Genomic DNA, 57,671 nt, shown 5'->3' on the forward strand with positions numbered 1-57,671 from the left:
CTTCGAGGCCGGCGTGCCGGTCTTCGGTATGTGCTACGGCTTCCAGCTCATGGCCACCACCCTCGGCGGCACCGTCGACAACACCGGCGCCCGTGAGTACGGCCGTACCCCGCTGACCGTCTCGCGCACCGGCTCCACCCTCTTCGAGGGCACCCCCGCCGAGCAGTCGGTGTGGATGTCGCACGGCGATGCCTGCTCCGCCGCGCCCGAGGGCTTCACGGTCACCGCGTCCACGGACGTGGTGCCGGTCGCCGCCTTCGAGAACGACGAGAAGCGGCTCTACGGCGTCCAGTACCACCCCGAGGTCATGCACTCCACGCACGGCCAGCAGGTCCTGGAGCACTTCCTCTACCGCGGCGCGGGCATCGAGCCGAACTGGACCACCCACAGCGTGGTCGAGGAGCAGGTCGCCGCGATCCGCGCACAGGTCGGCACCAAGCGCGCGATCTGCGGGCTGTCCGGCGGCGTGGACTCCGCGGTCGCCGCCGCCCTCGTCCAGAAGGCCATCGGCGACCAGCTGACCTGCGTCTACGTCGACCACGGCCTGATGCGCAAGGGCGAGTCCGAGCAGGTCGAGAAGGACTTCGTGGCCGCCACCGGCGTCCAGCTGAAGGTCGTCGAGGCCGAGGAGCGCTTCTTGAACGCGCTGGCCGGGGTCAGCGACCCCGAGCAGAAGCGGAAGATCATCGGCCGGGAGTTCATCCGGGTCTTCGAGCAGGCCCAGGCCGAGCTGGTCGCCGAGGCCGGTGCCGAGGGCGAGGAAGTCGCCTTCCTGGTCCAGGGCACGCTCTACCCGGACATCGTCGAGTCCGGCGGCGGCACGGGCACCGCCAACATCAAGTCGCACCACAACGTCGGCGGGCTCCCCGACGACATCGAGTTCGAGCTCGTCGAGCCGCTGCGCAAGCTGTTCAAGGACGAGGTCCGGATGGTCGGCACCGAGCTCGGCCTGCCCGAGGAGATCGTCCACCGCCAGCCGTTCCCCGGCCCCGGCCTGGGCATCCGCATCGTCGGCGAGGTCACCAGGGACCGCCTGGACCTGCTGCGCGAGGCCGACGCCATCGCCCGCGAGGAGCTGACCGCGGCCGGCCTGGACCGCGAGATCTGGCAGTGCCCGGTGGTCCTGCTCGCCGACGTCCGCTCCGTCGGCGTCCAGGGCGACGGTCGCACGTACGGCCACCCGATCGTGCTGCGCCCGGTCTCCTCCGAGGACGCCATGACCGCGGACTGGACGCGGATGCCCTACGAGGTCCTGGCCCGCATCTCCACCCGCATCACCAACGAGGTCGCGGACGTCAACCGCGTGGTGCTGGACGTGACCAGCAAGCCGCCGGGCACCATCGAGTGGGAGTGACCTCCCCGCCGACCTCGCGGTGATCCACCGCTGATCTCCCGCCGAGGCCGCTGACCACGCCGTCGCTCGTTCGTCGAGCGGCGGCGTCGTCGTTTCCGGGGGGCCGTCGGCTCAGTCCCGTACGGCCGCCGCCAGCCGCTCCAGTGTCCTGGCCATCGCCGGGCCCATCCGCCGGGGGTAGCCGGGCAGCTCGATGACGAGGCGGGGCAGACGGGCGCGGGACCAGTCGTAGGTGTGGGTGACCCGGGTGGCGGCCCCGGACGCGGTGTCCTCCGGCGGCGTCAGCTCGTAGCGCCAGCGCTGCCCGCCGACCAGCCGGCGGCCGCGGAACTCGCCCCAGGTCTCCCAGGCGATCAGCCGGTCCTGGTCGTACTCCACCACCGCGTTCACCGACCGGTACGCGATCCGCCCCTGCGCCATCCCCATGCTGAACCGGTCGCCGGGACCCAGCGGCGAGGGGCCCTGGGGCCGGCCGCGCAGCATGCCCGAGCCGTCCAGCTCGGCATGGCGTGCCGGGTCCCTGAGGACGGCGAAGATCTGCTGCGGTGTGGCGTGGATGTCCTGGCTGACCGATATCGCCCTCATGGCGCGCCTCTCTGGTGCCGTTCCCGGTGCTCGATGCTGCGGTACGTGCTGCCCTCATGATGCCGCCGGCCGCCAACCGGGCCTGCCGCGGCCCTGGTTACCTGCGGTACCGGAGGGTAGCTTCCGCATCGCGCACCAAGAGCCGTACGTGCCAGGAGGAGAACCGCGATGCCCGAGCCCACCCCCATACCCACCGACCAGCTGCACTTCGCCATGCCGCCGACGCACGGGACCGTCGAGGCCGAACGGCGCCACCGCAAGGAGCGCCTCGTGGCGGCGCTGCGGCTCTTCGGGCGCTTCGGATTCGAAGAGGGCGTCGCGGGCCACATCACCGCGCGCGACCCGGAGTTCACCGACTGCTTCTGGGTCAACCCGTTCGGGATGTCGTTCAAGCTCATCACGGTCGGCGACCTGATCCTGGTGAACGCGGAGGGCAAGGTCGTCGAGGGCCGCCACCACGTCAACCAGGCCGCGTTCGCGATCCATTCACAGGTCCATCAGGCCCGTCCCGACGTCGTCGCCGCGGCCCACAGCCACTCCACGTACGGCAGGGCGCTGTCCGCGCTCGGCGAGCTGCTGGAGCCGATCACCCAGGACGTCTGCGCCTTCTACGAGGACCATGCGCTCTTCGACGACTACACCGGCGTGGTGGTCGACGAGGAGGAGGGCCGTCGGATCGCGGCCGCCCTCGGGCCGCACAAGGCCGTGATCCTGCGCAACCACGGGCTGCTGACGGTCGGCGACTCGGTGGACGCGGCGGCGTGGTGGTTCATCACGATGGAGCGCTCGTGCCAGGTCCAGCTGACCGCGAAGGCCGCCGGCAAGCCGGTCCCGATCGAGCACCACAACGCCGTCCACACCCGCGAGCAGCTGGGCAACGACCTGGTGGCCTGGATCAACTACCAGCCGCTCTACCAGCAGATCGTGCGCAGCGAACCGGATCTGTTCGACTGAACGGGGTCTCCGGGGGCCCGGCCTGTTCCGCGGGGCGCGGGTCGGTGCCCCGCGGAACGGCTGGGAGAGGGGGAGCGGTCACAGACGGGGGAAGAGGTCCAGGAACGGGTCGGCGCTCGCGGAGATGCCCCGGCTGAACGGCGCGTCGAAGTCCCAGACGAGGAACAGCAGGAAGGCGATCAGCGCGCTGAAGAGCGCCGCCATCAGCAACTCCCGTCCCGAGCGCCGGATCTGCAGGGTGAACATCACCCCGATGGAGATGGCGCCGCCGATCACCAGGCCGAACCACACCACCCCCGGCAGCGTGGAGTCGGCCGCGTCCGCGCGGGCGGAGCGCGCCCCGTCGGCCACCGCGACCTGGTCGACGAGCGGCTGGTAGGACTGCCCTTCGAAGTCGTTGGCCGGGTGGTAGTCGGAGACATCGGCCCGCACCTTCGTCAGCAGCTCGGTGCCGCGCCTGGTCAGCTGCCCCTGGTCGGACATCACCGGCCACTCCTTGTGCACGACATGGGAGACATAGGCGTCGACGTCCGAGCGGATCCGGTCCCGCACCGGCGCGGGGTAGGCCCGGGCCCGCGCGCTGACCTCGTGCAGGGCCTGCGCCTCGGCCCGTACGGTGTCCTCGGCCGCGCTCCTGGCCTCCCAGACGCCGGCGATGGCCAGGCCCAGCACGATCGCGTACACCACCCCCACCATCATCGTCAGGTACTCGATCACATCGGGTGTCTCGGTCGGATCGTCGTCCTCGGCGATCCGGCGCTGCTTGAGGACGGTGATGATCAGTACGACACCGCAGACCGCGGCCATGGCGATGCCCAGCACCAGCCATTGGGACATGGGGACCTCCTACGAGGAACGGCGTCCGGCGGAACCGGACGAGGAGCTCGAACGGGGACGGAGGGCAGCGCCGGCCAGTACGGCCGGGGCGGTGACCAGCAGGGTCGTGGTCACGATGGAGCGCCCCTCGCGGGGTGGGCGGGACGCTCGCGCATAGCTGCGGGGCAGCGCGGGCGCGGACGGCACCGGACCGCGCAGGAGCTTGGGCGCGGGCGGCGGTGGAGCGGGGCGGGCGCGGGGCGGGGGCGGTGGTGGTGGCGGCGACGGTGTCGGTGTCGGCCGCGGTGGTGGCGCGGGCGGCGGTGGCGCCGGTCTGGGGGAGCGCTGACGGGGTGGGGGCGTGCGTGGGGGCGTGGGTGTGGGCGTGGGTTTCGGTGGGTGGGTCGCCTTGGTGCACGGGAAGTGCCAGCCGTGCGGCATGGGAAAACCGGTCGGTACGTCCACGGGTGGCGCGGTCCCGGCGAAGGCGCAGTTGTCGCCGGTGGGCCGCCGGGGCTGCCGGTCATGGGCGGTCGCCGGTGGTGCGGCCGCGAAGAGCGCGGTGAGCCCGGTCAGGAGGAGGAACGAGAGGACGGCGAGGAAGGCGGAGCACACGACGAGGGGAGAGGCGGCCGAAAGGCCGGGCCTGCGGCGGGCGGTGCCGCCGAGTCGGCCTCGTCCGCGGCGCCGTCCGGCGCGGCGGTGCTGTCCCTGGTGCGGTCCCTGAGATCCGTGTATTTGGCACACGGCGAGAGCTTGCGCAGGGCGCGGGCGGCTCAGCCGTCGCCGTGCCCCGGTTCGCCCGAACGGGGGAAGCACCGGGTTTGTGCGGTCGGCAGGCGGTCAGGTGTACGGATGCGCCGCCGCGCGTCAACGCGCCGATGCGCCCCGACCCCCGCCGCCAGCTGGACGTTTGGTGTCCACCCCGGTCGTATGAGGCACAATTCCCCTTCACATGCGGCAAGTTGATGGCGAGCGGTGGCGGGGCGGTAGCGGACGTGTCGGTTGAGACGGCGGGCAGGACGGCCGGAGCGGGCGGGCCGGAGGGTGGCGCGGAGCGCGCCGACGGTGGTGAGTGCCGCTGCGGGCGGTGCCCGCACGGCGCCCGTGCGGGGCACCAGCGGGCGGTCGCCGCGTTCGTCGCGCTGCGCGAGGACTTCGCCGCCGGGCGCGGCGTGCCGTCGGGGCTCGCCCGCTCGGCCGGTGCGGCCCGGCAGTGGGTGTCCGACGAACTGACCCTCTCCGCACGGGAGTTGGCCAGGCGCGGCGCTGCCGAGGGGGTCAGCTGGCTGGCCGCCGTACGGTGGCGGACCCTGCTGGCGGTCTGGAGCGCGGTGGTGGCCCTGCTGCTCGGGCAGGCGCTGACCGCGATCGGCGGCAGCTGGACGGCGGGCCGTACGGCGGGGCTGGTCGCGGCGGTCGTCCTGGCGCTGGGGCTGACGCTGGCGGCTCTGCGGCACGGTGCGCACGGCGGGGCGCTGGCACCGCTGATCGGCGAGGACGGCCGGCTGTCGACCTCGCGGACGGTGGCCGCGGGCTGGGCGGGCGTGGTGCTGTACGCCGTGCTGATGGCGGCCGTACGCCTGGCCGCCGCGGCCCCGGACGAGCGGCGCCGCCTGCTCCAGGGCCTGGCGCTGGACCGCTGCGGCGCGCTGCTGGCGGCGCTCGCCCTCGGGTGCGGGGTGGCCGTGCTGGCCTACGGGGTGGTCGCCGCGCGGGTGCGGTCGGGGCGGCTGCAGAAGGTCCCCGCGGAGCGACCGCGCGCCGGTGATCTGCTGACCGACGACGCGGGGCGGGGCAGCTTCCTGGACGTGCAGTACGTGCTGGTCAACGCGGTGGTGGCGGTGCTGGCCCTGGTGCGGCTGGCCGACCGGCCCGGGCAACTGCCGCGGCTGCCCTGGGCCCTTGTGCTCCTGGTGGCCCTCTCCGGGGTGACGTATCTCATGGGGAAGCTGGTGGCGGGCGGCCGTCCGGTGATCCTCTCCGTCGTCCGCTCCCGTGAGCTCGGCGACCTCGCGGCGCCCGTCCGTACCGGCGACGACATCGAGATCCGCGGCGCCGGCTTCGTCCCTCCGGGCGCCACGACGCCCGACCGGCTCGCCCGCACCGTCGTGCGGATCGGCGGGGTCCATGTGCCGGTCCCGCTGGTGCCGGTGCCGGGCGGTTTCGCCAACCCGACGGACGGGGTGCTGACGGTTCCGGTACCGGTCGACGTGGAACCGGGCCGGGTGCAGGTCCGGGTGATCACGGCGGCGGGAGTGGAGTCGAACGGCTTTCCGCTCGAGGTCCTGGACTGAGGGGCGGGATGGGCGGGGCGGGATCGGCTGTGGGCTGTGGGCTGTGGGCTGTGGGCTGTGAGTCGTCGGTGGTTCGGCGGTTAGCTGTTGGTCGTTGGTCATCCGTCATCGTTGGTCGTCGTGCGGATGCCATGTGGGGCCGTGTGGGGGCCGTGCGTGGCGATTCTGTGTGCTTCCGTCGCCCGAAGTGCATCGGTTGGTTGAACCTCTTGCGCTCATCCGTACGTATCTCCCCGTGAGGCGCGGGCGCGGGCACAATCGTCTGCTCCCGGTGGCAACGGAGAGGCGGACGTCATGGTGCATGCACATCGCACGGTCGGTGCCGACTTGGCAGGAGCGGGTGTCGAAGGGGTCGGCGCCGGGCTGCGCGCGCGGCTGGCGCGTCATGCGCTGCTGCCGCTGCGCGTCTTCCTGGGCGCCACCTTCCTCTACGCGGGGTTGGACAAGCTCATGGACCCGGCGTTCCTGGCGGCCGGGGGCGAGGGGTCGCTCGGCGCGCTGCTGGACCAGGTCCACGACGCGGCGGCGCTGCCGCAGCTGGTCGAGCTCGCGCAGAAGAGCCCCGTGGGCTTCGGCTACGCCATCGCGGCCGGTGAACTGGCGGTGGGCCTGGGCACGCTCGCGGGACTGCTGGGGCGGCTGGCGGCGTTCGGCGGCGCGCTGATCTCCTTGACCCTCTGGCTCACCGTGAGCTGGTCGACCACGCCGTACTACTACGGCAGCGACCTCGCCTATCTGATGGCCTGGCTCCCCCTCCTGCTGTCCGGCACCCCGAGGTTCTCCCTGGACGCGGCGTGGGAGAACCGCCGCAAGCGGCACGGGGCGCAGTTGTTCGGCTAGGCGTGCCCGATGGTTCGGGGGCGGACACCCCCTAGGGCACCTCCGCTCCGTCGGCGGGGCCGGTGCGGCGGCGGGCCGTCGCCCAGAGGGCGGCGGTGATGCCGGCGAGGAGCAGGCCCGCGGGGAGGGCGAGGAAGAGCCAGGGACCGGGGGCGTGCCATATGCCGAGGGCGTCGAGGCCGTAGGCGGTGCCGAGGGTGAGGGCCGTGAGGCCGGAGATCAAGCGGCCCGGTTCGAAGGGGTGGCGCATCATCAGGGGGCTCCCTGGCGGGTGGGTGCGGTCGGCTCGTCGGGGGCGGTCGGTGCGGTCGGTGCGGTCGGTGCGGTCGGCCGGGTGGGGGCCGGGGCGGGGCGTTCGACGGCGACCTGGCCGGCCCCGAGGTCGAGATCGAGGTCGAGGGTGCCGCGCGGCTTCTCGCCCTTCTTGAGGCCCTCGGCGGGCAGGGTGATGGTCCGCTCCTCGCCGCCCGCGGAGAGGTCCACGTCATGGGGCGATTCGCCGGGCAGCTGGATGTCGCCGAGGCCGAGCGAGAGGTGCAGACGGGTCGTGACGCCCTGCGGCAGCGTCACCTGGAGCCGGCCGGCGCCCACTTCCGCGCTGGTGTGGACCGTACGGCCGTCCTTGAGGGGCAGCTCCGACAGGTCCAGCCGGCCCTCACCGGAGCCGACTTCGTAATGCGGGCGGACGGAGGCGAGGGTGGTAGGGGTCCAGGTGCGGCGCTGCCAGTCGGCGGTGATGTTGTCGGGCAGCGCCCTCGCGCCCGCCAGCAGCACAGCCGTCACGACCACCAGGAACACCGTGCCGCCGCCCGTGCGGCCGAGCCAGGCGCTGAGGGCGAGCCCCAGGCCGAAGACGACCAGTGCGGCGGCCAGTCCCGCCTGGAGGGACGGTGCGAGGGTCTCGTGCCGGGAGACCGAGAGGGCGGTGACGGCCCCTGCGCCCAGTGCGAGAAGGAACGTCCAGCCGCCGATCGGGCGGCCGTTGCGGCGCGCCCCGCGCGGGGAGCCGACGGGGTGGGCGCCGTGCGGCGGCACGGCCGGGACGCGCGGGCGGCCCGCATCCGACCAGGCGCCCTGCCGGTGCGGCGCGGTGGGCGCGGCGGCGCCGTGCTCACTTCGGTAGCTGATGTCGACGGGGAGGGGGGTGTGCTCGGGGCCCCACAGATAGCCCTGGCCGGCCGTGTCCTTGGCGTGCGGGGCGCGCCACCACGAGGGGCTGGTCGGCGCGGGGGGCGCGGTGGTCTCCGGCGGGGCGTCGGCGACCGCTTGGGCCGTGGCGGCGTCCATCGACTCCGGGCCCTGGGCCTGCGCCTGGCGGCGCCGTTGGGACCAGTAGGCGGAACCGGCCACCGCCAGCGTCAGCATGATGGCGAAGGACATCATGCTGCCCTTGGCGAGGGTCGTCAGAAACAGCCCGCAGCCGACCAGCGCGAAGAGCAGGGCCGTCAGCGCCGAGCCCTCGACACGGCCGGAGAGCAGTCGGCGGCCCTCGTTCTCCTCCTCGCCGTCGAGGGGGATGAGCAGCCAGGCGAAGCCGTACGCGATCAGCCCGAGGCCGCCGACGGCGAGCACGGCGAGCACGATCCGGAAGATCACCGGGTCGAGGTCCCACTGCCGCCCCAGCCCGCCGCACACGCCGCCGACGACCTTGTGCCGCCGGCTGCGGCGCAGCGGGGCGGCCGGCGGGGTGGGGTCGGCGGGGCCGGAGGGCGCCGGCTCCGCGGCGGGGGCTGCTTCGTTCATGGAGCCATGGTGACAAGATCGCCGCGGCTCCGACATCCGTGGGAACCCTGGCGGATCCCTGAGATCCGCCGCCGGCACCCCCGACATGCCCCAGGGGGGTCCCGAAACCCCTCGCGCGTTCGCATATGCCACGGGCGCCCGGTCCCGGACGGAAGACAGCCGCGGACGCGCGGTGGCCGGAGGGCTGTTCGCCGACGTCGGAGACTATCGTTGCGCCCTGGATACGTACGGGTTTCCGGAGGGGCGTGCGGTGGCGGAGGCGGCGTCGGTGGACGAGGGGCGACTGGTCGCCGGGCGATATCGCCTGGTTGAACGGATAGGCCAAGGCGGTATGGGCACCGTCTGGCGGGCCCGGGACGAAGTCCTCGGGCGCCAGGTCGCGGTCAAGCGTCTGCACGTCTCGCCGCAGTTGGAGCCCGACGAACTGGCGACCCGCCATGAACGCACCACCCGGGAGGCGCAGGCCGCGGCCCGCATCAACCACCCCAACGTGGTGGGGGTGCACGACGTCGTGGACGACGCCGGCTCGCCCTGCATCGTCATGGAGTACGTCCCCTCCACCACGCTGGGCGACGCCATCAAGGAGGCCGCCCGGGACGGGGGTTCGGTCACCCCGCGCGAGGCCGCGCGGATCGGCCGCGGCATGATCGCGGCGCTGCGTGCCGCACACTCCGCCGGTGTGCTGCACCGTGACGTCAAGCCGGGCAACGTGCTGCTCGGTCAGGACGGCCGGGTCGTGCTCACCGACTTCGGCATCGCGGTCGCCACCGGTACCTCGACGCTCACCAAGACCGGCGAGCTGGTCGGCTCCATCGACTACTTGGCGCCCGAGCGGGTCAAGGGCGGCACACCGGGTCCCGCCTCGGACCTGTGGGCGCTGGGGGCGACGCTCTATCAGGCGGTCGAGGGACGGCCCCCGTTCCGGAAGAACACCGCGGTCGAGACGGCGTACGCGATCGCCATGGACCCGTTCGAACCGCCGCGCAACGGCGGCCCGCTGACCCCGCTGATAGAGGCGCTGCTCGCCAAGGAGCCGACGGACCGGCCGACGGCCGAGGTCGTCGAACAGGCGCTGCGGGCGGCCGAGGGCGACGCGGAGACGGCCCTGATGGGCTGGCCGACGCTCGCCCTGGGGACGGTCGGCCGCGACGACGCGGGGCGGGCCGCGACGGACCCGCGGACCGAGGCACCGACACGTCCGGTGCGGCCCACCGGCGGTGCGGCCCCTTCGGACGGCCGAGCCGGGGCCCGTACGGCCGAGGGGCAGGGCGCGGGTGCCGGCGGCGCCGTGACCGGGCCGGTGGCCGTCCCGGACGGCGGCATCGTCGGGCGGTCCGACGACGGCCGTACGGAGTCGCTGTCCGGCGGCGTGAGACCCCGAAAGCGGCGTGGCGCCCGCGTCGTGGCCTGGAGCATCGTGGGCGTACTCGCGGTCGGCGGTGGCGCGAGCACGGCCTGGTACGTGCTGCACCGCGACGACGCCGGCCCGTCCAAGGCGGCGGGCGACAAGGGCGCGCCGGTGCAGCCGAGCGTCCCGGACAACAGCATCGGACCGCCGCCGCCCCTGCCCGACGGCTACCGCAAGGTCACCGAGTCCGCGCTCGGCGTCAGCTTCCCGGTGCCCAGCGACTGGAAGCGGGAGGTCAAGGACGGCGGCCGGCAGATCGTCTACGCCTCCGCGGTCGAGCGCGCCCAGCTCACCCTCAGCGTCCTGGACTTCTCCTCCGCGGATCAGGTGCAGCACTTCAAGGACGTCGAGGTCGCCTTCAAGCAGCAGTACCCCGTGTACTCCCGGCTGCGGATGCAGGACACCGTCTTCCAGGGCGATCCCGCCGCGATCTGGGAGTTCACCTTCGGGGGCCGGGCCCGCACCTTCCGCGGCATCGACCTCGGCTTCGGCCGCGAGGGCGGCAAGGAGTACGCGATCTACGTGTCCGCTCCGGATGCCGACTGGGCGAAGTACGAGAGGGTCTTCTCGGCCGTGAAGGACGGTTTCCGCAGGAGCGACCCGCAGAGCTGACCCGCTGCGGGCCCGCCCCGAGCCGCTCCGATCCGCCCCGACCCGCTCCGTGAAACGTCAGGGACGGGTTCAGGGTCGCCCCTGATGTCGCGGGTCGCCGCGGCGTGTGACGATCGAGCACATGACCACCGCCCCACCCCGCGCCGAGACGGCCTACGCCCCGGCGCCGGACCCCGACGACCCACCCGTGCGCAAGCTCTACCGCAGCGCCGACGGGCGGCTGCTCGGCGGTGTCGCGCGCGGTCTGGCAGGGCATCTCGGGCTGCCGGTCTCCTGGGTGCGGGTCGTGTTCGTGGCCCTGTTCATGGCCGAAGGCATGGGCGCCCTGCTCTACGCCGCGTTCTGGTTCTTCGTCCCGCTGGGCGTCGGCGGTGTGGAGCACCGCACCCACGCCCCGGGCGACGACAGGCGGCGGCTGCTGCGGCACAAGCCCGACAAGGGCCAGGTGTTCGCGCTGATCGCGCTGCTGATCGGCGCCGCCGTCATCGCTTCCAGGTTCCAGCTCGGCCAGGCCAACGGCTATCTGTGGCCGGTGCTGCTGATCGGCGCCGGTGTCGCCCTGGTGTGGCGTCAGGCGGACAACGCCCGCCGCGCCCAGTGGCTGGAGCTCGGCCGCCGCAAGGCCCTGCTGCCGGTGCTGCGCGGCGCGGCCGGGGTGCTGCTGGTCTGCGTCGGGGTGACGGGCATCGTCGTGCTGCAGGGCTCGGTGCGGCATCTGGGCTCGGTGCTGCAGGCGGCGCTCGCCGTCGTCGTCGGCATCGCGCTGCTGGCGGGCCCCTATCTCGTACGGATGATGCAGGAGCTCTCCGAAGAGCGGCTGATGCGTATCCGCGCCCAGGAGCGCGCCGAGGTGGCCGCCCACGTCCATGACTCCGTCCTGCACACCCTCACCCTGATCCAGCGCAACGCCGACGACCCCAGGGAGGTGGCGCGCCTGGCCCGCGCCCAGGAGCGCGAACTGCGCGCCTGGCTCTACAAACCCGAGGGCCGCGGCAAGGAGGAGGACGAGGAGCCGGCCACCCTGGCGGAGGCGGTCCGCAAGGCCGCCGCCGAGGTGGAGGACGACCACGGCGTCCCCATCGAGGTCGTGGTCGTCGGCGACTGCCCGCTGGACGACCAGCTGGGCGCCCAGATGCAGGCCGCACGCGAGGCGATGGTCAATGCCGCCAAGTACGGCGGCGAGGGCGGTGCGGTGCAGGTGTTCGCCGAGGTCGAGGGCCGTACGGTCTTCGTCTCGGTGCGCGACCGCGGCCCCGGCTTCGATCTGGACGCGGTCCCCGCCGACCGCATGGGCGTGCGGGAGTCCATCATCGGCCGGATGGAGCGCAACGGCGGCACGGCCCGGCTGCGCTCCGCCCCCGAGGGCGGCACGGTCGTCGAGCTGGAGATGGAGCGCGCCGCCGCGGAGCGTGAGGGATGACGGGGCCGGGCGAGCCGCGGCCGGTTGCGGCGGCGCCGGCCGGGGCGCGGGATGATGACGGGGCAGACACCAACGGACGGGCGGAAGACATGACCAGCGAGGGCGCACAGCAGGGCGGGACCGGCGGCGAGGCGGCCGAGGGCCGGACCGTACGGGTCGTACTCGTCGACGACCACCGGATGTTCCGTACGGGCGTCCAGGCCGAGATCGGCGAGACCGAGCGCACCGGCGTCGAGGTGGTCGGCGAGGCCGCCGACGTCGACCAGGCGATCACGGTCATCACCGCCACCCGCCCCGAGGTCGTCCTCCTGGACGTCCACCTCCCCGGTGGCGGCGGCGTCGAGGTGCTGCGCCGCTGCGCGGCGATGTCGGCCGACGCCGAGCGCCCGGTCCGCTTCCTCGCGCTCTCCGTCTCCGACGCGGCCGAGGACGTCATCGGCGTCATCCGCGGCGGTGCCCGCGGCTATGTCACCAAGACGATCACGGGCACGGACCTGGTCAACGCGATCTTCCGGGTGGCCGACGGCGACGCGGTCTTCTCCCCGCGGCTGGCCGGCTTCGTGCTGGACGCCTTCGCCTCGACCGACGCCCCGCCCATCGACGAGGACCTGGACCGCCTCACCCAGCGCGAGCGCGAGGTCCTGCGGCTGATCGCCCGCGGCTATGCGTACAAGGAGGTCGGCAAGCAGCTGTTCATCTCGGTGAAGACCGTCGAGTCGCATGTCTCGGCGGTCCTGCGCAAGCTGCAGCTGTCCAACCGCCATGAGCTGACCCGCTGGGCGGCGGCCCGGCGCCTGGTCTGACGCCCTGACCTGCGGCTCGGCCGGTGGCGGGCGTCCGGCCGCCGGCGGCCGCACGGCGCGGGCCCAGGGCGTGCGGGGCGGGGACGGAGGTGTGCGGGAAGCGGTAAAGAAGGACCTAAGCCGGGCAACCAGGACCACACGGATCGCCATCTAAGGGCGCGGAGAGGCTCACTGCCGAAGGCGGGGCCCGAACCACCCCCACGTCCTTCGCATAGTCGTCCTGGAAGCGAGATCCCGATGAGCCTGACGGGCACGCCCTTCTTCCTCACCTCGGTCGCGCTGCTGATCGTCGCCGTCGTGCTGCCGCTCGCCCTGTGGGGCCGAATAGCCGGGCCGGCCCTGGTGCGCGGCGTCGCCCGGCTGCTGATGCTGCTGTTCGCCCAGGTCACGGCCATCACCCTGGTCTTCGTCCTGGTCAACAACGCCAACAACCTCTACGACACCTGGGGCGATCTGCTCGGCACCGACAGTCATGTCGCGGTCGCCAAGGACCTCGGCCCCGACGGCATGGGCGGCAAGCAGATCAAGAACGAGCCCAAGCAGCTCCAGCGCTTCCGCCCGGGCGACGACCCTCGGATGGGGGCGGGCGTGCAGATGACCGACCTCGAGGGCCGCATCTCGGGCGTGCGGGGCGAGGTGTACGTATGGCTGCCGCCGCAGTACCACGACCCCGCCTACAAGAACACCAGGTTCCCGGTGGTCGAGCTGCTGCCCGGCTACCCCGGCTCGTCGAAGGCCTGGTTCGGGTCCCTGCACGTGGCCGAGCAGCTCAGGCCGCTGATGCAGCGCGGCGAGGTCAAGCCGTTCATCCTGGTCGCGCCGCGCACCAACCTCCTCACCGGCGCCGACACCGGCTGCGTCAACGTCCCCGGCAAGGTCAACGCCGACAGCTGGCTGACCGTCGACGTCCGCAAGATGGTCGTCGACAACTTCCGGGTGGGCGACAAGCCGGACTCCTGGGCCCTGGCCGGCTACTCGGCGGGCGCCCACTGCGCCACCAAGCTCGCCCTGGCCCACCCGGACCGCTACCGCGCCGCGATCGCCATGTCCGGCTACAACGACCCGGCCCTCGAACCCGACTCCCTCGCCGGCAAGGACCCCCAGCTGCGGATCGCGTCGAATCCGATCCAGATCCTGAAGTCCGCCAACGCCGCCGGCCGCCCGCCCCGTACGGCGCTGTACGTCTCGGGCGCGGCGGGCGACGGCTACCAGGCGGGCATCGGCCTGCGCCAGCTGGCGAAGCTGCCGACCACGGTGACCGTGCGGCAGATCGCGGCGAATGCGGGCGGCCACACCACGGCGGTCTGGCGCCAGCAGGTGCCGGAGATCTTCCGGTGGCTGGGCACACAGCTGAAGCCCTGACCCCTCCACCGGAGTCCCCGGGCCGGCCCGGCTCCCGCGCGCCGGCCCGGCGGCCCTACGCCGGCCGGGTGGCCCCCGCGAACGGCATCTGGTCGATCGGCGCGATGCGTACCGGCGCCCCCGGATGGGGCGCGTGGATCATCTTGCCGTCGCCGATGTACAGGCCCACATGGCTGATGCCGGTGTAGAAGAACACCAGGTCGCCGGGGGCGAGTTCGGAGCGGTCGATGCGGGGGCCGGAGTTGATCTGGGTGTAGGTGGTGCGCGGGAGCGAGACGCCGCCGGACTCCCAGGCGGCCTGGGTCAGGCCCGAGCAGTCGTAGGCGGAGGGGCCCGTGGCGCCCCAGACGTACGGTTTGCCGAGGGCGGAGTAGGCGAAGGAGACGGCGCGGGCGGCCCGGGAGTTGGGGGCCAGCGCGGCCGCCGAGGCCGCGGCGGCCGCCGAGCCGGCGGGGATCCCGCCGAGCAGGCCGTCGCCACGGCCCGTTCCCCGGTCCGCGCGGGCACCGCCCCGGGAGCCGTCCGCGCCCGCCATCCGGCGCCGCTGCTCCGCGGTCAGCCGGTCCAGCAGCTGCTCGGCGGCGTCCAGCTTGCGGACGATGGTGACCCGGTGCTTCTTCAGCCTGGCCTCGGTGGACACCATCCGCTGCGCGGTGTCCTCGGCCCGCTGCCGGACCTGCCGCACACTGCCGAGCCGGCGCGCGTAACCGGCCACCGCGGCCGCCTGGTGACTGCCCGCGCGCTCCAGCACCGCGGCGCCGTCCAGATAGCGCTGCGGGTCCTCGGAGAGCAGCAGTGAAACGGTCGGGTCCATACCGCCGGCGCGGTACTGGGACGCGGCCACGGCGCCCAGTTCCGCGCGGGCGGTGTTCAGCTTCCCAGTCCGGCGGGCGGCCTCGTCCTGCAGTCTGCTCAGCTCCTCGCGTGCGGTGTCGGCGGCTTCCTTGGCGCCGTTGTAGCTCTGTGTGGCCACCTCTGCCTCCTGGTACAGCGCGTCGACCCGGTCCTTGACCTGGTCGGGGGTGGGGGAGGGGGCCGCCTGGCCGGTGCCGTCGAAGGCGGTGGCGGTGGCGGCACCCGCGAGGGCGAGGGTGGCGGCCGTACGGACGGTGCGCGCACTGCGCGAACCGCCCGTGAGCGCGGCGAGCGGATGCTGCCTGGGCTTGCGGTGCGAGGCCACGGTGGCCGTCACTTCCTTCCCTTCGGGCCGGGGGCCCGGCGGCGGTCGGCAACGGGGGAGCCGACCGCCGCCGCACCTCTCGGCGGGGCGGCCGACGGAACACCGGCGCTCGGTCCGGCGATGGCGGGGTGTCGGCCGCCTGGAGGAGGACGCTAAGCCTGGGCGTCACGGGGGTGAGTCCGGTTGGCTGGCATTGTTCGCTTTCGACCGCGGCCGGTGCGCGGGTGACCGCACCGCCGCCGCCTGCACACCGGGACCGGTCTGCCGTGACCGAAGCGGCGATTGCGGACGCCCTGCCTGAAGGGCCGTGCTATACGACGGCTACGATCCAGCACTATGGACGTAGTAATCAATGTCTTCGTCGGCCTGCACATCATCGGCATCGCCTCCCTGCTGGGCGGTTTCCTGACCCAGATGAAGGCGATGGGCGCGGGCACCGCCCGCTTCGTGCCGGCCATGCTGCACGGCGCGCTGACGATGCTGGTCACCGGCATCGTGCTGGTCGGCCTCAACCAGGCCCAGGACCACTCCGTCAACAACATCAAGATCGGCGTCAAGATGGCCGTACTGGTGGTGATCCTGGCGCTGGTCTACGTCAAGCGGGACGAGGAGAAGGTCTCCGCGCCGCTGTTCGGCGCGGTGGGCGCGCTCACGATCGCCAACATCTTCATCGCGGTGCTCTGGACCTGACGGCGACGCCCCCACTACGGCACACCGCGCGGTCACCGTGCTCCGGAACCGGAGCCGATGGCCGCGCGGTGGCGTGTGGGGGGTGACCGTGGGGGGTGGTCTTGCCGGGCGCCCGGACGGGGCGCCTCGGGGGAGGAGGGGGCCGCGGGGAGGCGGGGCCTGTCTCAGGCCGGGCGGACGCTCCCGTAGATCGGCATGTAGTAGATCGACTCCTCGCGGACGTAGGCGCCCGGCTTGGGAGCGTGGATCATCTTGCCGCCGCCTATGTACATGCCGACGTGGCTGATGTCGTCGTAGAAGAACACCAGGTCACCGGGCTGCAGATCCTTGGTCGCCACCCGCTGGCCGACCTTGACCTGGTCCCAGGTCGTCCGCGGCAGATCGACCCCGGCCGCCTTCCACGCCGCCTGCGTCAGCCCCGAGCAGTCATAGGAGCTGGGCCCGGTGGCGCCCCAGACGTACGGCTTGCCTATCTGGGCGCGGGCGAACGCCAGGGCCTTCTCGGCCTTGGTGGCGTACGAGTCCCCGGTGGAGCCGCCGTCGCTGGTGCCACCGCCGGTCTGCCCGCCGGTGTCGCCGCCGGTCTGTCCGCCCGTCGAGCCGCCGTCCTCCTGCTGCTGCCGCTCGCGCTCCTGCTGCCGGCGCGCCTCCTCCTCGGCCTTGCGCCGGGCCGCCTCTTCCCTCTGGCGCTCCAGCTCGGCGAGCCGCGCCTTCTCCTGGGCGGTGAGCCGCGACAGCAGCTGCCGGGCCTCGGCCAGCTTCTCCTGGACGGACTGCTTGGACTCCTTCAGCGCCGCCTGCGACTTCTGCAGCTTCTCCAGGCTGCTGGTGGCCTCGGCCCGCTGCCGCGCCGCGGCCGCCGCCTGCTCCTGGTAGTCGGTGACCGCCTGCTTCTGCCGGCTGGTCAGCCGCTCCATGAGGTGGCTGCGGTCGACGAACTGCTGCGGGTCCTTGGCGAGCATCAGTTGCGCCGTCGGGTTCATGCCGCCGGTGCGGTACTGCGCCGAGGCGAAGGTGCCCAGTTCGCGCCGGGACTCGTTCATCCGCTGCGCGCGCTTGGCGGCGGCGTCGAGCAGACCGTCGACGGTGGCGCTCTGGTGCTCGGCGCGCTCCTTGGCGGCGTTGTACTTCTGGGTGGCCACCTCGGCCTGGTGGTAGAGGCCGTCGACCTTCTGCTTGACCTCTTCGATGGAGGGCCTGGGCGCCCTGGGGGCGGCGTCGGCGGACTGCGACAGCAGGGTGACCGAGGCGAGCGCGGCGGTGGTGAGCCCGGCCGCGGTACGCCGGCTCCCGGGCGAGATGAGAACGCTGGTGCGCGGCTTGCGATGGGACGCCAAGGCCGGCAACTCCTTCCGTGACCGCCTACCGGGTTAGCTGTCGGGTTCGGGCGGTGTCGCTGACGGAAGGCTTGCCCTACGGTCCGTGCGGTCGCCGACGGCGGCCGCTGGATCGATTCACCCCGGTGGTGCTGGTGGGTCCCCGGCTCCGGGTGCCTGCTGGCAGGGCCGGACTCGGCGCGGCGGCCCGTGCGGAAGCTGTCGACCGCTGGGAGGCGGGCTGCCTGAGCGAGGACGTTAGCCAATTCGTGTGGCTCCTGTGAAGGCTGATGTTCGATATGCCCGAAACCTTTTCGTGACCTGAACGCGCTGCGGGGGGTGTTGCGTCAGATGTCGGGTTCGGGTACGCCGCCGGCACCCGGCGGTTCCGCCTCCGACCGCCTGACCTGCCCCGGCGCGGACAATCCCGCACTCCCCGGCGCGCTGTCAGTGCGGCGGCCTAGACTCGGTGGGCGATGAGCAGCCTCTTTGACGACAGCTTTCTGGCGGACCTCGGCCCCAAGGGCGAGGAGGAGCACCCGCCGCCTCCCGAGGACGAGCACGAGCCGGTCCCCGAGGAGGTCCCCGCCGACCTCTTCGGCGGGAGGTTCGACGCGCCCGTGCACACCGAGGCGTACTACCGCGACGGCGCCGCCCGCCCGCCCGTCGATGCGGCCGCGCTGCTGGAGGGGCTCAACGACGAGCAGAAGGCCGCCGTGGTGCACGCCGGAGGCCCGCTGCTGATCGTCGCGGGCGCCGGCTCCGGCAAGACCAGGGTGCTCACCCACCGCATCGCGCATCTGCTCGCCGAGCGCCATGTCCACCCCGGCCAGATCCTCGCGATCACGTTCACGAACAAGGCCGCGGGCGAGATGAAGGAGCGCGTGGAGCAGTTGGTCGGCCCGCGCGCCAACGCCATGTGGGTCTCGACCTTCCACAGCGCCTGCGTGCGCATCCTGCGCCGCGAGTCCAAGAAGCTCGGCTTCACCTCCTCCTTCTCGATCTACGACGCGGCCGACTCCAAGCGCCTGATGGCGTTGGTCTGCCGCGATCTGGACCTGGACCCCAAGCGCTTCCCGCCCAAGTCCTTCAGCGCGAAGATCTCCAACCTCAAGAACGAGCTCATCGACGAGGAGACCTTCGCCCAGACGGCGGCCGACGGGTTCGAGAAGTCGCTGGCCGAGGCGTATGCGATGTATCAGGCGCGGCTGCGCGAGGCCAACGCCCTGGACTTCGACGACATCATCATGACGACGGTCCATCTGCTGCAGGCCTTCCCGGACGTCGCCGAGCACTACCGCCGCCGCTTCCGCCATGTGCTCGTCGACGAGTACCAGGACACCAACCACGCCCAGTACACCCTGGTGCGCGAGCTGGTCGGCAGGGGAACGGCCGACATCCGCGCCGCCGAACTGTGCGTCGTCGGTGACGCCGACCAGTCGATCTACGCCTTCCGCGGCGCCACGATCCGCAACATCCTCCAGTTCGAGGAGGACTACCCGGACGCCACGACGATCCTGCTGGAGCAGAACTACCGCTCCAGCCAGACGATCCTGTCCGCCGCCAACGCCGTCATCGAGCGCAACGAGAACCGCCGCCCCAAGAACCTCTGGACGGACGCCGGCGCCGGCCCCAAGATCACCGGCTATGTCGCCGACACCGAGCACGACGAGGCGCAGTTCGTCTCCGACGAGATAGACCGTCTCACCGACGCCGGCGACGCCAAGGCCGGCGACGTCGCCGTCTTCTACCGCACCAACGCCCAGTCCCGTGTCTTCGAAGAGATCTTCATCCGGGTCGGTCTGCCCTACAAGGTCGTCGGCGGGGTGCGTTTCTACGAGCGCAAGGAGGTCCGCGACGTCCTGGCGTATCTGCGGGTGCTCGCCAACCCCGAGGACACCGTCCCGCTGCGCCGCATCCTCAACGTCCCCAAGCGCGGCATCGGCGAGCGCGCCGAGGCGATGATCGACGCCCTGTCCTCACGCGAGAAGATCACCTTCCCGCAGGCGCTGCGCCGGGTCGACGAGGCGTACGGCATGGCGGCCCGCTCCGCCAACGCCGTCAAGCGCTTCAACGTCCTGATGGAGGAGCTGCGCACGATCGTCGAGTCCGGCGCCGGGCCCGCCACGATCCTGGAGGCCGTCCTGGAGCGCACCGGCTACCTCGCCGAGCTCCAGGCCTCCACCGACCCGCAGGACGAGACCCGGATCGAGAACCTCCAGGAACTCGCCGCCGTGGCCCTGGAATTCGAGCAGGACCGCGGAGAGGAGAATCCGGGCACCCTCGCCGACTTCCTGGAGCAGGTCGCGCTGGTCGCCGACTCCGACCAGATCCCGGACGAGGACGAGGAGGGCAGCGGCGTGATCACCCTCATGACGCTGCACACCGCGAAGGGCCTGGAGTTCCCGGTCGTCTTCCTGACCGGCATGGAGGACGGCGTCTTCCCGCACATGCGGGCGCTGGGCCAGACCAAGGAGCTGGAGGAGGAGCGCCGGCTGGCCTATGTCGGCATCACCCGCGCCCGCGAGCGGCTCTACGTCACCCGCTCGACGATGCGCAGCGCCTGGGGCCAGCCGTCGTACAACCCGCCCTCCCGGTTCCTGGAGGAGATCCCGGACGACCACGTGCAATGGCGGCGGACCGGTCCGGCGACGCCGTCGGCGTCCATGGGCGGCCTGACGTCGAGGAGCGGGGGCTCCGGCGGCTTCGGCGGGGGCGTCGGCGCCACGCTCTCGTCGGCCCGCGCCAAGGGTCCGAGCGGCTTCGCGACCCGGCGCACCAAGGACCGCGAGGTGGTCTCGCTGGCCGTCGGCGACCGCGTCACCCACGACAGCTTCGGGCTCGGCACGGTCGTCGGCGTCAAGGGCAGCGGCGACAACGCCGAGGCGACCATCGACTTCGGCGGCGAGAAGCCCAAGCGGCTGCTGCTGCGGTACGCGCCCGTCGAGAAGCTGTAGGCGGGCGGGACGGGGGCCGGCGCAGGACGGGGAGCGGCGCCGGCCCGACGCTGCGGGAACGGCACGCCCGACGTTGCAGGAACGGTACGCCGGGGGTCAGTTCGGGTCGAGCCCGTGGCTGCGCAGCCACGGCAGCGGGTCGATCGCCGAGCCCCCGCCGGGACGCACCTCGAAGTGCAGATGCGGTCCCGTCGAGTTGCCGGAGTTGCCCGAGTAGGCGATCTGGTCGCCGGCCTTGATCGATCCGGAGCGGATCTTGGTGCTGCTCAGATGGCAGTACCAGGTCTCCGTGCCGTCGGGCGAGGTCACGATCGCCATGTTCCCGTAGGCGGAGTTCCACTGGGTGCGGACGGTGCCGTCGGTGGCGGACAGGACCGGGGTGCCGTAGTCGACCGGGAAGTCGATGCCGGTGTGCACGGACATCCAGTTCACACCGGCCTGGCCGAAGAGCGCGCTCAGCCCGTGCTGGCTGACCGGCAGCACGAACTTGGGCCGCATCGCCTCCTTGCGGGCCGCCTCCTCCGCCTTGCGCTTGCGCTCCAGCGCCTGGCGCTCCTTGAGGTCGATCCGCTCCTGGGTGCGACTGGCGCGGTCGCGGAAGTCGTCGGCGCCGGCGCTGAGCCCGGCGAGCTGGGTGTCGAGCTTCTTGTTGGCCGCGGAGGGCTTCACGGCCCCCGGGTCGACCGCGGCCTGGGTGGTCGTCTCGTCCTTGTCGTCCCCGCCGATACCGGCGACGGACGCGGCCGCCACACCGCATACGCCCATGGCGGCGACGGACGGAACGGCGACGGTCAGCAGCGCCGACCGCTTGGCCGGACGCCGCCGGCCCCGGCCGCGAACGGCCTTGCCGGCCGGCGGTCCGGTGACCCGGCGGCCGGCCGGGGCGGGGTCCGCGGGGGTCACCGGCATCGCCTGCGTCATGGCGTCCGCCACGGCGGCGGCCTCGTCCGAGCGGGCGCCGCCGTCGTCGTCGATGCCGCCGTCGACGCCGGAGCCGGTCTCGTGCCGTTCGGCCGCCTCCCAAGTGGCGGTTTCCCACTGGTCGGTGTCGCCCGGCGGCGGGCCGGCCTGTGCGGGGATCCCGGCGATCAGTTCCTGGTCGGCCACCGGCCAGATCGCCGTGGCCTCATAGCTCTGGGTCTCGAAGCCCGAGGTGTCGAAGCCCGAGGTGTCGAAGGTCGCGGCCTCGAAGGCGGCGGTCTCCTCGACCGCGGTGGCCTGCCGGCCGATGGTGTCGTAGCCACCGGCCGTCTCATATGCACCTGTTGTCTCGTACGTCCCGGTCGACGTCCCGGTCGGATAACTGCCGGTGTCGTACGCGCCGGTGGCGTGGCCGCCGGTGTCGTATCCGCCGTGCCCGTAGGAGGTGGCGTCATAGGCGGCCGCCTCGTAGGCGCCGGACTCGTGGGGCGCGGAGGCGTAGGCGGCCGCGCCCGGTGCCAGGGTGTCGTACGCGGTGTGCGCATACGGGTCGTAGCCCGGGGCGGTGCCGGTCTCGTAGGCGCCGGTGTCCCACTGGGTCGAGGAGAAGCTGCCGGTGTCGTAGATGCCGGTGGCGTAGCCGCCGCCCGTGGCCGTCGGGTAGGCCCCCGTGTCGTACGCGCCGGTGTCGTAGCTGCCCGTGTCGTATGCGCCGGCGCCGTACGCGGAGGTGTCGTGGCTGCCGGTGTCGTAGGAACCGTTGCCGTGCGTCCCGGCGTCGTAGGCGACGGTGCCGTAGGCGCCGGTCGCATAGGAGCCGGTGTCGTACGCCCCGGCGTCGTAGGAGCCGGGGAGCGAGCCGAAGAGGGGGTCGCCGTCGCCGTAACCGGCGCTGCCGGTCCCGGAGTGCTGCTGCCCGTAGGCGTCGTAGGCGGGATAGTGCGCATACGAGGCGTCGGAAGCGGAGCCGGTCGGAAGCGGGCCTTCCGATGGGTGACGGTCGTTCACCAACTTCTCTTTCGCCTCGGCAGCAGGAGAATTAGCGGCGACTGTACCCGGCGGTACGCGACGGCGACAATCTTCCACGGGAACCGGGCTCGGCAAGACCGGGCATTTGGCCGCCTTTCGGCAGCCCGCATGCGACTTCTTGGCGCCCCGTTCGACGGATGTTCGACTCCGTGTCATGTCAGGGGAGGCGGTCAGGCCACCGATACGGCCTCCGTGCCCCCCTCCCCGGCCGCCTCCGCGGAGCTCAGCGCCTCACGTACTCCGGCGGCGACGGCGCCGTTGACCGGGAGCGCGAGATGCCCGACGCCGAGGACGCGCACGTTCTGCGCGATCAGGTCCGGGTGATCGATCCTGGCTGTCGTGGCCGGCACCATCACCTGGTCCTCCTCGCTCCAGAAGGCCACCCACCGCGTCCGGCAGTGCGGGGCCGGAAGCGACAACTCCGCTATCACCTCGGAGTCGGGGCGCATCTGCCGGACGAGGGGGTGCGCCGACATCAGGGGTGCGACGCGGGTGCCGGAGTGCGGTGTGCCGAGCGTGACGAGCATGCGGACGCGGGCGTCGCCGCCGAGCCGCTGTACGTAGTACCGGGCGATGAGCCCGCCGAGGCTGTGGCCCACCAGGTCCACCCGGCGGTGGCCGGTCCGTACGCACACCTCCTCCACATGGCGGCCCAGCAGCTCGGCGGCCCGGCGCAGATCGCAGGTCAGCGGGGAGTAGTTGAGCGCCTCGACATGGCGCCAGCCGTGCCGCCGGAGCGAGCGGCGCAGCAGCACGAAGACCGAGCGGTTGTCGATGAAGCCGTGCAGCAGCAGGACGGGGGGACGGGCCCGGCCCTCCGTCGGCAGCAGTACGGGAGCATCGGCGGCGCCGGTGGGCCGGGGCAGCGGGCGCTCGCGCGGGATGCCGGTCGGATAGAGGAGGAGATGGCCGGCGAGGACCGCCAGCTCCACGACCGTGCTGCGGGCCAGCAGGCGCGCGGAGCGCACCGGGAGCAGACGCGCGCACCGCAGGGGTGCGCGCACGGCGCGCGCGATCAGAAGGGGTGTGCTGAGCAAGGGCAGGACCTGCATGGCCGACCTCCCGAACGGCATGCGGGAGGCGTCTTCGTCCCCCGTATGCCCTCGCGGGAAGCCGTGAGCTGCGAAGGCGAGCATGCGGCGTACTCGCCCTGATGTGCGCCCCGTGGCGCGGTGGCCCGGCTGCGGCTCCCCGGGCGCCCGGCCCGCGCGCACCGCACCACGTGGCCATGGCGTGACGACACACGGAACGCGGCGCGTAGCGAACGTGTCCCACGTGTGATTTCCCCCTCCCCGGATGTCACGAAACAGCTGGGTAAGCGATGCTGGAGATAACGTTCGTTCACGCTCGTGGCCGCCGGATCGCGGTCGCGCGATCGATTGTCGGCTCGGCGGCACCACAGTGCCGTGCATGGCTTGGAGGCAGTGATGAGTGTGGCTCGGCAGGACGGGGCGCAAGCGGGGAGCCAGGGCGTGGCAGGCAGGTCGGGGCCGATCCGCGTGGTGGTGGCCAAGCCGGGCCTGGACGGGCACGACCGGGGGGCCAAGGTCATCGCGCGGGCGCTGCGCGACGCCGGTATGGAGGTGATCTACACCGGGCTGCACCAGACCCCGGAGCAGATCGTCGACACCGCCATCCAGGAGGACGCCGACGCGATCGGGCTGTCCATCCTCTCCGGCGCGCACAACACCCTCTTCGCGAAGGTCATCGAACTCCTCCAGGAGCGCGACGCGGCGGACATCAAGGTCTTCGGCGGCGGCATCATCCCCGAGGCGGACATCCCCCCGCTCAAGGCGCAGGGCGTCGCGGAGATCTTCACCCCGGGCGCGACGACCGCCTCCATCGTGGAGTGGGTCAACGCCAACGTGCGCTCGCTGGCGGTCTGAGCCGCGACGCGGCGCAGCGGGAGGGCGGCGGCCGGCGGCCGGGGGGCGGACGATCACCGCGCGCCCCGGCTCTCGTCGCCCGGGGACGGCGGCGGGGCCAGCTCGGCACGCATCGTGGCGCGCAGCCGCAGCGTGCCGACCAGCCGCAAGAACGCCTCGGACCAGTAGCCGCCGGAGCCCGGCGAGGCGCCCTCCGGCTCGTCCGTGACCGCGGTGAGCATGTCGAGCCGGTCCGCCGCGGCCGGGTCCAGGCAGCGCTCGGCAAGGCCCATCACCCCGCTGAAGCTCCAGGGGTAGCTCCCCGCGTCCCGGGCGATGTCCAGGGCGTCGACGACGGCCCGGCCCAGCGGCTCGGCCCAGGGGACCGCGCACACGCCGAGCATCCGGAAGGCGTCCGACAGGCCGTGCGCGGCGATGAACTCCGCCACCCACCGGGCCCGTTCCTCCTCCGGCAGCACGGTCAGCAGCTTGGTCAGATCCCGTGACGAGCCGGCCGGGGCGACCTCGGCGGCCTGGGCCGGCGCGGCCGGCGCGCCCAGCAGCGCCCGCGCCCACTTAGCGTCGCGCTGGCGCACGGCGGCGCGGCACCAGGCGTCGTGCAGCTCGGTCCGCCAGTCGTCGGCCACCGGGAGCGCGACGATCGCCACCGGGTCGCGGCCCTCGAACCGCGCCCGCCAGCCCTCCAGCGGCGTCGCCTCCACCAACTGGCCCAGCCACCAGGCCCGTTCGCCCCGCCCCGAGGGCGGCGTGGGCGCGACGCCGTCCCGCAGCATGCCCGCATCGCACTCGTGCGGCGCCTCGACGGCGATCACCGCCGCGCCGGCCGTACGGTCCAGTCCGACGCAGGTACGGGCGCGCCGCGCCATACGGGCCGCGAGCGCGGAACCGGGCAGCGCGGAGAGCAGCTCGGCGGCCGTGGCGCGCACATTGCGGCTGCGGTCGGACAGCGCCCCTTCCAGGAAGGGCTCGTCGGGCGCCGACAGGCCCTCGCGCAGCGAGTCGAGGAACATCAGCCGGTCCTCCGCCCGCTCCGTCGCCCACGTCGTGCGCAGCAGCTCCAGGCCCTCCCGCGGGTCGCGGCGGCGCAGCGCCGTCAGCAGGGCCACCCGCTCGGCAAACAGGCCCTCCTCCCAGCGCCGCCGCACGCTCTCGGCGTCGTCGTCCCCCCTCAGCGCGGCCGCGCCCCCGCTCCCGCGGAGCGCGAACCGCCAGGCGTCGTTGAGCCGCGCCAGCCACAGGGCGCGCGGTCCCGCCAGGGCGAGCGCGGCGGGCCGCAGGTCCGTACGGGCCCGGGCGGCGTCGAGCAGCGCGGGCAGCAGCGCGTCGGGGGCGCGGTAGCCGTAGCCGTCGGCGGCGGCCAGCCACTGGGGCAGCAGCTCGGTGAGATCGGGCGCCGTGCCGCGGCGGCTGCCGCCCCCGCCCCCGCCGCCGCGGTCCGCGAGCAGCAGCGACAGCCTGCGGCGCGCGGCGGGCGGCAGCGGGGGCCGCGGATCGGCCGGGGCCGGGGCGGGCCGCTCACCGGCCGGTGCGGGGCGCAGCGCGGCGCGCCGGCGCACCGTGCTCACCGCGGCCGCGTCCAGCAGCGCGGCCGCGGCACTCTGCCCGGCCCGCACCGCCACCGGCGGCCGGCGCCGCTCGGTCCCGAGCAGCGCCGCACTGACCAGATCGGGCCAGGGAGCCGGGGCGGTCGCGGTGGGCACAGGGGCCGAGGGCCGGGCGGCCGCGGCGGACGCGGCGGGCGGGTCGGAGCCGACGGCCGTGACGGCGGTGTCAGGGCTGGTGGTCGTGTCAGGGCTGGTGGTGGCGTCAGGGCTGGTGGTGGTCGTCATGCCCTTCCTCCAGGCATCGGTGGTGGATGGGGGGTACGGACGGACTGGTGCCACAACGGGCGCGGCCGGCGCGGCCGCGGGGCGGCGTCACAGGGCCACCGGGGTCGGGTCCCAGGCCGTCAGCGGCAGAAAGCCGCGGTGGCCGCACTCGCCGAAGACCGTGAGCGGCGCACCGCCCGATATGGCGGTCAGCTGCCACAGGCCCGTACGGCCGAGGCAGCGCGGGTCCAGCGGGAGCGCCGACTCCCCGTCCGCGTCGGCCAGTTGCCAACCCTCGCCGTCACGGCCCGGAACCGGCGTGACATCGGCGAGCACCACCGGCCAGGAATCCAGCCACGGGTCGTCGCGCAGCGCGTCGCCGTACGCGGCCAGGGCGGCGTCGACGCCGCAGCCCGGCGGCACCGGCCCCGGCGCCGCCGGGGCGTGCCGCTCGCCCAGGGCGGCGCGCAGCGGACGGGCGCCCGGGTAGTAGGACAGGTCCGCGTCGAGCACCAGGCCGGGCGGCAGGGTCACCTCCAGGGGCCGGCCCGCACCGCCGAAGGACAGATGCAGCGCCATCCGGCCGGTCCGCTCGCCCCGTAGATAGATGCGGCGGGTGGTCAACGCGCCGTCCTCCCCGTCCTGCTGGGCGAGCACCAGCCAGCGGTCCCGTACCGTCGTCGCCTCCGGGTCGGTCAGCACCTGGGCCGCCTCCGTGGTCAGCCCGACGCGCGCACGGACCGTCGCCGCGAGCGGCGCGGGCAGCCGCTCGATGCCGAGGAACCCCTGGTCCAGGAGGTGCACCAGCGCGCACTCCTCCAGCAGCCAGGCCGGCCAGCCGGGGCCGGACCCGGTCAGCGACCCCAACTCACGTACCCGCGCGGCGAGTCCGGGCGCCTGGGCGTCGACCATGCGCGCGGCGGTCTCGTCCCAGGACCCTCCCCCTGGGCCCGAGGCGCCCCCGCCGGCGGAGGCCAGACCGGACTGCACAAGATCCTCCAGGCGCTGCTCCAACTCCGTGGCGCCCGCGGCGATCCGCCGCATCCGGCGCTCCGCCCGCCGCCCGGCGGCCTCCGCGTCGGCGGGCGCCCGCGACGCCGCGCCACCGCCCGACGGCGCCCCCTCCGCCCGCCCGGCACGCTCGCGGCGGCCGGCCAGCCACTCCTGCGCCCACTGCGGCGGCTCCCCGGCCGTCACCACCCCCTCCTCGCCCGCCCAGAGCAGCAGCAACCCCAGCGCGTGCTTGCACGGAAACTTCCGGCTCGGGCAACTGCACCTGAAGGCAGGGCCCTCGATGTCCACGGCCGCTTGGTAGGGGTGCTTTCCGCTGCCCTCGCACAGCCCCCACACCGCACCCCCGTCCGTGCCCGTCTCCGACCACGGACCGGCCGCCGCGAGCCTGCCGCCGGCCCTGCCCGATGCCTCGTCAGGCGCCAGCGCGAGCACCTGATCCGTCGTCCAGCGTTCCCCCTGCGGATTCATGTCTCCGACGCTACGACGCACCACTGACAATCGCCGCAGAGCGCGCTGAGAAGGCGATGAACGTGCAGGTCAGAGGCTACTTTCGAGGTCGTTGTCAGTGGCGTGGTGCAGGGTTGTTCACGCAAGCGGCCGGCGGGGTTTCGCGGTGTCGGCCGCAGTCCTTGCGACGAGGGGGAGCCATGTCCGAGACCACCATCGACACACCTGACGACCCGACCGCCCCCGCGCCGGCAGCCGGCGGCGCGCAAGCGCTCCGGCCGCACGCGGAGGACACCTTCGCCGAGGAGCTGACGGCCCTCGCGGCCGCCGACGACCGGCCGCGGCCGGCGCGTTGGCGACTCTCGCCCTGGGCGGTGGCGACGTACCTGCTCGGCGGCACACTCGCCGACGGCACGGTCATCACGCCCAAATACGTCGGCCCGCGCCGGATCGTCGAGGTCGCCGTGACGACCCTGGCCACCGACCGCGCACTGCTGCTGCTCGGTGTGCCCGGCACCGCCAAGACCTGGGTCTCCGAGCATCTGGCGGCGGCGATCAGCGGCGACTCCACCCTGCTGGTGCAGGGCACCGCCGGCACTCCCGAAGAGGCGATCCGCTACGGCTGGAACTACGCCCGGCTGCTCGCCGACGGCCCCAGCCGCCGGGCACTGGTGCCCAGCCCGGTGATGCGCGCGATGGCGCAGGGCATGACGGCCCGGGTCGAGGAGCTGACCCGCATCCCCGCCGACGTCCAGGACACGCTCATCACGATCCTGTCGGAGAAGACCCTGCCCATCGCGGAGTTGGGCGAGGAGGTGCAGGCCGTCCGCGGGTTCAACCTGATCGCCACGGCCAACGACCGCGACCGCGGCGTCAACGAACTCTCCAGCGCGCTGCGCCGCCGCTTCAACACCGTCGTGCTGCCGCTGCCCGCCACATCGGACGAGGAGGTGGACATCGTCTCGCGCCGGGTCGGACAGATCGGACGCTCGCTGGAGCTGCCCGCCGCACCCGAAGGCATGGACGAGATCCGCCGGGTCGTCACGGTCTTCCGCGAACTGCGCGACGGCCTCACCACCGACGGCCGCACCAAACTCAAGTCGCCGTCCGGCACGCTCTCCACGGCCGAGGCCATCTCGGTGGTGACGAACGGCCTCGCCCTGGCCACGCACTTCGGGGACGGCGTACTGCGCGCCGGGGACGTGGCCGCGGGCATCCTGGGCGCCGTGGTCCGCGATCCGGCCGCCGACCGCGTCGTATGGCAGGAGTATCTGGAGACCGTGGTGCGCGAGCGCGACGGCTGGAAGGACTTCTACCGCGCCTGCCGCGAGGTGGGCGCATGAGCGAGCGCGGCGGGCGGCCGGGCGGCGCAGGCGGACCGGTGCTGCTCGGAGTGCGGCACCACGGCCCCGGATCCGCGCGGGCGGTGCGGGCCGCCCTGGAGCAGTGCACCCCCGCCGCCGTCCTGATCGAGGGCCCGCCGGAGGCGGACGCGCTGGTGCCGCTGGCCGCGCACGAGGACATGCGGCCGCCGGTCGCGCTGCTGGCCCATGCGCTGGACGACCCCGGCCGCGCGGCGTTCTGGCCGCTGGCCGAGTTCTCCCCCGAGTGGGTGGCGATGCGCTGGGCGCTGGAGCGCGGCGTCCCCGTCCGCTTCATCGACCTGCCGGCGGCGCACTCCCTGGCCGGCGACGAAGGGGACGGCGGTGCCCGGCCCGATGCCGACGAGGCGGACGGCGCCGCCGACGTACGGGTCGATCCGATCCGGGTGCTGGCCGAGGCCGCCGGCTACGACGACCCCGAGCGCTGGTGGGAGGACGTCGTCGAGCACCGCCGGGACGGCACGGGTCCCGACGCGGACGCGCTCGCCCCGTTCGCGGCGGTGGCCGAGGCGATGGCGGCCCTGCGCGAGACGTACGGCGACGACGGGCACCCCTGCGCTCCCGGCTCCGCCGCGGCGGATGTCCCGAGCGAGGACGGAGCCCCTCGCTCGGCGGGCTCCTCCACCGACCTGGTGCGCGAGGCCCATATGCGGCTCCGGTTGCGGGCCGCGCGCCGGGAGTTCGGCGACGACCTCGCCGTGGTGTGCGGGGCCTGGCACGTACCGGCGCTGGCGCGGCGCACCACCATGGCCGCCGACCGCCGGCTGCTCAAGGGCCTGCCGAAGGTGAAGACGGCGGTGACCTGGGTGCCATGGACGCACCGCCGGCTCTCCCGCCGCAGCGGCTACGGCGCCGGCATCGCCTCCCCCGGCTGGTACGGCCATCTCTTCGGCGCCCCCGACCGCCCCGTCGAACGCTGGCTGACCAGGGTCGCCGGGCTGCTGCGCGAGGAGGACTACGCCGTCTCGTCGGCGCATGTCATCGAAGCGGTCCGGCTGGCCGAGGCACTGGCCACGGTCCGCGGCCGCCCCCTGGCCGGACTGACCGAGCTGGACGACGCCGTCCGGGCCGTCATGGGCGACGGCACCGACGCACCGTCCCTGCTGATCCACGACCGGCTGGTGGTCGGCGAGGTGCTGGGCGAGGTCCCCGAGGACGCCCCCGCGGTGCCGCTGCAGCGGGACCTCGCCCGCAGCCAGCGGGCCCTGCGCCTCAAACCGGAGGCCCTGGAACGGGAGGTGGAGCTGGACCTGCGCAAGGAGACCGACGCCGGACGCAGCCGCCTGCTGCACCGGCTGCGGCTGCTCGGCATCCCCTGGGGCGAGCCCGCCCGCTCCCGCGGCAGCACCGGCACCTTCCGCGAGACCTGGCGGCTGCGCTGGGCACCGGAGCTGGCGGTGCGGGTCGCGGAGGCCGGCATGTGGGGCACGACCGTGCACGCCGCGGCCACCGCCAAGGCCGCTTCCGAGGCGTCCGGGGCGGCCACCCTCGCCGAGGTGACCGCGCTCGCCGAGCGCTGTCTGCTCGCCCGGCTCCCCGACGCCCTGCCGGTGGTGATGCGCGCGCTGGCGGACCGCGCGGCGCTCGATGCGGACGTCGGTCATCTCGCGCAGGCGCTGCCCGCGCTCGTACGGTCCGTGCGCTACGGCGATGTGCGCGGAACGGACGCCGCGGCGCTCCGCGAGGTGGCGACGGGCCTGGCCGAGCGCGTCTTCGTCGGACTGCCGCCGTCCTGCCTGGGCCTGGACGCGGACGGCGCCGCCGAGATGCGCGGCCATCTCGACGCCACGCACCACGCCGTCGGCCTCCTCGCCCCGCCCCCGACACAGCCCGGTGGCCTGCGGGCACGCTGGGCCCAGGTGCTGCGCACGGTCAGCGAACGGGACGCCGTAGCCGGGGTGATCCGCGGCCGGGCCACCCGGCTCCTGCTGGACGACGGCGAGTTGGGAGACGGGGGAGCCGAGCGGCTGATGGGGCTCGCCCTGTCACCGGGCACCGCACCCGCCGACGCCGCCGGCTGGATCGAGGGGTTCGCCGGTGGCGGCGCGGGCGGGGACGGCGGCATGCTGCTGGCCCATGACGAACGGCTGCTGGCACTGGTCGACGGCTGGCTGACGGGCGTGCCGGACGCCGCGTTCCCGGACGTACTGCCGCTGCTGCGCCGGACCTTCGCCGAGTACGACACCGGTGTGCGGCGCACGCTCGGCGAACTGATCCGCCGCGGCCCCACGACCGCCGCCGGCGGGCCCGCCGGCGACGCCGTGGCCGCGCCCGGCTTCGGCCCCGGCCTGGACCGCGACCGCGCCGCGGCCGTACTCCCCACGCTGCGCCTGCTGCTGGGGTTCCGACAGCGCGGCTTCGACGACGACCGGCCGGACGACCGGCCGGACGGGCAACCGGAGGGCCGGTCGAACAGACGGGCGGACAGGCGAGCGGACAGACGAGCGGAGAGGCGCACGGATCGGACCGGAACGCACGAAAACCTTACGGGGGTGGCGAGTTGAGCGAGATCGCAACGGGCCGTGAGCCCACCGCCGAGCGCCTGCGCCGCTGGCGGCTGGTCCTGGGCGACGGCGGCGCGGACGGTACGGGGTACGAGCTGCGCGGGCGCGATGCCGCCATGGACGGGGCGCTGGCCTCGCTCTACGGCCGGCAGCCGGGCGACGGGGGCAAGAGCGCCGACGGCGGGCGGCGCTCGGCCGGGCTGGGGGCCTCGGCGCCCGACGTCGCGCGCTGGCTCGGCGACATCCGGACGTACTTCCCCTCCTCGGTGGTGCAGGTGATGCAGCGTGACGCCATCGACCGGCTGGGGCTGTCAGCGCTGCTGCTGGAGCCGGAGATGCTGCAGGCCGTCGAGGCCGACGTGCATCTGGTGGGCACCCTGCTCTCGCTCAACAAGGTCATGCCCGAGACGACGAAGCAGACCGCACGGACCGTCGTCCGCAAGGTCGTCGAGCAGTTGGAGAAGAAGCTCGCGACCCGCACCCGCGCCACCCTCACCGGCGCGCTGGACCGCTCCGCACGGATCAGCCGGCCCCGCCACCGGGACATCGACTGGGACCGCACGATCCGGGCGAACCTCAAGAACTACCTCCCGGAGCACCGCACGGTCGTCCCCGAGCGGCTGATCGGCTACGGCCGGGCCGCCCGGTCGGTGAAGAAGGACGTGGTGCTCTGCATCGACCAGTCCGGTTCGATGGCCGCCTCGGTCGTCTACGCCTCGGTTTTCGGCGCGGTGCTGGCCTCCATGCGCGCCCTCGACACCCGGCTGGTCGTCTTCGACACCGCGGTGGTGGATCTGACGGACCAGCTGGACGACCCGGTCGACGTGCTCTTCGGCACCCGGCTCGGCGGCGGCACGGACATCAACCGCGCCCTCGCCTACTGCCAGTCCCGGATCACCCGCCCCGCCGAGACCGTCGTCGTCCTCATCAGCGACCTGTACGAGGGTGGAATCCGCAACGAGATGCTGGGGCGCATCGCCGCGATGAAGGCGTCGGGTGTGCAGTTCGTGACCCTGCTCGCACTGTCCGACGAGGGCGCCCCCGCCTACGACCGGGAGCATGCCGCGGCCCTCGCGGCCCTGGGCGCACCGGCGTTCGCCTGTACGCCGGACCTGTTTCCGGACGTGATGGCGGCCGCGCTGGAGAAGCGGCCGCTGCCCATACCGGACATGGCGGAGCAACGGTGACCGATGCACCGGGAGGACTTGCGTGGCACCTGGCTCCTCGTGCAAGGATCAGGGCATCGCTCGATCGCCCGCGACGCGCGTGACATCGAGGCCGTGTGCCCGGATGTCCCCGTCCGTATGGGAAGGTCCCCTCCTTGTCTGCTGTGTTCGCCCTGCCTGCCGCCGTGCGCCTGCCGCGCACGGTCGCCGCGCGGCGCGCACTGCTGGCCGGGCTCTTCCTGGTGGGCTTCGTCGCCCTCGGCTTCGTCTTCGGTCCCGGCGCCCACGCCGACGACCGCACGAGCGCACCGGCCCTGACCGGGGAGGCTTCCCCGGCCCCGGCCGAGGCGTCCCTCCCGGACCGGGCCGCCACCCGGACCGGGTCGGCCGACCGGCTGTCCGGCTCCACGACCGCACTCGAGCGGCAGGGCCAGGCAAGCCGGGAAGAGCTCGCCGACGGTACGCACGACGCGTCCGCCGCGGTGGCCGAGGCCGTAGAGCCCGCCGCCGAGCAGACCGCGCCGGTCACCGACCGGATCACCGAGCCGGTGAACCGGATCGTGCGGGAGGTCGGGGACTCGGCCGGTGCCGCGCTGCCCGTGAACCTCCCGGCCGGTGAGCACGCGAACCGTCCCGGCGACGGCGCGGACCAGCAGCACGGCCGTACGCCGCAGGGCGTGCACCCGTCCGGTCAGCCGCGGTGCTCCGCGCCGGCCGACGGTGACGCCTCGGCCCGGCTCGCGCACCTCTCCGACGGCCTGCACAAGCCGGCCGCCGAACAGCCCGTGACCGTCGTTCACGAGCAGCGGGACCCGGGCCACCAGGGCCTTCCGGGCCAGCTCCCGCAGGGCCAAGCGGCGCCGGCCTCGCACACCGCCGGTGACGGCCACGGCCCCCGTGGTGGGGACCAGCACGCCGCCACCCCGGCGGACTTCACGAGCCTCCGGCTGCTGCCGGGTGGCGTTCGCACGGCCGATGGCGCTCCGACGCGCATGCGGGCCGAAGAAATCCTCGAATTCCCGGGCTAGGGCAGACCGCTCCGCGTCTGTAACAGGACCTGCCGCGCGGGGGCGGGACAGGTCTGCCCTTAAACCCCTCCTGAATTCGAAGGACTTCATCTCCATGCGCTCGAACATCCGCCGTTCCATCGTCGTCGCCGCTGCCGCCACCGGTCTGTGGGCCCTGGGCTCCGTCGCCGCCAACGCCGCCGAGCTGCCCGCCGTCCCGGACCTGCCCGCCACCGGCACGGTGACCGACACCGCCGGCAAGACCGTCACGGACACCACCGGCACCGCCCAGAAGACGGCCGGCGACGTGGCCGGCAAGGCGACCGGCACCCTCGGCGGCGGTCTGCCGACCCAGGACCTGCCCACCGGCAAGCTCGGTGACGTCACCGGCGCCGTGGACGGCGTGCAGAAGCTGGCCGGTGGCGCGGACCTGCCGAAGACCGGCGCCGTGGACAAGGCCGCCGACCTCAAGCAGGCCAAGAAGGCCGCCAAGGCCGCCAAGAAGGCCGCGAAGAAGGCCGACCTCGGCAAGCTCGGCCGCCTCACGGACGGCCAGCTGCCCGCCGTTCCGTCGCTGCCCGCCACCCCGGGCGTCCCCTCCGCCGGCCTGCCCGAGGTGCCGCAGACCCCCGAGCTGCCCAAGACCCCCGAGCTGCCCAAGGCTCCCGGCTCCGCCGACAACCTGCTGGCCGCGCTCGCCGGTGCGGGTGTCCGCCCCGAGCAGCTGACGAAGCAGGCCCAGGGCGCGCTGGCCACCGCCCGCCCGGTCGTCGACAGCACGGCCGCCGACGTGCTGCCGCCCGTCGCCCAGCGGATCGTCGTCAAGGTCGTGCCGGTCGCCCAGGGTGCGGTCGGCGGCGCCGGTCGGCTCGCCGGTGACGCGGCCGCTCAGGCGACCCCGTTCGTGACCGTCGTCGGCGGCCAGGCGCAGCTGTTCGTGCAGGGCACCGCCGCCGACGCGGTGCCGTTCGCGAAGGGTGCGGCCACCGACGCGGTCGCCTTCGCGCAGGGCAAGGCCACCGACGCGGTGCCGTTCGCCCAGGGCAAGGCCGCCGGCGCCGTCGCGTTCGCCCAGGGTGCGGCGACCGACGCCACCCCGTTCGCGCAGGGCCTGACCGCCGTGGTCGTGACCGACGCGCAGAGCACCGCCACCGAGGCCGCCGCCGGTGTGCAGGGCCTGACCCCGGTCAAGTCCCTGCCCGCCGACGTGACCGACGCCGCCAACGTCCCGGCCGTGCCTGCCGTTCCGGCTGCGCCTGCCGTCCCGGCCGTGCCCGCCGACGTGTCGGACGTCGCCAACGTTCCGGCCGTGCCTGCCGTTCCGGCCGTGCCTGCCAACGTGTCGGACGTCGCCAACGTTCCGGCTGTGCCCGCCGTTCCGGCCGTGCCCGCCGACCTGACCGACGCCGTCGCCGTTCCGGCCGTGCCCGCCGACCTCGCCGACCTGACCAACGCCGCCAACGTCCCGGCGCTGCCGGTCCTCCCGGTCCAGGCCGTCTGACCCGTCGGCCGACCGGGCCGACACCACCGGCTCGTCGGCCGCGGCGGCGGCCGACGCCGGATCACCCATGAACAGCCGGGCGGACCTCTGTGGGGGAGGACCGCCCGGCTTTGGTGTTTGTCTGCCCGAGAGCGCGCCGACTGCCCGGCCGGGGTGGGGCGGGTGCCCTAGGGGGTGGTCGAACGCATCCTGTAGGGGAAGCGAGGGCCCCCTGTGAGGCCACAACGTGGTGGTGCGGGGCGGTATTCCCGTGTTCACCCGGTGCGCGGGCACGAGCCGCGAGCCACGAGCCGCGAGCCACGGGCGGATGACCCACGAACCATGACCCGTGAACCACGAGCCACAAGCTGCGAGCACGAGCGATGCCCCCCGACCCGCGAGCCACAAGCCGCGAGTCATGAGCGATGCCCCCCGACCCGCGAGCCACAAGCCGCGAGTCATGAGCCACGGGCCATGACCCACAATTCGTGCCCCATGCCCCATGCCCCATGAGCCACGAGCCAGCGCACCCGTCGATTGGCCAGTCGGCTCTATGAGTTGGGTACCCGTAGGCGTTCCCAGCTGACTCGGCCCGGTAGGCCGTCGGCGTCCTTGCCGCGGAAGCCGAGCTTGCGTTGCCAGGAGGCGTACGACTTGCGGTGTGCCTCGCTCCACTCGGGGCCCGGGCGGCCCCTGTAGTGGCCGCAGGACTCGGCCACCAGCCGCTCGCCCATCGCCGCGATCACCGGGCTCGGCGCCCCCGGACGGAAGAAGTCGCGGCCGGGGAACGGCTCGTACGGCGGATGCTGGGGCCTGGGCGGCGGCACCGGCCGCCCCGTCCCGTCACCGGATCCGCCAGTGGAGCTGCCACCGGAGCCGGCAGTGGAGCCGCCAGTGGAGCCGCCAGTGGAGCTGCCACCGGAGCCGTCCCCCGAAGCGTCCCCCGAACCGCCGCCGGAGCCTCCCGCGCCGCCGTTGCCCGGCCCCGCGCCGTCGCCCGGCCCCGCGCCGCCGGCCGGCACGTCGTCGCCCGTATTCGGTTCGCCCTCCGGTGCCTTCGCCAGCCGTTGCTTGATCCGCTCCCGCATCCGGTCCATCACGATGCCGCGCGGATCGACCTTCCCCGGCTGCCACTCCTTGTGCCCGATCACCGAGCGCTCGCTCCAGCCGTGGGCCCGGCAGATCGCCGACGCCGCCTTCTCGATCGCGAGCTGCTGCTCCTTCGGCCACGGGTCCTCGCCGTCACCGAGGTTGATGCACTCGAAGCCGTAGAAGTGCCGGTTGCCGTCGGCGTCCGCGGCGTCGTCCTTCGGCAGCGGGGACTCCTCGGCGATCACCGCCTCCAACACGTCGCGGTCGCCGAGTCCGGCGTGGTTGGCGCGGCCGTTGCCGACGAGATGGATCTCGCCCCGCTTGTCGATCACGCCGTGACAGAGCGGTCCCGGAAGGTCGGGGTGCCCGTCGTAGCACAGGTCCACCGAGGCCTCGAGGCCCTCGGTGACGGTGTGGTGGACCATCACCCCGTGCATCGGGCCCCATCTGCCCTTCGCGTTGCGGTGGTGCCGACGCCAGTCGCGGACCTCGTGGACGACCAGGCCCTCGGCGCGCAGCGCCGCCAGCAGCTTCCCCGCGGTCAGCGGCGTGGCCATCAGCCGGCTCCGCCCTCGTCGACCGCGGCTTCGGCCGCGGCGGTGGTCTGCGACCTGCTCGGCGCGGGCTGCGCCGGGTCGCCCGCCGCGCCGGAGGCGTCGTACCCGGCCTCCGGGGACCCGTCCGCCGCGTGGCCCGCCTGCTCCTGTGCCCGCGCCTCGGCCTCCGCGGCCAGCTCCGCGTCGTCCGCGGCCGGGATGTCCGCCGCCAGCGGACCGAACGCCCGCCGCAGATCGGGTTCGGCCTGCTCGCCCGCCACCCACGCCAGTGGCGCGAAGTGCACCTCGAGGCCGGACGGCGGCTGAAGCAGCGGACGGCGCGCCGCGTCCGCGGGCCACTCCACCCGGCCGGTGGCCGTACGGGCCGGGATCAGCCAGTAGTCGCCGGTGCGGTAGGTGCCGCGGGGCGCGAAGTACACCTCCACACCGTCCTCCAGCGGCAGCCACTCGCCCTCCTCGACGGGCAGCGCACCGTGCCGGAGCCGCTCGGCCCCCGCTCCGCGCTTGACGCTCCTGCGGCCGCCCTCGTGGTGGTCCCAGCGGCGCAGGAACGGATGCAACTCCGGCCGCCGCCCGACGCCGGGCGCCGGCTCGTCGGACAGCCGCACCCGGCGGCCCGGCAGGTCCAGCTCCTCCACCCGCAGCAGCGGCGCCGCCTCCCCGCGGCTGCTGTAGGCGGTGTCCACGAACTCGACCCGGTCGCCGACGTTCAGATCCAGCTTGTCGTCGCCGCCCAGCGTCGCCAGCGCCACCCAGGTGCCGTCGAGTTCGTCGACCGGGAAGGTGACGGACCCGTTCTCCCTGGACCACTTGAAGGTGGCGTCCTTCGCGCTGCCGCCGTCATGCACCTCGACCCGGTAGAGCTGGTTCTCCGGTCCCCGGTAGCGGGCGTCCGGGGCGACCAGGCAGGGCTCGTCGTCGGCGTGGTCCGGGCGCTCGCTGCGCGCCGCGAGGCCGGAGCCGGGGGCGGTCTGCTTCCGCGCCCAGTCGGCGAATGCCTTGCGGATGTCCTTGATCGGCGGGGTGTGGTCCTCGATGCCCAGCTCCGCCGCGGGCAGCGGCAGCACCTGCCACACCACCTTCGTACGGGCCGCGGTGTCCGGCAGCGCCGAGCCCAGCGCCACCTCGCGCAGCGCCGGGTCCTCGGCGGCGGTGACCACCCGCTCCCACACCTTCAGATACGCCAGGTACGGGAAGGCACTGGGCAGCCGGTCGCCCGGCCGCTCGGGGTCCCGGAAGCCGTCGGGCTGGTCCCAGTACGTCCAGGTGGCGAGCGGCGCGGCCGGTCCGCCCGCGCCGTCGCCGTCCGACTCGTCCTTGCCGTCGTCGTCGGCCGCGCCGTGCGCGGGCACCGGCACGCCGGGCCGCGGCCGGGTGGCCTCGCACAGGATGCCGTCGACGTAGTAGCGGCCGCCGCCGATGACCAGGTCGTCCAGGTCGCGGCCGCCGCCCCGCAGGGCGATCTTGAAGCCGGTGGCGCCGCGCGGTCCGCCGTGCTCGCCGATCAGGTCGGCGGCGAGCGTACGGGCCTGGAACAGCTGGATCGCGGTCTGCTCGTTGGCGTCCGCGTCCAGCTGTACGCGGCCCTGCTGGGCGACGACCGCGGAGTAGTGACGCTCCGGCCGGTGGGTCAGGCGCGAGAGATCAGCGTGCATGGAAGGGGTCCCCCTCGTACGGGATGCTCAGAAGGTCGGCGGTCGTCTCACAGCAAGGGCGCCGGGTGCGCCCGCGGTTCGCGTCACGGACGGGCGGGTGGTTCACCGTGTGCGCGGGGGGAGGGCTCACGTCACGAACACCACCCCCGCGTCGCTGCCCGCCGGTGTGTACTCCGCCAGCCGGGCCCGCAGGCTGTCCTCGCGTTGCGGCTGGTACAGGTCGTGGTAGGCGCCCATCTCGGCGCCGTCCTCCGCGCCGCGCCGGATCTCGGGCGCGCAGCCGTCCGCCAACTGCCCGTACCAGGGCGTGCCGTAGCGCTCGCCGCGCAGCAGCGGGCGTACCCGTGCGGGGTCCGCCAGGTCCGGCTGGCAGCGGTGGCGGCGCGGGGTGCGCGACCCCGGCGGTACGTAACTGAACCGCAGACAGCCGACACCGCGCCGGGCGACGTGCAGCCGGCCGGTGAAGATGCTGTTCTCGGCGAGCTGCACGGCGTGGGTGTGCACTTCGCCGATGACGGTGGAGCGGTGCGCGTACAGCACCGCGTGGGCGTGCCGGCAGTCCGGCGCCGACAGCGCCTCGCGGTCGGCCGCGGTGGCGTCCAGGATGCTGTCGCGCAGATGGATCGGCAGCGGATCGGTGCCCACTTCGTCGCCGATGACCTCGATGGTGCCCAGGATCGTCCGGTCGATCTCCACGCAGGCGGTCGTACGGTCCAGCACCAGGCTCGGCTCCTCGGGGGAGTGCGGAGCGCACTCCGCCTCCAGCGACCAGCCCGGTACGAGGGTGCAGTGCCGCAGCACCAGCGCCCCCATCGGGCCGGTGACGTTCAGGCCGCGCCCGGTGACCAGCAGTCCGTCCAGGACCATCCGCGGCCGCTCGCCGACCGCGCAATCGTCCCCCGAGCTCTCGGCTCCGTTCGAGCAGGGGGGACCCCCACCCCGCGCCCGGATGTTGAGCGCGTCGGGCCGGTTGCTGTACCAGTCGAGCAGCCGGATGACGGGCCGGGTGCCCTCGGCGGCGCGCAGCTGGAGCCGGTCGCCGGGATCCAGGTCGAAGTCCAGCTGCTCCTGGTAGGCGCCGCTGTGGGTGATCTCGATGATCCCCTCGGGGCCGCACCGTCCGGCCCGCCGGTCGTGCTGCCACGCCCCGTAGGCGTCCATGATCCGCTGGAAGGCCTGGCCCGGCCCGACCCGGTAGAGCGCGGCGTCCGGGGCGGTTGCCCGCTCCCGCTCGTACTCACCGCCGCCCAGCTCGTCCCCGAACCCGTAGTGGTAGTCCACCCATACGCCCTGCCGGGGCGCCGAGCGCGCACCGAACGCCATCCGGCCCCGTTCCGGATCGACCGCGACCTGCCCGCGCCGGGGCCGGTAGCGCCAGTCGCCGAGGTCGGCGACGACGATGTCGGCGAGCGGGACCGGGGTGTCGTGCCCGTCCCGGCGGATGGTGAAGCTCTTGCCCGGCCCGTAGTAGTCCGCGAGCCGGTCGTGCAGCTGCCGGCGCCGGATCGCCGCCGGCACGTTGTCGAGGGTGGCGATGTGCGTCGCGGACGGCTCCGGTTCCGGGCGGGTCACCAGCGGGGTGTCGTTGCCCAGGATGGAGAACGTGTAGAGGTTGCGGGCCCGGTCGATGCAGTACGCCGGCGCCCCGGTCACCGCGTACGGCTTCAGCCGCCACACGAACAGGCCGACCCCGGCCGGGGTGTGACCGCCCTGTGTGTGACGGGAGTCGGCCCTGCGCACGTCCACCGAACGGGCCACCGTCGAGAACGGCCCGCCGGCGAGGTCGAGCGCCGCACCGTCGCGCAGGTCCACCAGCCGCCCGCGCCCACCCCGCCGCGCGTTGACCGCCTCGGTGCCCGACCCGTACAGCTTCACCGGCTGCTGGTGCGCCAGGAGCCGGGAGAACTCCACCGCCCGCGCCGGCCAGCCCGCCACCGACTCCGACAGCTCCTCCAGCAGCGCCAGGGTGCCCTTGCGCCGCCGGTTGCCGACCGTCGTCGCCACATCGCGGCGCGGTGCCAGCGCCTCGGCCAGCCGCCGCCGCGAGGAGTCGGGCAGTCCGCCGTCGCGCAGCCCGCCGGCCAGCACCCGCTCGTAGCCGGGCAGCGGACGGTAGCCCACCAGGTCGCCGAGGTAGGGCAGCACCCACTCGGCGGCGCTTTCGACGAACCAGTCGTCGTACTGCTGGGCGACCCCGTCGCGCACCCGGTCCACCTGCTCGGCGATCACGGCCAGCAGCGCGCGCAGCGGCTCGCCGTCTTCCGCGTCGCGCAGCCGGTGCCACTGCGGAAGCAGCTCCGCGAGCCCGTCCGGCTCCCTGGTCGTACTCATCGGGTTACCTCCGTGAGGATCAGCGTGTCCGCGACCCGCGGCGAGAACAGCGCCAGCTGCGCCGGGCGGACACCGCGGAAGACGCAGACCGCGCGGCCCTTCGCCAGCGGCCGGGTGTCGGTGATGTCGGGGTTCAGGCGCAGCAGCTCGGCCAGGGGGATGCCGTAGCGGGCGGCGACCGCGGTGAGCGTCTCGCCGCCGTCCGCCGTCACCTCGTGGATCCGCTCGTCGTACGCGGCGAGCCGGGACGGCACCGACGTGCGCGGCGGATCGCCGAACTGGGCGGACAGCGCCGTGAGTTCGGCGGGGGAGACGGACGCCGGGACGCCGGTGAAGGCGTCCACGTCGACGTGGTCCACCCCCGGTACCGACTGGGCGGCGGCCAGCACCTCCGACAGTCGCGCCGGCTGCCCCAGCTCCCGTCCGTCATAGCCCAGCCGGTCCAGCACCGCCCGCCGCACCCGCGGCTCCACCAGCGGCCAGGCGTGATCGGCCGCCACCTTCACCTTGGCCACGCACAGCAGCAGCACCGGCTCGCGCACGTCCACCCGGATAGGCAGCCGGGCGTCGCCGTACTCGGCCAGCGAGGACCGCAGCGCCCGCAGCACCTCCGCGTCCGGCGCGATCGGGATGTCGTCCACCCCGGCCACCGTCACATGCAGCACCTTGCGCCGCCCGTCGAAGAGTTCGCGGGCCGAGGCCCGGCCGATGCCGGCCCGGGAGCGGGCGAAGTCCTCGTAGTCGGCGAGCGAGACCAGCCGGTCCAGCGCGGAGACCGACAGCGGGACGGTGCGCCGGGTCAGCCCGGGACCGTCGGCGTCCGCGCCGCCGCTCGCCGGCTGCGGATTGGTCACGCCGGTCACGCCCAGCGGCCGGGTCACCGCCTGGGTGATCCGGTTCGCCGCGACGTTCGCCGCCCGCCCGGTGCCGAAGCGGTAACGGGCCCGGACGTTGTCGTGGCCGGTCGGCAGCCGGGCGCCGTGCACCCCGTCGCCGAACGTCACCGTCGTACGGCCCGCCCCGTTCCGCTCCGCGCCGCCGCCGGCGCTCGTCCCCACCACATACACCCGCTCCCGCGGCCCGCGACCGGCCAGGCTGTCCACCGGATGCCACAGCAGCCCGTCGACCCGCACCTCAAGCTCCGGGGTGGAGCCCAGCGGACTGTCGTCCGGCAGCCACGTCAGCGGCGACTGCCACAGCGCGAACGTCTGGTTGGCGCGGGTCGCGTCCCCGCTGCCGATGGCCTCGTCGCGGCTCTCCCCGTGCGACGCGGGCACGACGTTGCCCTGGACACGGACCGTCTCCCGCCGGTAGCGGTAGGCCAGATCCGCGGTGAGGGTCAGCACCGTGTGCACATGGTCGCCCGGCACGTCCGCGTCCAGCCGCTGGTCCACCGAGGCGATCACGGCGAGTTCGGTGGCGCGCAGCCCGGCACCGCCCGCGAGACCGGGGATGTCGCTGCGCTCACCGGAGACGACGATCCGCCGCCCCGGCAGCAACCCGTCGTACAGCTCGGCGAGTTCCAGCTCGTTGCCGTGCACGTCCTCACCCAGCGGCTCGTCCGCCGTCCGCAGCGGCTCACCGCCCGCGTGCACGGTGGTGTCCCGGATCGCGGAGAGCACCACATCGTGCTCGTCCAGCCAGGGGTCGGCCAGCGTCAGTTCGGTGCCCCGCCCGGTGATGCCGAAGTTCGTGTACGCGGCGGTGCGCACCGCCGTCACCCGGGTGGTGACGAACGCCAGCTTCTTGTCGCCCGGTATGCCGTCCGGCCCGTCCGCGCCCTTACGGGGACGCCGGACGGCGACCCAGCTGCCGACGGTGATGCCGTCCTGCACCGAATCCAGCGCCAGCACACGGCGGTTGGCGGGCGCGGGAACGGTGGCGATGCCGATCTCCACGGCGGGCGGTTCGCTGCCCGGTGTGCGCCGCACCGTCACCTCGTACTCGCCGTGCCGGACCTGCCGCTGCTCGCCCGGCCGCAGATGCCAGGTCTCGGTCCGGCCGTTGTGGACCGCGACCTCGATCCGGTCCTCCTCGTCCGGGCGGGCCACGAACAGGGTGCGCTCGGGCAGGCCGGAAAGCAGCCGCGCGGTGACCCCGGCCTCCTGCGAATCGGTCGGGCGGCGGCCCAGCCAGCTCAGATCGTGGTCCTGGCCGGTGCGCGTGGACAGCTCGACGCGGCCGGGCCCGAGGTCGAAGGGCTCGTCGGACGGCAGGTTCACGGCGCGCTGCGCGGAACTGCCGGTGTTCTCCACATGCTGGAACTCCGCCTTGACCGGCACCTTGCCGGCCGTGTCGAACACGATCCGCATGCTGGTCAGCGCGCCGCCGGTCAGCGGCCAGTCCGACTGCCGGATCACCCGGCCCTTGTCGTCCTGCACGGGCTTGAGCGGCGCGGTCGACCCGAAGGGCGCGGCGCTCACCCGCATCGCCAGCAGCTCCCGCAGCGCGCCCTGCGCCTGGGGCGCCGCCTGCCGCCACGCCGCGTACATCCCGTCGGCGAGCCGCGGATCCAGCGCGGACAGCAGGCGCGCGGTCAGATCCGAACCGGGTGCGAAGAGCCGGCCGGGGTCGCGGAAGGCCGCCCCGGCACCGGACGGCGGACGGACCACGCCGGTACGCAGGGCGGGGAGGACGGCGGCGAGGGCCTGCAGCGCCGGTGCGCCCTGCCCCTGCGCGGACCGCGGCGTCGGCGCGGTGGGCACCGTACGCGCCGGCTCCAGATCCCCGGCCCGCTCCCGCAGCTCGCCGACCACCGCCTCCAACCGCTCGAACCAGGCCGCGACCTCCTCGTACGGCGCGGCCAGCACCTGCGCCTCGGCCAGCCGCTCGTGCGGCCCGGCGAGCCGCTCGGCGAAGGCGGCCGGAGAGGAACCGGCCGCCCCGTCCAGGTCCTTGCGCAGCGGTGCCAGCACCTGGACGTCGAACGTGTCGATCAGCTTGCTGACCGGCCGTGGGTTCGGCGTCTGCGGGGTGGGCGGACCGGGCTCGTCCGGATCGTCCGGGTCCCCGCCGTCGGGCGGCTCGGTGATCCACTGCCGCAGCTCGTCCACCAGCTCCTTCAGGGTGGGCGGCGCGGACCGCGGCAGCCCGATCGCGGTGCGGTCCTCGTCCCGGTCGATCCGCACCTTCGCGACCGGCAACAGCAGCTGCCGGTCCCCGCCGAAGTCGAAGAGCAGCTGGTCACCGGTCTGCAGGGAGGTGTGCGTCCCCGCCACGTACAGCTCCGAGCGCTGGGCGAGGTCCTCGGCGACCAGCAGGGCCGGCCGCCGCCTGCGCACCTTCAGCTCGTTCCACGCCCAGCGCGCCGTCAGCTCCTCGTCCGTCTCGAAGGTCTGCGACTCCTCGCCGGTGGCGGCGGGCACACTGTGGCTGCGCGCGCCGCGCGGGACGACCACGGCCAGGTCCTCGGCGCGCGGATCCTTGTCGAGGGTGTAGGCGAGGTGGGTGTCGGCGGCGACGCCCGGCCGCGGCCGGTGCCCGACCAGCCGCCCCAGCAGAGCCAGCGACCGGTGCTCGTTGGCGGTCCGCAGATAGCCCTCCTGCGCGATCCGCTCGCCGTGGAAGGTCAGTACGTCTCCGAGCACCGCCCAGGCGTCCAGCAGCCCGATCGCCGGATCGTCCGGGGTCCGTACCGTCAGGCCGCGCAGCGCCGGGTAGGCGGGCGAGGCGAGCCGGTCGAGCATCCCGGCGAGGAAGCCGCCGTAGTCGTCGACGCGGTAGTCCAGCGCCGGGCGCCCCGGCGGGTTGTAGAGGGCGTCGGGGGCGCGGCGCTCGTCGTGGCCGCCGATCCCCCCGTCGCAGCCGCATCCACAGGTGCTCATCGGGCACTCCCCAACTCAATGGTCAGCCGGCCGTTCTCGGGCCGCTCCGGGTCGTTGTCGCACACGGCGATCTCCAGCGGGCCGAGCCGCAGCACACCGTCCTGCAGCGCTCGGTCGTCGAGGTGTGCGTCGTGGACCAGCCGCTGCAGGCGGGTCACCCGTACGCTCAGTACGCCCGGGACGGCCGCGGCCACCGCCGTGAGGCGGCTGAGCCGCACCGGCTCCCCGAACGTCAGCGCGTCCGGATGGAAGAAGCCCAGACCGCCCCCCGGCAGCCGCCGGCTGCCCAGTACACGCGTCAACTCGGCCAGGATCTGGCCGTGTTGGTGGCCGGGGGCCGCGCATACCTCGATCCCCAGATCGACCGGCACCGTCCGGGCCGGTTCGACGACCAGGTCGTGCCCGATCCGCCGGTAGCTCTCCAGTGCGTAGGCGACGGAGTCCAGCAGCCGCGGCGAGGGCTCACCGCTGCCGGCCGCATCGATCGCGACATGCGCCTCCTGGGTGCTGCCGGTCCAGCGGATCTCGGCCGCGGCCCGCTGCACACCCGGCAGCGCCGACGCCAGCTCCGCGTAGTCGGCGGCGGTCACGGCCCGCAGCCGGGTCCGCTTCAGGTCGAGCGGGGCGAGCTGCCGCACCTGCTCGACCGGTTCGGGCTCCGTACCGCCGGTGGCGGGCAGGGGGTTGCGGACACCGGCGACCGGCAGGGGGGCGGCGGCATCCGAGTCCTGCGCACTCCGGTCGAGCACGAGGTGGTTGATGGCCTCGGCCCCGACATTGCCCGCCGTACCGCCGCCCAGCCGGTAGTGCAGGGCCAGCCGGCTGCCGGGCTCGGGCCGGGCCCCGTGGCGCCCGTCGCCGAAACGCAGCGCGAGCCGCCCGTCGTCCTGGAGCTCACCGACGAAGTGCCGGTCGCGGGGGCCGCTGTCGAGCAGGTCGCGACGCGGCAGCCAGACGCCGCCCCGCTCTTCCTCGATCCGTACGGCGGGCAGCGCGGCCCGCGCATCGGGCAGCAGGGTGGCCGCCGGCCCGTGCAGCACCGGCTCGTCCGGGTCCAGCCCCACGGCGTACGCCGGGCCCCAGCTGTGCGCGATCTCCCAGGCGATCCGCCGGTCCAGCACCGTACCGGCCCGGGCCCGCGCGCTCAGCACCTCCAGCCGCCGCAGCTTGGCCGCCAGCAGCGCGTCGGCGCGGTGCAGCAGCTCCCGCAGCGCCCGCACCGGATGGCGGCGCAGTGGGAGGCGTTCGAGGGTCTTCAGGCCGAACACCACGGTCAGCTCGGTGATCTCGTCCTCGGCCAGCCCGTCGTGGTCCCGGGCGCTGCGCCACAGTTCGACGAGCCGGTCGCGCACCCGTTCCCGTATCCCCGCCAGCCGGTCGGCCTGCCCCGCCGCCACCTGCGCGGGCTGCGGGAACGGCACGGTCTGGGCGACGGGGGAGCGGTGCAGCACCGGCCTGAAGCGCGGCACGACGCCCGGGTAGACCGACTGCGCGAGCAGTGTGCGCAGCGCCTCGGCCTGGGCGTGGACGGTGCCGGGCACGACGCGTTCCCGCCGCTGCCCGGCCAGCTCCAGTCCGAGCCCGGCCCGTACGGTCGCCTCCTCGCCGACGACGGTGAACAGCTCACGGATGTCGTCGGGGGCCAGCGGCTGATGGCAACGGGTCTTCTCCAGGGCGGCGTTGATCGTGGCCGCGGTGGCGTTGCCGTCGTCCTTGCGGTCGCCGCAGCCGAAGGCCGGCGGGTCGCAGGAGCCGAGGACGGCGGGTACGGCGGGGACGGTGACGGTCTCGGGGACGCCCTCGTCGGCACTGCCGAAGGCGAGCGACCGCCCGTGGTCGACCAGCACGACATTGCCGCGCGCCACGCTCACCTCCTCGACGGGCGCGCAGTGGGGCCCGCCCCGGGTGGACAGCGTCAGCGGGAACGCCAGCGCGTCCTCGGGCGCCCAGGTGACCTCCAGCACCGGCTGGTCGTCGAGCCGGTCGACGGCCGGGGTGACGGAGGTGAGGCGGACGGTCTGCCGGTGGGTGGGGTCCTGGTCGCCGGGCGTTCCCGTACGCGGCCCCTTGACCTCCTCGAACAGCAGCAGATCACCGGGGCGGAGCCGGAGCGCACGCGTCCGGCAGGCGTCGTCGGCCCACTCGTCGCGCAGCGTCGCGCCGGTGGCCCCCTTCGGCAGGGCGCGGATCTCACCGCCCCAGGTCCACAGGCGGACGGCGTTGTGCTCGGGCCGCACCACCAGGGGCGTGGCGGCGACCGGCTCGAAGACCTCCACCGCACCGCGCTCGTCGAGCACCGCCAGATCCCGGTCGTCGACGACGCTGCCGATCTCCGGCCGGTCGCGTGGACCGAACGTCCGGGTGTCGACGGCCGCGAACCGGAACTCGCCCGGCAGCAGCGTCAGTTCCTCCACGGCCTCCAGCGACACGAACGCCCGCGCACTGCACCCGTCGTGCATCGGATAGTCGATCAGCCGGACGTGCCGCCGTACGGACACCCTGCGCCGGGCGGTGTCGAGATACGCCTCCGTCGCCACCGCGTCCTGCTGGTAGCTGATCTGGTCGGCGGTGTGGGCGAGCAGCTCGACCAGCGTCGTCCCCAGATCCGCCGGACTGCGCTCGACCCAGTCGGGGGTGGTCAGCCGCAGCCGGTCCAGCACGAGCCGGCGCAGGGTGTCGTAGTCGCGGGCCGTGTAGTCGATGACGGGCGCCGGCCGGAAGGCGTCCGGGCGGGCGCCCGGCCCGGTGCCGACCTCCTCGTCCGCGCAGTCGAAGGGGCTCGGGCAATCGGGCCGGAAGGAGAACTCCTGGCTGAAGTACCGCTGGTCGAAGCCCTCGTACGGCTCGGTGCCGGGCCGCCCGTACGGATCGGTCCCGACGAGGGAGAGGCGGTAGCGGGACGTGTCCCCGGCCCGGTCCAGCGTCACCAGCAGCCGGTCGTCGAGCTCGGGGTCCTCCTCCCGCTCGACGCAGACCTCGACGGCCTCCAATCCGGTGATCCTGCGCCCACCGTCGATACGGACGTTCTCCGGCCGCAGCCCGTGCGGCGCCTTGCCGAGGAAGGTGACGGTCAGCGTCACCCCGTCGTCGGCGACCTCCACCGCGTCGACGCCGTTGAGGCGCGCCGCCCTGACCCGCTCGCGCCGCCCCGCCCCGGCACCTGTCGACTCGTCCGTCGTCGCGCCCTGTTGCTGCTGGCTCATCCCTCGCCCCGCCCCTCGAACACCTCATCGCGCCGGCTCGCGGTGGAGCGCACCACATAGCGCAGATACACCCGTACGACGTTGTCCTCGCTCACCACGTCCAGCGACTCGACCTCGATGAGGTCCCCCAGCCACCGCTGCAACGACGCCTGCACCGACAGCTCCACCGCCGACGCCAGCTCCGGGCTGTTCGGGGTGAAGACGAGATCCAGCAGCCCGCACCCGAAGTCCGGCCGCATCACCCGCTCACCGGGACCGGTGAACAACAACTGCTCGATCAGATCCCGGACATGGTCGTCGTGATCCGCGTGCGCGGTCCGCCCCCGCCGGTCGATCCGGAACGGAAACGCGATCTCGGTACGTACCTTCTTCGCAGCCCTCATCGGCTGGACACCCCCTGGCCCTGATGGACGGACGTCACGACCGGTGGGCCCTGCGGCACCAGCCCGGCGCTGAAACACATCGCCGCCGTGGTGTCCAGCAGCACCGGCACCCCGTCGACGCGTACGGCCTGATCCCCGACGTCCGGCGTCCACCGCACGCTCGTGCACGGCTGCGGACACCCGCCGACGCGGTGCATGCATCCACTGACCGTGAAAAGGCCCGCGGTGGTGGCCACCGGCGCGTCATCGATCCGCACACCGCCGTGCGTCCCCGCGGAACCCGCGGACACCACGCGCCCGCCATGCGGACAACTGATCGCGGTCCCGCCGTGCACGAGATTCCCGCTCGCCATCTTCCTGCCCCCTCCCCGTATGCCGTGTGCTTCAGCGCTTCCTGGGCACCGTCAGCCGGCCGTCGTTGATATCGACCTGATCCCCGACCAGCGAAATCGAGGCACCATGACCGTTGTTGATATGGACACCCGTCGCATCGATCTTCACGTACGCGCCGCCGGGCGCCTCCAGCAAAATCCCGTTGGTGGGCACATCCGACATCACGATCTTGTGCTTCTTCGGCGTCTGAATAACGACGGGATGCGCCGTGGCGGGATCGATCTGCGCATCCTCCGGCAATTCCTCCCGGCTTCCGTACCAACACCCCACCCAGATCGGATAACTGGGCTCGCCCTGCTCGAACTCCACCCACACGCCCGCCCCGACCGACGGCACGACGACCTGCCCCGCCTGCGGCCCGGTGAACGGAAAACAGGGCAGCGCCCACGTCGACGGCTCGTCCCCGAGCACATCCGGAACCTGGACGATCAGCCGTCCTCGCCCCATCGGGTCGTTGTTGTCCACCACCCGGCCGCGGAACTTGCCGAGAAAGCGGTTGTTGGGTGCGCCAGCCATGTGACTTGTCTCCTGGATCCGATACGGGCTGCGGCTGGACCGCGGCTCTAGGGACGTACGGTGTCGCTGCGGGCGATCAGCCCTTCCCGCGACAGCGTGAAGTTCTGCTGATACGAGCCGGGCCGAATAGTGGTCGTCACACTCTTCACGTAGTAGTCGCCGTCATACGTCACCCCGGCGCCCCGCACCCCGACCAACTCCCGTGGCCGCAACACATATCCGTGTCGATTGACGTCCAGCGACCCCGACCCCGAAACGGCGTCGGCGGACGTCGCCGCCCTGCCCAACGCCTCCGCCTTCGCGATCGCCTCGTCCCGCTTCGCGGTCCCGCCCAGCGTCTTCCGCTTCAGGGCGGGGGAAGCCCGCAGCCCCAGCGGCGGCCTGAGCGGACTGATATCCGGCTGCGCGAGCAACGGCGCCCGCCGCGTCACGGGGTCCTGCACCCGCGCCTGCGGCTCTTCCCTGGCCGTCCCGTCGTAAGCGAACGTCAACTGATCCACAGTCGAGTTCACATCCATATTCACGTTCAGGGCGTGTTGTCTCTGCCCAATCCGCTGCTCGGGGCCCCAGAACGCCGTCGACTTCCCCGGCACGGGCCCAGGATCGAGATAGAACGTATAGCCGTTCGCCCTGGCCAACTCATTCACATACTGCAGATCGGTCCCGACCTGGTAATCCACCCGCATCTGCTCCCGCGGCGGCTGCGGAATCTGCTCCCGAATGATCCGGGCATCGATCCCGTAATCCGCGTACTTCCCCAGAATCCGCTCGATCCGCTGCGAGGGCGCCAGATTCGGATACCGGTCGGCCCGCTCCTCCAGGTCCATCAACAGCGTGAGGTCTTCCCCGGTGACCGTCAGAGTCGTCTGCCCGGGCTGATTGCTGGCCCCCACCTCCTGCCGCACGATCAACCCGTCCAGCAGTACGAAGGGGGTTCCCTTGATACTCACCGCCACGATCACCCGGGTCTTGGGATCGAAGAACCCCTCCGGCAGCAACCGATCGACGATCGCCCCCTTCTTCGTCAGATCGAACGCGATCTGAAAACCGCTCCGCTCACCCGCCGTACTCGTGATCTGCGCCGACAACAACGCCTCGGTCACTTCCTGCGGCACGGGCCGCGCCGACTTCGGCCCCATATACAGCGACACATGGATCGGCCCCCGCCCAACGGGCTGGTCGTCACCCATTGCGCACCCCCGGCCCGCCCATCCCCCCGGTGAACCCACCGGGCAGCGGCACGGCTATCTCCTCGCCCGGCTCGTCCGTCAACTCCCGCGGATCCAACACCGGATTGGCATCGGCGATCCGCCACCACTGCCCCGGATCCCCGAAGTACCGCTGCCCCAGCTGATCCGGTCGCTCGCCACTGCTGACGGTGTGCGCCACGGCCTCCTCGGCCGCATCCTCCAGCCGCGGCAGCAACCGCCGCTTGGCATACCTCACCTCGGTCCCATCGGGCATCCGATGTACCCCGATCTCCACCTCGGCGTACCGACTGCTCCGCGGATACGGATGCGCCCCGGGCACGTCGTCCAACGCCCGCTCATACGGCTCGATCACCCTCAGATCCCCCTCCCACCAAGCCCGAGCGCCGCAAAGCTCCCGCCCCGGGCGGCCCGCGCCAACTGCTCCTTCTGCGCCAGGTGCGCGAGGTACAACTCGGCCCCTCGATGCCCCGCCGGCAGATCACTCACGGTCAGAATCTTCATCCCGATACTGAGCGAGGCCCTGATCGGATTCAGATTGACGTCGAACGCCGACTCATTCACCGACAACTCGGTGAGCCGGACGGGCATGACGCGCTTGCTCCCCCAGGTGAAGAGGGTGAGGGGCATCTCGATAGGGCTGATCTCGATGGTCCCCTTCTTACTGAGATGCGACGCGGCCCGAAGCTGCGCGGTGGTCGGCTGCACCAGCATTTCCAGCACGGCGAGTTGGGGGTGGATGCCATCGGGCGCGGCAACGTCCAACTGGTCGGTGGCATCGATCTCGGCGGTGAACTTCCACGACTCCTGCGCGGGGCCTTTGAGCCGCAGCGCCTCGTTCCTATCGCCACCACTCCCGCCTCCGCCGCCGTCCCTCTCACCTCCGGCGGCTTGGGGCGCCACGGAACGCTCCAACGTGTCCGGATTGAACTGCAGCACGATGATCCGCCGCGGCGTCCCGAGATCAGGGTCGACGATGACGATCCCGGAGCGAATGGGCTTGGGTATGTCGGCGTAACGTGTCATGCGTTCCCCTTTGAATCGTGCTCGCGAAGCAGCCTCTGTACGTCGAAGGCTGGGTATGGCAGGTCATCCGGCCAGGACGCTGATCGCTGTTCGACGAGAGGCCGGTAGCGGTCCATGGCGTGGAATCCCAAAGCATGCACGGCCGTCACCTGGAGATCGAGTGTTTCGAGGTCGGCGATTCGCTCCATGATGGACAGAGCTTGAGAGGCGCTGCTGCGCGCCAAGGCCCGCACTGCATCCAGGCGTTCATCGGGGTCTTTGGACTCGTCGAGAGCGATTCCTGCGAGGGCGTGAATCAGTGCGTCATCAGGTGCACATTCGGCATCCAGAATACGCCCGGCTGCGGCGAGTGCGCCGGAAGCAACATCGGAATTAGCGGAGTTCTCAAGCACTCGGAGGATGAGCCCGGAATCCTCCGGTTTAGCGTGATTCATCATGATCAGCAATGCGCTCGAGTGATTGGACCCTTCGATGTCGGGCCCAGTGAAGGTGGAGTGGGTGGGAGGCTGTTTCAATAGTTCTCGCGCTCGCTCCAAAACCTCAAGTGTGTAATCGGAATAGGGATTGGGGATACCGTATCGCTGTTGCGATACCGCATAATGGTAGTGATCCAGTGCAATTCCGATAGCAGCGCTGTCTTCGCTGTGCAAGAGCTGGGTGAACGACTGCAGTGTTGTGTCAATTTCCGAGGACTCGGCAAGTTCCTGCCGGGCAGACTCAAGAGATGCGTCCGTGAGCTGCATGCCGCGCCAGTGATACGAATCAAAAGGTTTCATTCACTTACCTTACCTCTTCTGTCGCCGCTCGCCGGCCTTGCGGATTACCTTGATTGCCGCGCGCGGTATCTCGCCTCGAATCAAGACCTCTTGCGTTCGGTTTACGTCTGCCAGGGCTTGCTGGACAATGGCGTTTGTAGGGTTGTTCATATTCCATCGACTGTGCGACTTGCTGGTCGTCAAGTCAATGATGTAGTCGGCGTTGATGTGAGCTAGGTCAATTTCGACTGTGCCGTAGTCCTTCTGTCCCTTGGCTGTACTCCATTCTTTCCCTTTGGGGTCCGTGATGCTCCCGTCGGGAACCTTGGTCGTTGAAATGAAAGGGGAGAACTCTGCGCCGATTGCATGCTGCCACGGCTGGATGTTTTTTCCGGATCCGCCGCGAGAATAGATGCCCTTGTCCTTCGTTTTGTTCAGATGGTTGCTGTCCGTCTCCGATATGTTTCGAGCAACGCGTCGGGGGACATATTGGTGCAGCTGGTCGCGGACATACTCTCCACCGTGCCAGTCCCGGAACACCGTTTGCGCAATAGTTGTGCCTGTGGGTTCATACATGTTCTGTTTGTGGAACTTTCCAACGGCAGTTATTGCGGCGCCGGGGTGCATAAGGAACAGAGTGGCCGACTCCGGCTCGACCTTGTTGTCGCCGTCTGTCCGAGTCAGTGCACCGTCATTCCATTTCAGGTGACTCGGATTGATTTTAATGTGCTTTCTTGCGGCAACGGTCGCGCACATTGCCTTGACGGTATTAAGGTCGGTGTCGCCTTTCAGGTTCTTGAGTTCCCTCTCGATCTCTATTCGGAATCGTGCGACGTTGGGATCGTCCTTTTCCATCTCCTCTCTGTCCTTCTTGGTCTTCGGTTTTCCGTCCGTTTCGAAGCGCTCGAACCGGGCTACTCGTTCGCCATCGTTATCCTTATCCCAGCCGCCCGGGGTAATTTTTTCTTCCGGGTTCAATGAAGCCAGGATCTGGAAGTCCGGCTTGCCTACCGATGTCAGGCCTGTAAGGCGGTGCCAGGTGCGCAGGGCCTGGAGAGTGCCGTAATAGATGGGGCCCTTGAGTCCACGCTTGAGCAACGGAACGATGGACCTGCGAATCCGCGCGGCAGCCGATTGCAGCCGCTTAAGCTTCGACTCGGGCGCCTTCTCCTTCTTTCTGCGGTCGATGCGTCGCTGCTTCTTCTGGTCTGTGCGGTGCTCCCTATCTCTGCGGAGGTGGTCGCGCTTCTTCTTGAAGAAGTCACGAGTTTTCTTCGCGCTGTTCTTGAGGGCCTTGCCGACCTTGGACTTGCTGAGCTTCTTGCCCAGGGACTTACCTGCGTTCCGAACCTTTTTAAGGGCGGTTTTGACGGTCTTCGTGGCCTTCTTGAGGGCGCGGCCCAGTGGCGACGTGGGCTTGCGCGGCTTGGGGCGCTTGGGAGCCTCGGTCTCCTTCCTCTTCTTGGGCGCGTCCCGGGTCTTGTCCCTCTTGAGGTCAGGCGTCGTGTCCTTGTCCGGCTTGCCGCCAAAACCGCGTCCCTGCTGGTTCTTGGTGGTCTCCGTGTCCTTCTCGCGCTTGTCCTCGTGTTCCTCGCGGCGGCGGTCGCGGTCCCTGTCCGGGGTCTTGCTCGTCGGGCGACCGATGGGGTGCGTCCTGGGCTGATGCTTGGGCTGGCCACCGCCCGGTGTGCGGTCCGTTGAGGCGCCCGGGCGGCTGGGGACTCGGGGCCCCTTCGGCTTCGCCGGGCGGGCCGGCTTGCGGAGGGCCTGGGCGGCCTTGCGGGCGGCGGCCTTGGCGGAGTTGACGGCCTTGCCGGCGGCCTTGCGGGCGCCCTTGCCGGTCTTCTTCAGGCCGGCGGTGATCTTCTGGGCTATGCCCTTGAGGCGTTTGCCGACTCCCTTGGTCGCGCTTTGGAGACGAATCAGGAGGAAGTTGCTGATGAAGTCCAGGAGTGCCACGACGCCCGCGGCGACCGCCTCGGCGAAGAGGCAGGCGGCCGGGCCGGCCTTGACGGCCTTGAGGTAGGCGAAGAATTTGCTGAAGGCCGAGAGGATGGAGCTGATGCTCTGCCAGGCCGCCATCAGTCCCTGGACGATCGTCAGGATCGCGCCCGCCGCCGGGACGATCATGGAGACGACCTTTTCGATGACCAGGGACGCGATCATCATCGGGAGGGACGCGATGATCGCGTCCCAGGCCATCTTGCCGATCTGCTTCAAGGACATACAGCCCTTGACCAGGACGTTGATGACGGCCTTGCCGAGGCCGAGGATGCCTTCGACCTTGGCGTCGAACCACTGCTTGACGGCCGTCTTGATGGCGCCCCAGAGGTGTTCCTGGATGCCGGTCTTGGCGGCGCTGCCCGCCTTCTTCAGCCAGCCGCCCGGGTCCGGGGCGATGTCGGCGACCAGGGCCGCGAACTTGCCGAGGGCCTCGATGGCGGCCTCGGCGAACTTGATCGCGGCGGTGATCACGGCCTGGAAGGCCTTGATGACGCCCTTGATGCCGGCTTCGAGGACGTCCAGGAGCTTGTCGAGACCCGCGGCGAGGGCGTCGAGGAACGTGTTGACGGCCTTCTTCAGGCCCTCGGCCAGCTTGTTGACGGTGGCGATGGCGGCGTCGCGGAGGCCCTCGATGGCCTTGCGGAACTTGTCGCGGAGTTCGGGGAAGGCGGCGAGGAGTACGTCGCCGATGGCGATGAGGGCGTCGGCGACGGCGGAGATGGCCTTGATGGCGAAGTCGCGGACCGCGTCGATCGCCTTGTTCGCGAACTCCTTGAACTTGTCGATGACGCTGTTGATGGCTTTGCGCGCGGCGTCGAAGACGGCGGTGACGGCGTCCAAGAGGCCCTTGAAGAAGTCGCCGACCGCGTCGAGGAGTTTGCCGAAGAGGCCGTCGGACTCGCCCTTCTTCTCCTGCTTCTTCTTCTTGGCGTCCTTCTCCGCCTGCTCGGCCTTGGAGTCGATGTCCTTGTTGTCGTTGTTCTTGCGGTCGTCGACTTCCTTGTCCTTGCCGTCCCGCTCCTTGGTTATCTTCTTGTTGCCGTCCTTGTGCTCCTTCTCGGTGTCCTTGTCGGCCTTCTCGATCTTCTTGTCCTGCTCGTCGCGCCAGCTCTGACGCTCCTTGCCGGCCTTCTCGGCGGCCCGGCCGCGCTCCGCCGTCTGCTGCTCGGCATTGCGCGCGACCTCGTTGTCGATCTCCTGCTGCTTTTCTTGTTTTGACTTCTGCTCGCCCTGTTGGTGTTCCTTCTCCTTGGCGGCCAGGTCGGTCTGCGACTGGGCCGCACCGCTCTTGAGCTCGCTGCCGCGTTCCTGCTTGGCGACGATGCCGACGTGCTGCTTCGGCCTGCCGCCGGCCGACCGCCGGCCACCGCCGCCGCCCGCACGCCCGGACGCCTTGCCCGTCAGCTGCTCCTTGGGAGCGTTGGGGAAGATCTTGTCCTCGCCCATCGGCTTGGACGCGTCCGCCCGGCCGGTGTCCTGGATCTTGCCCTGCTTGTCCTTGAGCTTCTCCGCCTGCTTGTCCGTACGCTTCGGGTCGCTCTCGCCCTCCAGTTTGATCTTGGGGGCGGGGCCGACGGTCTTGTTGCGGAGTTCGGGGTCGGTGGTCGGCACCTTGTCCGCCGCGGCCTCGACGCTCTTCGCGTCGCCCTGCGTCAGCTTGCCGTCCTTGCTCGGCGGGAGCTCCGGCGTCTTGATGTTGTCGGTGGGCTTGGCGCCCTGAGCCTTCTCGCTGCCCTTGGCCCGCTGCTTCTCGCCCTGGTCCTCCGGCCCGACCTTCTCCAGCTTCCCGCTGACCGCGGTCTCCGGTGCCTCGGCCTCCGGAGGCGAGGACTGGGTCTGCGGCGCGCCCGAAGGCCGCTCCCGCTTGGGCGGGTTGGCCTCCAGCCGCTTCTGCTCCTGGTTGATCTTCTTGTCCGCCGCCCCGTCCACACCGGGCATGGCGGCCTGCGCCTGGTCCGGCGAGAGCTTGCTGACGGTGTTGAGCGCGGCCTTCGGATCCTGCCCCGAGACGTCCGGCGGCTCTTCCTTCTTCTCCTCGGCGGCCTGCTCACCGCCGCCGCCCCCGCCGCACGAACCGCCCTTCTCCTCCTTCTCCGCCGCGGGCTCCGGAGGCGCACAGCCGCCGCCGTCCTTCTCCAGCGAAGCGTCCGGCTGCGCCTTGGCGCCCTCGGGCGCCGGCGCGCCCATCTTCCCGGGATTCGCGGTCTGTTCGGCCGCCGGGCTGACCGCGGCCTGGGCCGGTGAGGGCGCACCACCGGGGCCCGCCGCGGACTTGGGAGCGGCGGCGGGTTCGGTGTCACCGACCGTGCCACTGGGTGCCGCCCCCGGACCGGCCTCCTTCGGCACGGTGCTCTTCGCCGCCGGAGCCTCGCGCTCACCGCGTACGGGCGCCGCCGTCCGCCGCGCCGCGGGGGAGGGGTGCCGGTCCTGCGGCGACGTCTTCTCCGTATGGGCACCGGCGGGCGGCGCGAGCGAAGCGGCCGCCGGGCCAGGACCGGGGCCGGCAAAGGCCCCCGAGGCAGCGGCACCGGCCGGCTTGTCCGCCGCCGCGCCCTCCGGCTGCCCCTTGGCCTCCTTCTTCTCCTCGTGCGCGTCCTGGTCCTTCTTCTCCTGCTGCTCGTCCTGCGCCTCCTTGGCGTCCGGCGCCTCCTCGCCGTCGCCCGACATCTCGTCCCGCTCCGCGTCCTTGTCGGCCGCGTCCTGCTTGGCCTGCTTGGCCCCGTCCTCGTCCTGGTCCTGCTGCTGCTCGGGGTCCTTCTTCTCCTCGGCCTCCTGTTCCGGCTGCGGCTTGTCCTCGCTCTCCGGGTCGGGGCCGACTTCCTGCTCGACCGGCTTCTCCGGCTGCAGGTCCTTCTCGCTGCGGTCGGGGGCCTCGGCCGCGGGTCCGTGCTCGGGCTGCGGCGCCTCACCCTCTACCGGTCCGCGCTCCTCGCCCGGCGCCTTGGCCTCGGCCTCCGGCGCCTCCTCGTCCTCTTCCTCGTCGGCGTCGTTCTCCCGCTCCTTGTGGACCTTCTCCGCCTTGGTGGGCGGGGGAGCGGGGAAGGACGGCATGCTCGCCGTGGGGTTCTCCGCCGTCGGTACGGAGGAGAGGTCGGGGTCACTGTCCGGCAGGTAGTCCTCGGGCTTCAGCTCCGCCTCGCCCCTGCCCGCGCCGCCGCCCCGCCTGTCCTCCTCGCCGCCGTGGACCTCCTTGTCCGCACCGGCCTCCAGCCCGATGGGGGCTTCCTCCTCACGCGGCTCGCCCTCGTCCTCATCCTTCTCGTGCAGACCGTGCTCGGACAGGGCGCTGTCACGCTGCTCGGCCCGTTCGTCGACCTTCTCCGGGCGGACGGGCCCCTGCTGTTCCTTCTTCTTCTTTTCGAGCTCTTCCTGCTTCGACCCGGCCGCCGGCTTCTTCTCGCCGTCTTTGCGTTTGCGCTTGTCCGCCCCCGGACGGTTCGCCTGCTCCGGGTCCTGCTCCTCGCGCTCACGCTGCTCCTTGCGCTCCTCCTTGGTGCGCTCGGCGCCCTCCTGGCCCTGCTCGGCCTTCTGCGCGTCGGCCTGGTCCGCCTTCTCGCGCTCCTCGCCCTGCTTCTCCTCGTCCTGCTGCTGTTCCTTCTTGGAGTCGGCGAGCTCCTCGGCCCGCTCGTCCTCCTTCGCCTTGCGCTCGCCGGCTTCCTTGTCCTCGGCGGCCGCATCCCGCTGGGCCCGGGACTGCTCCTGCTCGCGCCTGCCGTCGCGCCCCTTGGCGTCCTTCTCCTCCT

39 protein-coding genes and 1 riboswitch (2 of these 40 cut by a window edge) are annotated in these 57,671 nt (G+C 72.6%); of the genes, 16 read left to right on the top strand and 23 right to left on the bottom strand.

Annotation, left to right across the window (positions count from 1 at the left end):
* Nucleotides 1-1,354, top strand: the 3' portion of a protein-coding gene (gene guaA, locus ACFWZH_RS04400) for a glutamine-hydrolyzing GMP synthase (protein ID WP_384425182.1). Its footprint begins 233 nt before the window's first position; the window shows 1,354 of its 1,587 coding nt (coding positions 234-1,587); its start codon lies beyond the left edge, outside the window; the stop codon is at nt 1,352-1,354.
* Between the two features lie 111 nt (nt 1,355-1,465).
* On the opposite strand, the gene ACFWZH_RS04405 is transcribed toward guaA, so the two are convergent.
* Nucleotides 1,466-1,939: an SRPBCC family protein gene (locus tag ACFWZH_RS04405; RefSeq protein WP_384425185.1), complete on the bottom strand. Its 474-nt coding sequence runs from the start codon at nt 1,937-1,939 to the stop codon at nt 1,466-1,468.
* Between the two features lie 168 nt (nt 1,940-2,107).
* On the opposite strand from ACFWZH_RS04405, the gene ACFWZH_RS04410 reads away from it, so the two are divergent.
* Complete coding sequence (locus ACFWZH_RS04410) at nt 2,108-2,893, top strand: class II aldolase/adducin family protein (RefSeq protein WP_384425187.1); 786 nt, start codon at nt 2,108-2,110, stop codon at nt 2,891-2,893.
* A 78-nt stretch (nt 2,894-2,971) separates the two neighbouring features.
* Here ACFWZH_RS04410 and ACFWZH_RS04415 read toward each other — a convergent pair whose 3' ends face one another.
* Nucleotides 2,972-3,730: a hypothetical protein gene (locus ACFWZH_RS04415; protein ID WP_384425189.1), complete on the bottom strand. Its 759-nt coding sequence runs from the start codon at nt 3,728-3,730 to the stop codon at nt 2,972-2,974.
* A 947-nt stretch (nt 3,731-4,677) separates the two neighbouring features.
* Between ACFWZH_RS04415 and ACFWZH_RS04420 the strand changes: the two genes are divergently transcribed.
* Both ACFWZH_RS04420 and ACFWZH_RS04425 read left to right on the top strand, forming a co-directional pair.
* Nucleotides 4,678-6,006, top strand: coding sequence for a hypothetical protein (locus ACFWZH_RS04420; protein ID WP_384425192.1), 1,329 nt, complete (start codon nt 4,678-4,680; stop codon nt 6,004-6,006).
* A 294-nt stretch (nt 6,007-6,300) separates the two neighbouring features.
* On the top strand, nt 6,301-6,846 hold the full coding sequence (locus tag ACFWZH_RS04425) for a TQO small subunit DoxD (RefSeq protein ID WP_384425195.1): 546 nt from the start codon (nt 6,301-6,303) through the stop codon (nt 6,844-6,846).
* Nucleotides 6,847-6,877: 31 nt separating this feature from the next.
* Here the strand turns inward: ACFWZH_RS04425 and ACFWZH_RS04430 are convergent, their stop codons facing one another.
* The gene (locus tag ACFWZH_RS04430) at nt 6,878-7,099 is read right to left on the bottom strand and encodes a hypothetical protein (RefSeq protein ID WP_384425197.1); all 222 of its coding nucleotides are present in this window, start codon (nt 7,097-7,099) and stop codon (nt 6,878-6,880) included.
* A complete protein-coding gene (locus ACFWZH_RS04435) occupies nt 7,099-8,589 on the bottom strand; it encodes a PspC domain-containing protein (RefSeq protein ID WP_384425200.1) in 1,491 nt (496 codons plus the stop codon). The genes ACFWZH_RS04430 and ACFWZH_RS04435 overlap by 1 nt, the downstream gene beginning before the upstream one ends.
* A 331-nt stretch (nt 8,590-8,920) precedes the next feature.
* Here ACFWZH_RS04435 and ACFWZH_RS04440 point away from each other — a divergent pair, with 331 nt between their 5' ends.
* From ACFWZH_RS04440 to ACFWZH_RS04455, 4 genes are all read left to right on the top strand, one after another.
* On the top strand, nt 8,921-10,609 hold the full coding sequence (locus tag ACFWZH_RS04440; protein WP_384425203.1) for a serine/threonine-protein kinase: 1,689 nt from the start codon (nt 8,921-8,923) through the stop codon (nt 10,607-10,609).
* Nucleotides 10,610-10,730: 121 nt separating this feature from the next.
* The gene (locus tag ACFWZH_RS04445; RefSeq protein ID WP_384425205.1) at nt 10,731-12,029 is read left to right on the top strand and encodes a PspC domain-containing protein; all 1,299 of its coding nucleotides are present in this window, start codon (nt 10,731-10,733) and stop codon (nt 12,027-12,029) included.
* A gap of 89 nt (nt 12,030-12,118) precedes the next feature.
* Nucleotides 12,119-12,832 (top strand): LuxR C-terminal-related transcriptional regulator, encoded by a 714-nt coding sequence (locus ACFWZH_RS04450; RefSeq protein WP_384425207.1) that lies wholly within the window; start codon nt 12,119-12,121, stop codon nt 12,830-12,832.
* A gap of 237 nt (nt 12,833-13,069) precedes the next feature.
* On the top strand, nt 13,070-14,194 hold the full coding sequence (locus ACFWZH_RS04455; RefSeq protein ID WP_384425210.1) for an alpha/beta hydrolase: 1,125 nt from the start codon (nt 13,070-13,072) through the stop codon (nt 14,192-14,194).
* Nucleotides 14,195-14,249: 55 nt separating this feature from the next.
* Here ACFWZH_RS04455 and ACFWZH_RS04460 read toward each other — a convergent pair whose 3' ends face one another.
* A complete protein-coding gene (locus ACFWZH_RS04460) occupies nt 14,250-15,386 on the bottom strand; it encodes an NlpC/P60 family protein (protein WP_384425212.1) in 1,137 nt (378 codons plus the stop codon).
* A 324-nt stretch (nt 15,387-15,710) separates the two neighbouring features.
* On the opposite strand from ACFWZH_RS04460, the gene ACFWZH_RS04465 reads away from it, so the two are divergent.
* Entirely contained in the window at nt 15,711-16,064 is a 354-nt protein-coding gene (locus ACFWZH_RS04465; protein WP_384425214.1) for a hypothetical protein, read from the top strand.
* Nucleotides 16,065-16,228: 164 nt separating this feature from the next.
* On the opposite strand, the gene ACFWZH_RS04470 is transcribed toward ACFWZH_RS04465, so the two are convergent.
* Entirely contained in the window at nt 16,229-17,401 is a 1,173-nt protein-coding gene (locus ACFWZH_RS04470; RefSeq protein WP_384425217.1) for an NlpC/P60 family protein, read from the bottom strand.
* Between the two features lie 7 nt (nt 17,402-17,408).
* Nucleotides 17,409-17,591: riboswitch (cyclic di-AMP (ydaO/yuaA leader) on the bottom strand.
* 265 nt (nt 17,592-17,856) lie between these two features.
* On the opposite strand from ACFWZH_RS04470, the gene pcrA reads away from it, so the two are divergent.
* Nucleotides 17,857-20,337: a DNA helicase PcrA gene (gene pcrA, locus ACFWZH_RS04475; protein WP_384425220.1), complete on the top strand. Its 2,481-nt coding sequence runs from the start codon at nt 17,857-17,859 to the stop codon at nt 20,335-20,337.
* Nucleotides 20,338-20,433: 96 nt separating this feature from the next.
* Here the strand turns inward: pcrA and ACFWZH_RS04480 are convergent, their stop codons facing one another.
* The gene (locus ACFWZH_RS04480; protein WP_384425223.1) at nt 20,434-22,266 is read right to left on the bottom strand and encodes a peptidoglycan DD-metalloendopeptidase family protein; all 1,833 of its coding nucleotides are present in this window, start codon (nt 22,264-22,266) and stop codon (nt 20,434-20,436) included.
* A gap of 191 nt (nt 22,267-22,457) precedes the next feature.
* Entirely contained in the window at nt 22,458-23,339 is an 882-nt protein-coding gene (locus ACFWZH_RS04485) for an esterase/lipase family protein (RefSeq protein ID WP_384425226.1), read from the bottom strand.
* A 375-nt stretch (nt 23,340-23,714) separates the two neighbouring features.
* On the opposite strand from ACFWZH_RS04485, the gene ACFWZH_RS04490 reads away from it, so the two are divergent.
* A complete protein-coding gene (locus ACFWZH_RS04490) occupies nt 23,715-24,173 on the top strand; it encodes a cobalamin B12-binding domain-containing protein (protein WP_384425228.1) in 459 nt (152 codons plus the stop codon).
* Nucleotides 24,174-24,226: 53 nt separating this feature from the next.
* Here the strand turns inward: ACFWZH_RS04490 and ACFWZH_RS04495 are convergent, their stop codons facing one another.
* Together ACFWZH_RS04495 and ACFWZH_RS04500 are read right to left on the bottom strand one after the other, a co-directional pair.
* Nucleotides 24,227-26,002 (bottom strand): DUF5691 domain-containing protein, encoded by a 1,776-nt coding sequence (locus tag ACFWZH_RS04495; protein ID WP_384425230.1) that lies wholly within the window; start codon nt 26,000-26,002, stop codon nt 24,227-24,229.
* Between the two features lie 87 nt (nt 26,003-26,089).
* Nucleotides 26,090-27,463: an SWIM zinc finger family protein gene (locus ACFWZH_RS04500; RefSeq protein WP_384425233.1), complete on the bottom strand. Its 1,374-nt coding sequence runs from the start codon at nt 27,461-27,463 to the stop codon at nt 26,090-26,092.
* A 179-nt stretch (nt 27,464-27,642) separates the two neighbouring features.
* On the opposite strand from ACFWZH_RS04500, the gene ACFWZH_RS04505 reads away from it, so the two are divergent.
* The 5 genes from ACFWZH_RS04505 to ACFWZH_RS04525 all read left to right on the top strand — a co-directional run bounded on the left by ACFWZH_RS04505 (nt 27,643) and on the right by ACFWZH_RS04525 (nt 35,002).
* Nucleotides 27,643-28,785, top strand: coding sequence for an AAA family ATPase (locus ACFWZH_RS04505; protein WP_384425237.1), 1,143 nt, complete (start codon nt 27,643-27,645; stop codon nt 28,783-28,785).
* Complete coding sequence (locus ACFWZH_RS04510) at nt 28,782-31,328, top strand: DUF5682 family protein (protein WP_384425240.1); 2,547 nt, start codon at nt 28,782-28,784, stop codon at nt 31,326-31,328. Before ACFWZH_RS04505 ends, ACFWZH_RS04510 begins: the two co-directional genes overlap by 4 nt.
* Nucleotides 31,325-32,515 carry a VWA domain-containing protein gene (locus ACFWZH_RS04515; RefSeq protein ID WP_384425243.1) on the top strand — a complete coding sequence of 397 codons (1,191 nt, stop codon included), beginning with the start codon at nt 31,325-31,327 and terminating at the stop codon, nt 32,513-32,515. The genes ACFWZH_RS04510 and ACFWZH_RS04515 overlap by 4 nt, the downstream gene beginning before the upstream one ends.
* Before the next feature lie 134 nt (nt 32,516-32,649).
* Entirely contained in the window at nt 32,650-33,522 is an 873-nt protein-coding gene (locus ACFWZH_RS04520) for a hypothetical protein (RefSeq protein ID WP_384425246.1), read from the top strand.
* 94 nt (nt 33,523-33,616) lie between these two features.
* Nucleotides 33,617-35,002 carry a hypothetical protein gene (locus ACFWZH_RS04525; protein WP_384425249.1) on the top strand — a complete coding sequence of 462 codons (1,386 nt, stop codon included), beginning with the start codon at nt 33,617-33,619 and terminating at the stop codon, nt 35,000-35,002.
* A 530-nt stretch (nt 35,003-35,532) separates the two neighbouring features.
* On the opposite strand, the gene ACFWZH_RS04530 is transcribed toward ACFWZH_RS04525, so the two are convergent.
* The 13 genes from ACFWZH_RS04530 to ACFWZH_RS04590 form a co-directional block, all read right to left on the bottom strand.
* Nucleotides 35,533-36,630 carry a peptidoglycan-binding protein gene (locus ACFWZH_RS04530; protein WP_384425252.1) on the bottom strand — a complete coding sequence of 366 codons (1,098 nt, stop codon included), beginning with the start codon at nt 36,628-36,630 and terminating at the stop codon, nt 35,533-35,535.
* Nucleotides 36,630-38,285 (bottom strand): DUF6519 domain-containing protein, encoded by a 1,656-nt coding sequence (locus ACFWZH_RS04535; RefSeq protein WP_384425255.1) that lies wholly within the window; start codon nt 38,283-38,285, stop codon nt 36,630-36,632. The genes ACFWZH_RS04530 and ACFWZH_RS04535 overlap by 1 nt, the downstream gene beginning before the upstream one ends.
* Before the next feature lie 126 nt (nt 38,286-38,411).
* A complete protein-coding gene (locus ACFWZH_RS04540) occupies nt 38,412-40,616 on the bottom strand; it encodes a hypothetical protein (RefSeq protein WP_384425258.1) in 2,205 nt (734 codons plus the stop codon).
* Complete coding sequence (locus ACFWZH_RS04545; protein WP_384425261.1) at nt 40,613-44,440, bottom strand: putative baseplate assembly protein; 3,828 nt, start codon at nt 44,438-44,440, stop codon at nt 40,613-40,615. The genes ACFWZH_RS04540 and ACFWZH_RS04545 overlap by 4 nt, the downstream gene beginning before the upstream one ends.
* A complete protein-coding gene (locus ACFWZH_RS04550) occupies nt 44,437-47,643 on the bottom strand; it encodes a putative baseplate assembly protein (RefSeq protein WP_384425264.1) in 3,207 nt (1,068 codons plus the stop codon). The genes ACFWZH_RS04545 and ACFWZH_RS04550 overlap by 4 nt, the downstream gene beginning before the upstream one ends.
* The gene (locus tag ACFWZH_RS04555; RefSeq protein ID WP_384425266.1) at nt 47,640-48,026 is read right to left on the bottom strand and encodes a GPW/gp25 family protein; all 387 of its coding nucleotides are present in this window, start codon (nt 48,024-48,026) and stop codon (nt 47,640-47,642) included. Before ACFWZH_RS04555 ends, ACFWZH_RS04550 begins: the two co-directional genes overlap by 4 nt.
* A complete protein-coding gene (locus ACFWZH_RS04560) occupies nt 48,023-48,283 on the bottom strand; it encodes a hypothetical protein (protein WP_384425269.1) in 261 nt (86 codons plus the stop codon). The genes ACFWZH_RS04555 and ACFWZH_RS04560 overlap by 4 nt, the downstream gene beginning before the upstream one ends.
* Before the next feature lie 127 nt (nt 48,284-48,410).
* Nucleotides 48,411-48,935, bottom strand: coding sequence for a phage baseplate assembly protein V (locus tag ACFWZH_RS04565; RefSeq protein ID WP_384425272.1), 525 nt, complete (start codon nt 48,933-48,935; stop codon nt 48,411-48,413).
* Nucleotides 48,936-48,982: 47 nt separating this feature from the next.
* Nucleotides 48,983-50,125, bottom strand: a complete 1,143-nt coding sequence (locus ACFWZH_RS04570; protein WP_384425275.1) for a hypothetical protein — start codon at nt 50,123-50,125, stop codon at nt 48,983-48,985.
* Complete coding sequence (locus tag ACFWZH_RS04575) at nt 50,118-50,504, bottom strand: hypothetical protein (RefSeq protein WP_384425655.1); 387 nt, start codon at nt 50,502-50,504, stop codon at nt 50,118-50,120. The genes ACFWZH_RS04570 and ACFWZH_RS04575 overlap by 8 nt, the downstream gene beginning before the upstream one ends.
* On the bottom strand, nt 50,501-51,169 hold the full coding sequence (locus ACFWZH_RS04580; protein WP_384425278.1) for a hypothetical protein: 669 nt from the start codon (nt 51,167-51,169) through the stop codon (nt 50,501-50,503). Before ACFWZH_RS04580 ends, ACFWZH_RS04575 begins: the two co-directional genes overlap by 4 nt.
* Nucleotides 51,166-51,945 carry a HEAT repeat domain-containing protein gene (locus tag ACFWZH_RS04585; RefSeq protein ID WP_384425281.1) on the bottom strand — a complete coding sequence of 260 codons (780 nt, stop codon included), beginning with the start codon at nt 51,943-51,945 and terminating at the stop codon, nt 51,166-51,168. The genes ACFWZH_RS04580 and ACFWZH_RS04585 overlap by 4 nt, the downstream gene beginning before the upstream one ends.
* Nucleotides 51,946-51,954: 9 nt before the next feature.
* Nucleotides 51,955-57,671, bottom strand: partial view of a DUF4157 domain-containing protein gene (locus tag ACFWZH_RS04590; RefSeq protein ID WP_384425283.1) — the 3' portion only. The gene runs 931 nt beyond the window's last position; only the last 5,717 of its 6,648 coding nucleotides appear in the window; the start codon falls outside the window, past its right edge; it ends in the stop codon at nt 51,955-51,957.

It is taken from the genome of Streptomyces sp. NPDC059008 (assembly GCF_042749045.1).
In the GTDB taxonomy this organism is placed as follows: Bacteria; Actinomycetota; Actinomycetes; order Streptomycetales; family Streptomycetaceae; genus Streptomyces.

Coding starts and splice junctions, on each gene's coding strand:
- ACFWZH_RS04570 (WP_384425275.1), bottom strand. CDS start 50,125: ATGGGTGACGACCAGCCCGTTGGGCGGGGGCCGATCCATGTGTCGCTG.
- ACFWZH_RS04530 (WP_384425252.1), bottom strand. CDS start 36,630: ATGGCCACGCCGCTGACCGCGGGGAAGCTGCTGGCGGCGCTGCGCGCC.
- ACFWZH_RS04545 (WP_384425261.1), bottom strand. CDS start 44,440: ATGAGCACCTGTGGATGCGGCTGCGACGGGGGGATCGGCGGCCACGAC.
- ACFWZH_RS04445 (WP_384425205.1), top strand. CDS start 10,731: ATGACCACCGCCCCACCCCGCGCCGAGACGGCCTACGCCCCGGCGCCG.
- ACFWZH_RS04550 (WP_384425264.1), bottom strand. CDS start 47,643: ATGAGCCAGCAGCAACAGGGCGCGACGACGGACGAGTCGACAGGTGCC.
- ACFWZH_RS04555 (WP_384425266.1), bottom strand. CDS start 48,026: ATGAGGGCTGCGAAGAAGGTACGTACCGAGATCGCGTTTCCGTTCCGG.
- ACFWZH_RS04500 (WP_384425233.1), bottom strand. CDS start 27,463: ATGAATCCGCAGGGGGAACGCTGGACGACGGATCAGGTGCTCGCGCTG.
- pcrA (WP_384425220.1), top strand. CDS start 17,857: ATGAGCAGCCTCTTTGACGACAGCTTTCTGGCGGACCTCGGCCCCAAG.
- ACFWZH_RS04430 (WP_384425197.1), bottom strand. CDS start 7,099: ATGATGCGCCACCCCTTCGAACCGGGCCGCTTGATCTCCGGCCTCACG.
- ACFWZH_RS04450 (WP_384425207.1), top strand. CDS start 12,119: ATGACCAGCGAGGGCGCACAGCAGGGCGGGACCGGCGGCGAGGCGGCC.
- ACFWZH_RS04585 (WP_384425281.1), bottom strand. CDS start 51,945: ATGAAACCTTTTGATTCGTATCACTGGCGCGGCATGCAGCTCACGGAC.
- ACFWZH_RS04465 (WP_384425214.1), top strand. CDS start 15,711: ATGGACGTAGTAATCAATGTCTTCGTCGGCCTGCACATCATCGGCATC.
- ACFWZH_RS04415 (WP_384425189.1), bottom strand. CDS start 3,730: ATGTCCCAATGGCTGGTGCTGGGCATCGCCATGGCCGCGGTCTGCGGT.
- ACFWZH_RS04405 (WP_384425185.1), bottom strand. CDS start 1,939: ATGAGGGCGATATCGGTCAGCCAGGACATCCACGCCACACCGCAGCAG.
- ACFWZH_RS04490 (WP_384425228.1), top strand. CDS start 23,715: ATGAGTGTGGCTCGGCAGGACGGGGCGCAAGCGGGGAGCCAGGGCGTG.
- ACFWZH_RS04455 (WP_384425210.1), top strand. CDS start 13,070: ATGAGCCTGACGGGCACGCCCTTCTTCCTCACCTCGGTCGCGCTGCTG.
- ACFWZH_RS04580 (WP_384425278.1), bottom strand. CDS start 51,169: ATGACACGTTACGCCGACATACCCAAGCCCATTCGCTCCGGGATCGTC.
- ACFWZH_RS04495 (WP_384425230.1), bottom strand. CDS start 26,002: ATGACGACCACCACCAGCCCTGACGCCACCACCAGCCCTGACACGACC.
- ACFWZH_RS04485 (WP_384425226.1), bottom strand. CDS start 23,339: ATGCAGGTCCTGCCCTTGCTCAGCACACCCCTTCTGATCGCGCGCGCC.
- ACFWZH_RS04435 (WP_384425200.1), bottom strand. CDS start 8,589: ATGAACGAAGCAGCCCCCGCCGCGGAGCCGGCGCCCTCCGGCCCCGCC.
- ACFWZH_RS04410 (WP_384425187.1), top strand. CDS start 2,108: ATGCCCGAGCCCACCCCCATACCCACCGACCAGCTGCACTTCGCCATG.
- ACFWZH_RS04525 (WP_384425249.1), top strand. CDS start 33,617: ATGCGCTCGAACATCCGCCGTTCCATCGTCGTCGCCGCTGCCGCCACC.
- ACFWZH_RS04505 (WP_384425237.1), top strand. CDS start 27,643: ATGTCCGAGACCACCATCGACACACCTGACGACCCGACCGCCCCCGCG.
- ACFWZH_RS04540 (WP_384425258.1), bottom strand. CDS start 40,616: ATGAGTACGACCAGGGAGCCGGACGGGCTCGCGGAGCTGCTTCCGCAG.
- ACFWZH_RS04510 (WP_384425240.1), top strand. CDS start 28,782: ATGAGCGAGCGCGGCGGGCGGCCGGGCGGCGCAGGCGGACCGGTGCTG.
- ACFWZH_RS04425 (WP_384425195.1), top strand. CDS start 6,301: ATGGTGCATGCACATCGCACGGTCGGTGCCGACTTGGCAGGAGCGGGT.
- ACFWZH_RS04420 (WP_384425192.1), top strand. CDS start 4,678: ATGGCGAGCGGTGGCGGGGCGGTAGCGGACGTGTCGGTTGAGACGGCG.
- ACFWZH_RS04440 (WP_384425203.1), top strand. CDS start 8,921: ATGGGCACCGTCTGGCGGGCCCGGGACGAAGTCCTCGGGCGCCAGGTC.
- ACFWZH_RS04565 (WP_384425272.1), bottom strand. CDS start 48,935: ATGGCTGGCGCACCCAACAACCGCTTTCTCGGCAAGTTCCGCGGCCGG.
- ACFWZH_RS04535 (WP_384425255.1), bottom strand. CDS start 38,285: ATGCACGCTGATCTCTCGCGCCTGACCCACCGGCCGGAGCGTCACTAC.